The sequence below is a fragment of the Paenibacillus sp. CMM36 genome, assembly GCF_053570945.1.
This window is the reverse complement of the sequence record NZ_JBSEDY010000008.1, coordinates 1-57,671: the sequence shown is the minus strand read 5'-3', so window position 1 is coordinate 57,671 and position 57,671 is coordinate 1. Positions and strand designations below refer to the sequence as shown.

Below are 57,671 nucleotides of genomic sequence, written 5' to 3'. Positions count from 1 at the left end.
AGAAAGCTCCGTCGTCGTTACGTTAGAATCGTCATAAATCCACCCTGCTTCACGCGGAGAGTTAATAAATGCACCCGTTCCATTCTTCACATCATTCATAATTCGGGCGTCCACCGCATCTCTTCTTGGCAGCGTGGCTCCTGAGCCGGCAAGCACCTCCGTATATGCGGTTTGTGCATCTGTCGCTTGATATGGACCGTACGCATCGGGTGAGATTCCGTTGTCGTATTCCCCTCTGACTTCAATCGGCTCCGCCAAACGGGTGGACGGATCAATAATGGACCCAATGGATGTGCCAAGCTGCCAGTTGTCTTTCGTAACCGAGTCATTGCCGTACATATAGTTACCACCAATAAAGATGCGTGTTTTATATTTTTTACTACCCACGTCTACAAAAATTTGACCGCGAACGCCCTCATATGTGTTAGGGCCATACTTATAATAGTTATTTAGCACATTATACGATCCTTCACCACCGCCGTATGAGGAGAAAAATCCCCAGTTATAAATGACATTATTGGTCATTTCCACAGCGTCGATTTGTTTTTTATCGGTTGGAAAACGCGGATTACGGCTTGCATTGTGAGCCAACAAGTTATGATGATAGGTGGAATTTCGTCCACCCCATATGCCGCCATAGCCGTGGCGACCTTTCTGGTGCGTAGTCATTAGCATACTTTCGGACGCAATGGACCATTGTACCGTTGTATTGACGTTGTCATACAGGCTCAGTACCTCATCCACCGACCAGCTAAAGGAACAGTGATCAATCATTATATTTTTATGGTATCTGGCTCCTAACGCGTCATCCTCACTGGGGTAACGGTCGGTCAATCGGAAACGCAGGTAACGGAGAATGACGTTATCTGCTTCAATCCCTGTTGTGTAATCGCTTACAGTTATACCGTCGCCAGGAGCTGTCTGACCCGCAACCGTCAGGTTGTTTCCCAAGATTTTAAGTGGCTCCTTGAGATGAATCGTTCCACCCACCCGGAATACGACCGTCCGATTATCGGAGCTGACCGCTGCGCGAAGAGATCCGGGGATTATCTGCTCCCCTTTGCCGTAGTCTGCCAGCGTGGTAACCTCATACACTTCACCTCCGCGTCCACCGGTAACATATTTATCGCCACCCTCAGCCCCCGGAAACGCCGGAATATCCGTCGCCACTTTTGCCCCCTTTGCGTTCTCTGTTCCTACCGCAGTCTCCGCTTGGATTAGTGGCGGGCACAAGGTCAACAACAATGAACCCACAACCACGTTACATAGCACCTTTTTCCACGTACGCTGCTTGCTCATATTCTGTTTCCTCCCTAAGATTTTCTTCCACATCAGCGCATATTTTTATAAAAACACGATCCGAGACGTTCAGAAGCGCCTTCACCTCCTTTCATCAATCTTTTCTGCTTTTATCATTGGCAGGTTGTCATATATACTGTTGATGTATGAATGCGCTTACTTATCTTAATTTGTAAAGGAAGAAGCACATGAATGAAGTGAAAGAAGATAAATATGTCATTGGCGAACAACAATTCTCCATTCATCACATCTATCGTACCGGTTTCACAGTTATGCCCCGGCCTCATGTCCACGAGAACTATGAGCTGTATCTTTTACTGCGAGGCGAACGCATCTATTTTATGAATGGCAAGGTATACACCGCTCGCAAGGGGGATCTGATATTCATCCTTCCTCACGACTTGCACTCTACCGCCAGTACGCAATTGCAGGAAACAGAGCGCATTTTGATTCATTTTTCTCCGACGTTTCTCCCACAGCAGGATCATGACATTCTTGACCTGCCGCCATACCAGCAATCCGCGTTACTTCGCTTACCTGCGAGAGAGCAAGTGGAGGTTGAACGTTTATTCCTACAGATGAATACCGAATGCAGGAATAAGCAGCCTCTGCATGACCGTTGCGTACAGCATTTACTGCTGGAAATGCTTATCCTGGTGCACCGATCGGAAGCAATCGAGCGTAGTGAACCTGTCTCCTCTCATCCCATGCATCAGAAAATCACGGAAATTTCTTCTTTTATTCAGGATCATTACAATGAACCGTTAACTCTCGAACAAGTGGCTGCCTGCTTTTTCATTAGTCCAGCTTACCTAAGCCGTATCTTTCTAAAGTTGACTGGTTTTCATTTCAGCGAATACATCCGCGTAGTGCGGGTCAGGGCGGCCCAAACCAGACTTCGAACCACCAAAGACAAAATCCAGCATATTGCAGAGGATGTCGGGTTCGGTCATGCTTCCCACTTTAATAAAATCTTTAAAAAAATAACTGGGCTCTCTCCTCTTCAGTACCGCAAGCAGGTTCGGTAGATATTCAGTGTAAAGAATTAGACGCCAATTTTATACCTCCGCTCTTGTCTTGTTTTTCCATTTTTATATCCACTTGCTCTTTCATGGAACTAAATACAAGCCGCGTTGGAATAAGTAAAATGCACAAAAAAACCATACTTCGCTGCAATGCGTGCACCGAAGTATGGCTTTTACATAGTCATTCTCCATCTTTAAAATTATAAATTACTCTTTCTATGACTTTTATTGCAATGCTTTAATATCCTGAATCAGCATTTCAACATTTTCTTTCTTCGTAGCCCAACTGGTACAGAATCGAACTGCACTATGTGTATCATCAACCTTTTCCCAAAAGGAGTAAGTATATTTTTCACTCAATGCTTTTAGTATACGATCTGGTAAAATCGGAAACTGCTGATTGGTTGTAGAACGGTATTGAAAAGAAAAACCTTGCTCAGATAATCCGTTTTGAAGCAGCATGGCCATGTCTATCGCATGTTTGGAGATTTCAACGTATAAACCGTCTTCAAACAAAGTTTCAAATTGAATGCCCAACATTCTTCCCTTAGCCAGCAGCCCCCCTTTTTGCTTGATCATATATCGGAAATCTTTTTTCAATGTATCATTTAGAATGACTACGGCTTCTCCCATCAATGCTCCAATTTTTGTCCCGCCAATGTAAAACACATCGCAAAGCTGTGCTATATCCGCTAAAGATGCATCGCTATCTTCGGCCACCAAGCCATAGCCCAATCGGGCTCCATCTATGAACAATGGTAAATCACATTCTTGACAGACTCTACTTAATGCTTCCAGCTCTGATTTGCTATAGATCGTTCCATTTTCAGTAGGTTGGGAAATATAAACCATCCCAGGCTGTACACTATGTTCCGGAGCGGCATCATTCCAGTGAGCGTCATACAAATCTTGTACCTGTTCGGCCCGGATCTTCCCATCTCCGCTTGGCAAAGTAAGTATTTTATGTCCAGTAGCTTCAATCGCTCCGGTTTCATGAACGGCCACATGTCCAGAAACTGCCGCAACGACGCCTTGATGCGGACGCAGAATAGAAGAAATGACAGTCGTATTGGTCTGTGTACCTCCAACCAAAAAGTGTACATCCGCATTTGGGGAGTCACATGCTTCTTTAATATATGCTCTGGCTTTTTCACAATGATCATCCACACCATAACCTGGAGTTTGTTCATCATTAGTCTCCAGTAGTCGCTTTAATATGCGCTCATGGGCACCTTCGGTATAGTCGCATTCAAATCGTATCATTCTGTATCCTCTCCAAATCATCCAATTTCTTCTGAATTAACAACATAGAAGCATGTAATTCTTTTATCTCTTCTTCTGAGAGTCCTTGAACTAATTTTAGAATTTGTTCATCAGACCTTTCATTCAGTTGGTTATAGAACGCCTTTCCTTTAGGAGTCAAACGAATCAGATTTGTTCTATTATCCAACGTTGAATTTTCCTTAACAAGAAAGCCCTCTTTGCAAAATTTAGCAATGATCCTACTCATATAGCTGCGATCAATTTTAAGAGATTCGACTAAAGTATTCGCTATACATGGCTCGATCAACCCGATCTCTATAATGACACGGGCCTCGGTAAAGGAATATCCGCTATCCAGCACATGTCTATCCAAAACACCCAGTATATTCGTATAGAACCGATTAAAACGCCTCATATCCGCTATGATATTAGCATCTATATTGACCATAACTCCCCCTATTTAGTGGACTTTTGCAACAATTATAGTAAAGATTTTTGTGGACTATGTCAATGAAATAAAAAAACCGTACATTAAGACTCTCGCCTAATGTACGATCCTGTATTATATATTTACCTACAAGGTCAATGAACTATCGCTATTTATAGCCTTTTGCTTCTTATGCTTCCGTTTCAGCTTCAGATGAGCTACGACCATATACAGCGTCGGAACTACAAACAATGTTAAAATAGTTGAAAAAATCAGTCCGAAAATAATGGTTGTTGCCAACGGTTTGAACAAGATCTCCCCGATTGTGGCAATAGGAATCATACCCACAATGGCAGTTAGCGAAGTAAGCAAGATCGGACGGAAACGGGCAGAGCATGCCATTAGAATGGCGTCTGTTAAATCAGCGCCTTCACGCCGCGCATCTTCAATAAACTCTATCAGCACGATACCGTTACGCACGACGATACCAGCAAGTGAAATGATCCCCATAATACTCATGAATCCAATGGGCATCCCTGAAATAAAACTTCCAAGGATTCCCCCTGCCGCTGCCAGATAAACAGTAGTCATAATAATGAGCGGTGTGGACACCGAGTAAAACTGCATGGTGATCAAGAGGAGAATAAGGAAAATAACAATAACAGCTAATTTGCCCAAGTCCTTAAACATATCAGACTGCGCAGATGTTTCCCCTCCCATCTCCCAGGTGTAGCCTGGTTCAAACTGGGTATTTGTAAGTTTGCTACGGATATCATTAGTGAGTTCTGTAGCCGTACGCCCGTTACCATTGGCTGAGATCGTTACCGTCCGTTCCAGATCATAACGGTGGATTTGTTGGATGGAAAAGTCCGGTTTCATCGTGGCTAATTGGGATAAAGGTATTTGCTCCCGTGCCGCATTGTTCACACTTAATTGTTGGAATAATACCTCAGGATCTTGGTTTGGTTTGTTCATGTATATATTGACATCAAGCAATTCCTTACCCGTATCAAAATCCGTTACATTCACCCCGTCACCCATTAATAGCAAAGTACGCGTTAAATCGGAATAACTAACCTGATATTTATCCAAGGCTTGCTGATTGATTTGGAAATTCAGATTATAGCTTTGCATACCCATATTATCGGTCACATCTACAGCTCCGGGGGTCCCCGCAACCATTTCTTTGACTTTAGTTGTCATGTTTTGCAGCTTATCAATATCTTCTCCTTTAATACGGATAGACACCGCACTGCCGACCGGAATACCTAATTGGGGAACACGAATGCTGATTAATGCAGATGGATATTTAGCTTGTAGCGTATGGGTCCAGTTATCTACTGTTTTTTTGAGATCAAATATCCCCTCTTTCCCAACGACAGCAATTTGGCCGTTGACCGCTCCCCCAGAGCCATGACCGCCTGCAACATCACTATACAGCTGAGGCGCTCCTCCACCTGCCGTTGCCGCCAGCCGCTCTGTTTCTGGCTGTTTTTTGACCCAGCTCCCAATCTCGTTTACAACTTGATTGGTTGCCTGCAACGACGTTCCTTCTGGCATCGTTACGCTAATCGTGGCATCCGCTTGATCGGAATCCGGAAATAATTCAATGGGAACAACAGCAAGTAGTCCATAAGCTGCTGTACCCATCATAAGACCAATAAGCGCTGTTAACAGTGGACGTCGCAGTATTCTAGGCATCCAGTTTTTAGAATACACATTGGATAGAGATTGTATTTGATTCCCCAGAAGTCCAGGTGGCTTAACTGTTTTACTACTCTCTTTTCCTTTACGACGTTGATCGTACCATTGACGGAAAATAGGAATAATTGTTAACGACATAATCATGGATGCCAGCATCGTTAACGAAATAACGGTAGGTATCGGTTTAATAAAGTCACCAATAGTGCCCGGCAGGAATAAAAGCGGGGCAAATGCCGCAACCGTAGCTAGCGTAGCTGTAATGATCGATAAGGATACCTCTTTCGTCCCTTTAATGGCCGCCTCCGTAGCATCTTCCCCAAATTCAGAGCGTCGGCGTTCAATGTTGTCATTGACCACGACGGCATCATCAACCAATATCCCTAATACGATAATTAATCCGATGACTGAAATTTGATTCAGCGTGATTCCTGTTGTGGGTAAGAAAATAAAGCCGATGGCGATGGAAACAGGAATGGCCAAGGCCACAAATGCAGAAGTCAGCAAATTTAAACCTAATGTACATATAACAATGACCGATATAATAGCGATGATCATCTCTTTGGTCAGGTTTCCAAACATTTCATCGACTCGATCATTTTGCGCAAAAAGTAGCTCAAAATGTACATTCTTCGGCAAACCGCTCACAAGTTCATTGATTTTGGCTGTAGTCGCCTTAGATACCGTTGGCACGTCTGTGCCTGTATCTCCGCTCACACTGATCGAAATAGCAGGCTTGTTATTCACATACGTATAACTAGTCGCTTTTTTAAAAACAAGTGAGGCTGTCCCTACATCCTTCAGAGATATCGGGAATCCATCGTCATTGCTTGAAATCTGGACGTTATTTAGAATGGATGGATCGGTAGAGGCATTTACCGTCAGCTGATAAGTACGCTCATTGAAATCCATACTTCCTGTAGGAACTCTTTCATTCTCATTTTTGATTGCTTGAACAACCTGCTCCCAGGAGATGTTATATTGTTGCATCTTTTGTGTGTCTAAACTAATTCGTACTTCTTGATCTGGTATTCCTTGAATATTAACTTGCGAAACACCCGAGACCGTTTTTAATTGATCTTTCCATTTGTTCATCAATTCATTTAACGCGTATAAATTCTCAATTTTATCAGAAGTAATCGCGTATGAACCAATGAAAGAGCTTGTCATGCTATCATTAATAATGGGCTGCATCGCATCTGCTGGAAGCTCAGACTGTGCATCCTGTACCTTTGTACGAAGATCAGCCCACACCTTTGTCGGGTCCGCATCTTCAAAAGCATCTATCATTATACTAGATTGTCCTTTAGATGAAGTGGAAGAAATCGTTTTGACACCTTGTACGGCTTTAATTTTCTGTTCCATGACCTTAGTAATGGTTTGCTCGATTCTTTCGGGTGAAGCGCCTGGATAGATGGTTGTAACACTGGCTGACAAAGGAATAACATCAGGCTGCTCCTGTTTAGGTAACGATGTAAAATTGTAGAGCCCTAGCACAATGCACATGGCGAAGAAAATGAGTGTAATTTTTTGCTTTTTAACGATATATTTAATCATTCGGACGACTCCTCCGATTTCCCAGGTACACCATTCCCAAGTAAATCACCATTAAATAAGGTTCCTGCTCCTTGCGTAACGATTTGATCGCCTGCCTGTAGCCCAGAGACCACTTCGAGCTGATTATTAGTCACTTTCCCCAGTTTAATCGGTGTTTTGACAGCTTTTCCATTTACAGCTTTAAAGACATAAGGATCATTTCCCGTACTAATTACGGCCTCTACGGGCACTAAAAGCGCTTCGTTTTGATTTATGCTTTTAGATGCGCTGATGACTTGACCAGGTTTCCAATTCAGTTCGGGATTGGGAATGCTAACTTCCACATTGATGCTTCCCGTTTTGGAGTTCGTCGATGGATAGATCTGGGTGACGGTTCCTGTTCTCATTTCATCGTAGAGAGAGATATTAACTTTTTGGTTTTTCTTCCACGATAAGATTTCACTGTCTGGTACGGGGAGGAGTACTTTTAAAGTCTTGATATTTCCGACAACAAATGCCTCACTTCCACTGGAGCCCAGTTGACCATCAGATATCTTTTTTTCAATCACAACACCAGTGATCGGGGAGGTTAAAGTCGCTTTTTTCAGTGACAAGGATGACTGTTCATAAGCAGCCAATGCATCCTCATAGGTAGCCTGTGCCTGAGCTTTACTGGCTAGCCCTTGTTGTATAGTAGCCCTAGCCGATTCCAGCCCTGCTCTGGCCTGATCTATGCCGGCCGAAGCTTGTGCACGCTGTTCCTGGGATGCCCCTGCAAGCAAAAGAGACAATTTCTCTTGCGCATCACTTAAGCTTTTTTGTGCGTTTGCTAATTCCAGCTGCGCATTCTCATTTTCCGTTAAAGATACCGCACCTGCCTGGAATAGACTTTGGGAGCGTGCGGCATCCGCTTTCTTCTTGTTATAATTATTAGTTGCTACAGTAACCGCATTTTGAGACTGTGCTATCTCCTGCTTTTTGGCGCCATTGTTCAATTCCTGCAATTTCGATTGGGCCGCATTGACCTGGGATTGCGAACTATGGATGCCCGCTTGTGCCGATTGGACAGAAGCCTCCGCTTGGCTAACACCAGCCTTTGCCTTTTCCATGGTTGCCTTTGCCCGATCCAGCTGCAACTGGTAATTGGATGTATCTAGCTTCGCAAGGACACTCCCTTTTTCTACTGAATCCCCAACCTCAACCATAGTGCTCAATATACGTCCATCCGCTTCAAAGGAAACATTGGCCTCATTACTTGCCTGCAATGTACCCGCCAAATTAAAATCATTGGCCAAAGGTTTCATTGCAAGTTTCTCCACTTTTACCGGGTGACTGGCTTCTGTTACAGAGTTCTCCGTTGCACTGGAGCAACCGGAAGCTACGATAGCTAATGCAATCCCTGCAATCATTATCCTAATTCCTTTTTTCTTCAACTTCATGTCATCCTCCCTGATTCTCTCTTCTAAAGGTGCTATCAGCAACCCGTGGGTCAAGTAAACTTTTTCATCCTTTTTTCATGTTATAACAATGAACAAACAAAAAAATCGTACAAAGGGGCAAGCACCTTATGTACGACTGGGCAAATAAATAACATATTTTCAGTTATTATTTCTAAAGCTGTAAAATACCACGTTCCAACGAAACAGCAACGGCTTCAGATCTGGAATCAACACCAAGCTTGTTATAAATATTCGTTAAATGTGCCTTTACGGTACGCTCGGAAATTCCCATATCAAACGCAATTTCCTTACTTTTAAAACCATGTGCAACAGACTTTAATATATGTCTTTCCTTATCAGTCAGAACTAAGTTTCTTTCATGTGACTTTGCCTCAGCTTCTCTCTTATTCGTGGCAGCAAATACCCTTGCTGTTATTTCTGGCTGAAGCAGCGTTTCACCCCTTAGCGCAGACTCAATCGTGCGAAATAGGTTTTCCCGACTGGTATCTTTCAACAAATATCCTTTTGCTCCCAAAGAGAGTCCTTTAATCATTAAATCATCTTCGTTATAGGTCGTCAGGATAATGACTGGCGTTTCATTTTGTTTTTCTCTGAGGGCCTTCATGGTTTCCAAACCACTCATTTGTGGCATATATAAATCCAACAGGATGACATCCGGCTGAAGTTCTTCGATCAATTTAAGAGCCGTTACACCTTCTCCAGCCTCACCAATCACTTCATAGCTGTCATGGGTCTCCAGCACCAGCTTTAATCCTTCTCTAACTACCCAATGATCATCGACGATTAAAATCTTGTATTTCATAATAGGTCTCCTTTAGTAAGAGGCGCCTCTATTTTTATAGCCGTACCTTCTTGAAATATACTGCTGATATTGATTTTTCCACCCAGCATCCGTACACGTTCATGTATACCTATTATTCCGTAATGCCCTGTTTGCTTGGCAATAATATCCGTATCAAATCCTTTTCCATCATCACGAATCTCGATTTCAATCTTGCCTTCGTTATCCAAAATACTTATCCATACAGTATTCGCATGTGAATGCTTCGCTACGTTGGTTAAACACTCGCTTATAATAAACAATCCATGTTCGAACACCAGTCTGGGAACCGAAGCTTTAATTTTGATGTTGCGGATTACACGAATGCTCGTAGCCATTGTAAATCGCTGTATTTCTTCCTCCACGGCTTCTGCAAAATCAACTTCCGAGATGGTTTTCGAACGCAGATTGTCTATAGCTCGCCTTGAATCAGACAATGTTCTTCGCACTTGTGACATCGATTGTTGGACGATCTCCTGAGCTCTTTGCGTACTTCCCTTTGTCAGATGGGCATCAATGGCTTCAAGTTGCATGATTAGCCCAGCAAGCCCCTGCGCCAGCGTGTCATGAAGATCACGGGCCATACGTTGTCTTTCGTTAGCAATTGTAAGTTCTTCGACCTTTTGATGTGCGATTTCAAGTTCTTTAAGAACGTTTTGCGTTCGGATTCGTGCTTGAACTTGTTTGAGAAAAAGAATGGCATAAGCTACTATAACAACTGCAATGAGAAAAAATAGCGGGATGAACAATACAAATTGCCTGCCATCATTATGCCAGACTACAGCCACACAAAAAAGTACATAGGAAATCAAAAATACAAGAATGACCTTAAGCGGCTTGTAATAAATACCTATACTCTGACCCACCAAAATTGGCATTAACCCAACCAGCACAATGGAGAAACTGTCAGGTAGAAGAAATGCACTTGAAAAGATCAATCCCCCTTGCACAACAAAATAAGCCCATGAAAAATATTTTGCAACTCTTTGAGCATGCAAGTACAAGAGGATGTGTAATATGAAGATTACAGTAAATAAGACACTTTGCAGCAGATTTAGACCACTAGACAAATGTTGAAGAATGACAGACTCACTATAAATTATAAAAATCCATATTATAGTTAATACTTTTGAAATATCTTTCTTCTCAAATTCACCTTCACTTTCACTTATTTCCGGATCTACATTCTGGACCTGTACATTGAATTCATCGTTCATAATTCCCTCCTACAATTCTAAATTCGGCTTTTCGACTTAATAGAGATAATGGCACTATGACGGCCTAGTCCATTTAGTTTGAACAGAAATCATTTATATATTATTTTACAAAAAAACGAAAAGAAAAAAACGTACACATGGGCAGCTTCACTTGTACGTTTGGGCATTGAATACTTTTTGTTTGATACCATCCAAGTTATGCGTCATATAAAAAGCACGCAGCAGGTTATCCTGTGCGCGCTTGACCACTTACTATTCTTCTTCCAACTCATCTGGTACATCGTATTTATTGATATGTGAAGTCATTGCTGCAACAGCTTCGCTGGCATCCGTTGTGGCCGGTACTTCTCTGACCACATCATCCGTCTGATCACGAAAGTTCAAACGATCTGCCTCAATCTCTTTCTGTTGGTTCGGTTTCATTTTTCACGTCGCTCCTTTCTATTCAAGGGTCTGATCTCGTTCTGTTAACGCGTACAAAGGTACTTCCCGTTCTTCTTCCGGGTTGTTCAGCGCATAGATCCGTGCCGTCTCACGCTGTTCATTCACATGCTGAATATAAATGGGTAGCCCATCACACAACACATTCGCCATTATGGAAGAAGACGCTATTTCTTGCGCTCTTTGAACATTCACTTAGAAAAAACCTCCCTTGCTAAGTAGAGTTCCCCCTTACTATGCACGAGGTAAATATTTGTTATACATATTTCATGCCAACATGTGTTTCACGATCTTGAAAGGATATCATTTGAAAAAATAAATATTATTGTTATTATGGATTGAGAGATTCAGTGAAAACTGCAATCTTAATTGTAGAGAAAAGGAGTAATGATGAATGTTAAACATATTAATGGTTAACTTTCCGGCAGAAGGACATGTGAACCCTACGATTGGGATGACGCAAGCCTTTGCAGCACGAGGGGACCAAGTACATTACATTACAACTGAGAAATACAAGGACAGACTCGAAGCAGTTGGAGCGAAGGTTCACCTGCATTCTGATCTGGTCAGGACCGCTTCTATTGATTCCAATACTCCGGATGGGTTGAGTGCATTTATGAAAATTCATATTCAGACTTCGCTGGACATATTAGCAATTACTCAGCAACTGTCTAAAAGCATTGATTTTGACTTTGTATTCTATGATAGATTCGGAGCTGGCGAGTTAGTTAGAGACTATTTGAAAATCCCTGGTATTGCTTCCTCCCCATCTTTTCTGATTTCACAGAATCGGATGGCTACCAATCTCTTTCGCTTTAATGAAAAAGAGCCGTTTCAACTTGATGAACATGCCACGACCTCACTGCAGCTCATGAAAGAAAGGTTCGGTGTTGCTCCCGAAAATATGGTTCAATTTATGAGCAATACAGGGGCTTTGAATGTTGTATATACCAGTCGATATTTCCAACCAGACGGTGAACAGTATGGTGACGAGAATCTCTTTATTGGTCCCAGCTTTCCAGAACGTAAAGGGGAAAATTCATTTCCACTGGACAGACTAGAGGATAAAAAGGTTTTGTATATTTCGATGGGAACTGTTCTGGACCATACTGAAGACTTTTTTAACACCTGTATTGAAGCTTTTTCCGATTTTGAAGGTATCGTCGTGATTGCAGCTGGCGAGAAAGCTGACTTTACGAAAATCAATCCGGCGCCAGAGCACTTTATCATCTCGCCCTATGTTCCCCAATTGGAGGTATTACGTCATTCAGATGTGTTTATTACTCATGGTGGAATGAATAGTGTAAATGAAGGAATTCACTTTAACGTACCCTTGGTTGTACTGCCGCAGGACAAGGATCAGCCCATGGTCGCGCAGCGGTTAACAGAACTTCAAGCTGGCTATCGCATAACCAAAGACCACATCAATGTACAATCGTTAAGAGATGCCGTACATGAGGTACTGTCGAACGCAACGTATAAAGAGGGCGTACAAAAAATAAATGATAGCTTCCAGCAATCTGGCGGTACAGAAGAAGCCCTCGCAAAAATTGATGCCTATCTTCAAAATAAGCTTGTGTAAATCACACGATTACAATTCTACAAAAAAACAGGAGCCCTGACCATCAAGGGTCGGGTTCCTGTTTATCATGCATTTCTATGTGGAGATATCCCACTTCTGAAACGAAGCCATCGTACACTTTCCGCTCGTGAACGCTCGAATGCCTGTAGATTCTGCTCCCGGATACACTCTTCCTGTGAGGACGTATTCACCGTCGCCGATGAATATTTCCACCGAGCTTTTATCGACAAAAATCCGAAGCTCCAGACGGCCCTCGTTTAAGTTTAAAGGCACTCTTCTCTCTCCGCCCGGGCCTATACCTGCACGCTCACGGTTAAAACGGAACAGACCGTCATCGGGACGATACGAGAGTACAGTCTCCTCTTCGTCGCCCACTCGCAGCTTCAAGCCGAATTCATTGGTGTTACTGGCTTCGAACTCAAATACCGCCTTCAGTTCGTAGCTATCTCCGAACGTTTCCATGATCTGCTCGCCTGTCAGCAAGATATCCCGCTGTTCGAACAGATTGGATCGGTAATTTTCCACCTCTTCAAGCGGACGGAACAGCAATCTGTCGTGGTCGATAACCGCTTCCCGCGGAAGACTCATTGCACCCGCCCAATGGTGCCCTTGCTGGGTCGGCATCTCCGACTCCCACATATCCATCCATCCGATGACGATTCGCCGCCCTTTATCATCCAAGGTTGACTGCGGGGCATAGAAATCAAATCCGTGATCTACCTGAGCATACCGCTCTGCCGTAAATGTTCCAGCCTCCGCATTGAAATCACCTATACCGTACATGGTGGAATGCAGATTGCGGTATGCTTCTCCCTGAGGGGGCATGCGCTGTGGAGACAGCATAAATACGTGCCGACCGCCAAGCGGGAACAAATCCGGACACTCCCAATTATCGCCGAAACGTCCGTCACTCACGGCTAGTACATTGACATACGTCCAGCTTTTCAGGTCTTCAGAACGATAAAGCAGTACAAGTCCGTTCCCTTGGGCATCATTAGAACCAAGAACGGCGTAATATTGATCTTCGTGCCTGAACACCTTAGGGTCACGGAAGTCTTTACGGCTGATCGTGTCCGGTACGGCGTCATAACCGATGACCGGATTGCCCTCCCACTTTTCGAATGTCACCCCGTCCTCCGATACTGCAATCCCTTGTGACTGCTTGTAATCCTGATCCTTGTCAGGCCCGGTTACAACATGTCCGGTATACATCAGGACAAGCTTCCCGTCCTGCTCTATCGCACTGCCAGAGAAGCAGCCATCCTGGTCGAACTCGCCGTCCGGTGCCAAAGCGACCGGTAGATAATCCCACTTCATAAGATCGCGGCTGACTGCATGTCCCCAGTGCATCGGTCCCCATACTGATTTATACGGGTAATGTTGATAGAACAAGTGATACTGCCCGTTATATTGAATGAAGCCGTTCGGATCATTCATCCAGCCGAATTCAGCCATTAAATGGTAGTTCAGCCGATAATCCGGCCGAAGCATATGCTTCGATTGGGAAATAAATTGATCTGCACGCTCTCTCGTATACGTTCTAGTCTGTTTGATAAGGCATCCTACTCCTACAATTATTTAATCGAACCTTGCATAACACCCTGAATAATATACTTCTGGGCGAACAGATAGATGATAATGATCGGAAATATCGTCAGTACCAAACTTGCCATCAATGGACCATAATCCACTGTATAGGTCCCATAAAAGTTATACGTGGACAACGGAAGTGTCCTTTGCTCCGGATCGACCAGAATGAGGGAAGGCAGCAGAAAATCATTCCAGATCCACAGCACATTGAGAATGGAAATGGTGGCAGTCGTGGGCATCAGTACCGGAAACACGATCCGGAAGAATGTTTGAACCCGCGTGCAGCCGTCAATTAGCGCCGCTTCCTCCAGTTCTTTTGGAATACTCTTTACGAAACCATGATAAATGAAGACGGCCAGCGAGCTACCAAAACCGATATACATATAAATCAGCGACCACTTACTGTTCAGCAGATCAAGTGACCCGTAGATTTTCACCAATGGAATCATGATAGCCTGGAATGGAATGATCATGGATGCAACCATCAGCATAAATGTATATTGGTTGAACTTGGTGTTGTTTCTGACAAAATAATGAGCCGTCATCGCCGCAAACAGCGATATAAACAGAACGCTTAACACCGTTATGACCAATGAGTTGGTGAAGGCAGCGATGTAATCCATTTTATCAAATGCATTCATATAATTGACCATACTGAAGCTCTCTGGAAGCGATAACGGATTTGAGGTGATGGCCATGTTTTCTTTGAACGAATTGATCAGCAGAAAGACGAACGGTACGATGAACAATATGAGTATGACTGTCAGCACAATGAATTTGATTACGGAGGAAGCAACTCTTTTTCTTGTCATTACGCCTCCACCTCCAACTTCTTACTAAAATAAACCTGAAGCAGAGTGATGAGAGCAACCATCAGGAACAACACGAATGCTTCTGCTTGCCCCACACCATAATCACGGGAAAGGAATGCCTTTTCATACACATGCATCGACACCATTTGAGTACTGCTGAACGGCCCACCTTTCGTGAGCGCAAGGTTCACGTCATAGACCATAAATCCGCGTTGCAGGGACAAAAATATACATACGATGAAAGAAGGAACCATCAAGGGCAATACCATTTTCCGCAGTCTGGTCCAGCTGTTTGCCCCATCAATGCTTGCAGCCTCCATAATATCATTCGGCACACCCGTCAATCCCGCGATGTAAATGACCATCATGTAACCCGCGTTCTGCCACACCGTTACAATCACGAGTGCCCAGAACGCTTTGTCGGGATCAGCCAGCCAAGTCGTGCTGAGCGACTGTATACTGGCATGTTGTCCCAAATAGACAAGCACGTTGTTGAATATAAACTGCCAGATAAAACCGAGTACAATGCCCCCGACAAGGTTGGGCAGGAAAAATCCTGCCCGGAAAATACTCTGCCCTTTTAACCCTTTAGTCAGCACATAAGCCAGCATAAAAGCGATCACATTGATAAGAACAACGGTATAAAACACATACTTGAGCGTCAAGCCGAATGACTTCCAAAACTCGATATCTCTAAAAACAGCCAGATAGTTTTGGATGCCTACCAGCGATAGTGTGGTGGAAATACCATCCCAGTTTGTGAACGTCAGATAGATGCCATACAAAAATGGAATAATCATTACCGTTATGAAGGCAAACAAGGTTGGGCCCGTAAACAGTAGCCGCGTCCGCAGCCGGTTCCATACTCCTTTTTCCGTAATCATGATGATCCCTTCCTTTGTTTCGGGTTTCTCTCTCTATTCCAGGTAATTTGAAAACAACCTTATTTAACGGTTTTCCAGTAGTTTTCGATTTCTTTAACCAGTGTTGCACGATCTCCCTGTTTCGCCAGATACTTTTGCATGGAAGATCCTGTCTTAGACCAGTGGTCCGCAGGCAGCATGCTCATCGACTGCTCTGACTTGCCTTTTGCAATATAATCCTGGATGGACTTGCCAAGCGGGTCGGCCGCAGGCAGTGTAATATTTTTGAACGCCGGGATAATGTTCGCTTGGTTCACGAGGAAATCCTGGCCTTTCTCATCATATACGATCCAGTTCAGGAACTTCTTCGCCGCATCTTGCTGTTCCGGAGTAGTCTTCTCCTTGTCAATAACAATGCGCTTGGATACAGCGGACGAAATCTCCTGATTGCCGTAGTCATCGGCATTGTTACTGATGGGTACAGGCAAGAAACCATATTCTTTGTTAGCCGTATCAAAACTGTTGATTTGCGGCCATGCCCAGTTGCCCATGAACCAAATGCCAACTTCACCTTTGCCGAGCAGCTCCGGTCCGCGTTCATAAGCTCCTGCTAGCGGAGAAGCCTGATCGATGTTGTATTTCATCATGAGGTCGAATGTATCCATAAGTCCGTTAAATACAGGATTATTAGCCAAGCTAGCCTGGCCCGTTTTTAGTGACGCCATGAATTTGTCCACTTCAGCCATGTCTTTGTTCTGGCCTGCATAAGCAAGAGGCAAATAATGAGCGCCCAGAGACCAGTCCATTGGTGAAATCACCAATGCTTTCTTACCAGATGCCTCAATTTGCTGAAACAGTTTTTCAAGGTCATTTCGGGTTTTAATTGTGGTAGGATCAAAGCTTCCGCCTACCGCTTTATCTACAACGGCTTTGTTGTAAATGAATCCGTAGCCTTCAACAGCCAGCGGAAACGCATAATTTTTGCCGTCAACCGTCGTAGCTGTGGTAGCGTTTTCAACTGTGTCCTTATTCCACTTTTCTCCGCTCAGATCGAGGATACGGTCCTTGAACTTCTCCACATCACCTGTATCTAGCATGATCATGGTCGGCGGGTTTCCGGATGCGTACAAAGCGGAGGCACGCTCAAAAGGCGACCCACCAGTCGGAACCGGCTGGATTTCAACAGTAATACCCGGATTGTCTTTCTGGAAGGCCTTAGCGGCTTCCTCCAGCTGTGGAAGGATTTCGCCTTTGGAGTTCAAAAGCGTAATCTTCACATTTTTCGAATCCCCTGATCCCCCTCCAGAAGCCGAATTACCTTCTCCACCGGAGCCACCACATGCAGACACCACCATAACTAAAAGAAGCAGCATTACCATCCATTGAACTCTTTTGAATTTACTCACTGTTGTCATCCCCTTATTTATATAATGGCTCTGAACACTTAAATAAAACGCTTACAAACGGATTATATGTCAAAGGTTTAACCTGTGTCAATCGTTTGACATGTTATTCCCTTAGCATGTACAAAAAAAAATCTGTTCCCCTTGTTAGAGGAACAGATTTTCATTCAGGTCGTTGCACGCTCAATTAGTTCAACAGGCAACAGATTGACAGGTTGTACCTGCTCCCCCTCCGCCTGCCTGCGGATCAGCTCGACCGCCAGCCTGCCGATCTCTGCAATCGGCTGTCTTACCGATGTAAGTTCTAGCGTCAGCCAGGAAGCAACGCTTACATCATCGAAGCCTACAATGCGCACATTCTCTGGCACATGCCTTCCAGCGCGAATATATTCCTTTAGCGCGAAAGCAGCAATAATATCACTTGTTGCGAATACCCCATCTACATCCGGATGTTCATGAACGAGTTTTGAAATGATCCGCTCGTACTCCTTCTGGTCGAACACATTCAAGTCTGTTTGAACAATCACATGCTGGACATTATGCTTACCCACCACATCCCGGAATGCTTTGGTCCGCTCATTGGACAGCATGTTCAGCTCCAGATTTCCGCAGATATGGGCAATTTTCCGGCAGCCTTTGCGAATGAGCAGCTCCGTAGCCAGCTCGCCTCCGCGATAATTATCCGAGGATATGTAAGGAATATACGGGTCAATCTGCCTATCAAACGTCACGATCGGTGAATTCAAATGTCGGTACTCTTCTACTTCTAATGTATGGCTACCCATAATGATGCCATCCACCCGGTTCCGCTTCAACATATCAATATACACTTTCTCTTTCACGGGATCCATATGTGAATTGCACAGCAGGACCTTGCAGCCATGCTGATAGGCGTAATACTCAACCTGATTGGCAAGCTCACTGAAGAAAGGATGCGAGACATTGGGAATAATAAGGCCAATAATATTGGACTGCTTACGTAGCAGAGATCGTGCTATTTCATTGGGTTGATAATTAAGTTCCTCCATTGCGTCGAACACTTTTTTGCGTGTAGTTTCGCTGATATATCCCCGGTTATTCATTACACGGGATACGGTAGTGACCGACACGCCCGCTTTTAATGCTACATCATGAATTGTCGCCATATGAACCTCTTCCCGTACAAAATAAATACATACAAACTATACTCTCTCCCCATCATTTCAACAACTTTACATAATGGAAGGCCTCATAATGGCCGTCAATCTTACACTAGTCATTTCTATAAGATAATACGACAGCCTATCCAATTGGAAAGGCTGTCGGTAGCTGAAAGTATTAACATCATTCTGATTGTGCGTCCGTCGGTGCATTAATGTATGTATCTGTAAGCACATCAGTCGGTGCAGCCACAGGCACATCATCCGTTGCTGATTCACTGTTCTGGAGTAGTGCTCTCGGATAGGTCCGTGCACGCTCATAGTACCAGTCAAACAAGAAGCGGGCCATCGCCTGACGTCGGTTATCGCCATCCCACTTTAACCCGGCTGTTGGGTCCGCAAATGAACTCCTTGCTCCAGCTTCCAGCAGAAAGCCATTCATGTGTGCGGTCATGCTGACATTACCGGCTGCTATAAAAATGGACTTCGTGTTTTGCCCAAATCCATTATTAGAGCCGTTAAACAAATTCCAGTACTCCGAATCGCCGGGCTGTGTTTTGAACCAGGTAAATTCTGTGATATTTATTGGATAGGCTTGAGCTGCCGCCTTAATGTTGGAATCCCATTGCGATTGTAGCTTGTCCTTGTTATCATGCGCTCCGTAGCCCGGATACCAGTGGACAGCATAGCCGTAGTTGTTTAAGGGGTCGGTCAACGGGTGTTTTGCCGCCGGGCTGTAAAATTGGTTGTATCCAAGCCCTGCAGCCCAGATGACATTATTCGCTCCTTTACTTCGAATCGTGGAAATGATAGAGTTTTGGAATCTTCTCAGATCATTCCAATGGTCAACAAAATCATTTTCGCCAGGATAGCCTCCCCAATGCCCATTCGCATATGACTTAATAGGCTCGTTGATCAGTTCAAACATGACGTTATCTGCGCTATTAATAGCCGGCTGCGAGGCAAGATACCCCCATATTTGATTGAATTTGTCCAGATTGGATTGTGTTGTAGCCTGGTCGTTAGCCAAAGTGAAATCAAGACCAAGGGTAACATAAATGCCCTTTGTTTTCGCATAATTGATGTATGGAATAATCACATTTTGTGTAGCTGCTTGTAAACCTGAGAAATTGTATGACCCTGCGGCCACATCTCCCATATCCTGGCGATCAATAAACAATCGGACCTGATTCATATACCAGCCGTGGTTGCTTCCATACTTCGGTCTGGTGTCTGCAAAGGTGTCAGTGATATCCTTCAAATAAGCCAAAATTGCTGCATGACGATTGTTACCATTTAAATTGAGATAATAATTACTGTTTTGATAGGTCCAGTATGCCCCCGACGGCTGATGCCAGCCACTTAAAACAACAGGTTTTCCGCTGCTGTTCACCAATTGATTGCCCCTGACATGGAGCTTTCCCATAGGCATACCTGACCATGCATCTATATGTTGGCCAAAGACCGGTGTTAAAGGCAATAAGAATACAAGTATCAGAGCTATTTTACATACCATACCTAATTTTTTCAAAGAAAGGCCTCCTCTTCAAAAATTAATTGACTATTATACCAAAAGAATAAAATGGTATAAACATGTAGTGGCTCCGCTTCCTGAGTCTATCCCATTTCAAAATCGTCATTTCCCCCCTTAATAGAATATTTTAATCCTGATTTTCATTTCTTGTATATAATTGTAGTACTTACATTTTTAAACCACAACTTGATAAAATTTAGTTTTTTTTAAATTATGCCTCAAGTGTTAAGTTTGCTATTGTGGACGACTCCATTTCAAACTACAATGAAGATACCAAATTTGGAAGCGCTTTATTTTTTCGGTAAGATGGTCAATACTTGAAATAATGTATCATCGTCATCCATTTCTTTCATGTTTGGTCAATCTTTTATGGAGGTGTAAAATGAAGAAGAAATCTTGGTTCACTTTAATGGTCACGGGCATTGTCTCTCTGTTTTTTTCGGTAAGCGTTTATGCGGGGAATGTTTTTTGGGAACCACTTAATGGTTTCAATTCTGGTGCATGGCAAAAGGCGGATGGATATTCCAATGGGAACATGTTTAATTGCACTTGGCGTGCCAATAATGTCAATTTTACGAACGATGGCAAAATGAAGCTTGGCTTAACAAGTTCTGCGTACAATAAATTTGACTGTGGAGAGTATCGATCGACGAACACTTACAGATACGGCTTATACGAGGTCAGCATGAAGCCTGCTAAAAATACAGGGATCGTATCTTCCTTTTTTACGTATACGGGACCTACTGATGGCACGCAATGGGACGAAATAGATATTGAATTTTTAGGCAAAGACACGACAAAAGTGCAATTCAACTATTATACAAACGGGGTCGGTGGTCACGAGAAGATTGTTGATCTGGGCTTTGATGCATCAAGAGGCTTCCACACCTATGCTTTCGATTGGCAGCCAGGGTACATTAAGTGGTATGTTGACGGGGTTCTAAAGCATACAGCAACTACGAATATACCGAGCACGCCAGGCAAGATTATGATGAATTTATGGAATGGCACCGGCGTTGACGACTGGCTGGGTTCGTATAATGGAGCGAATCCGCTATACGCCGAATACGATTGGGTAAAATACACGAGCAATTAGCCCGTAGCACAAAAGCAGCCCTGTAGTGGCTGCTTTTTTTGTGATGCATTGATTTAGCCATGTTCCGGCCATGAAGAAGATTGCTAGAAGTCTATTCAAAGCTGGCGATCACCCGATGCGCAGCTTGAATATAATCAGTGGTGAGGATTCTGACAATCGTCGTCTTGCCCGCGCCGTTGGAGCCAAGCAGGGCGAAAATCTCCCCTCGCTTCACTTAAAAATCCACGCCTTTTAGGACTTCTATGTCCTTGAAAGACTTTCGCATCCCGATATCCCCCTTTTACTTTGTTTTATCCGTAACCTTTTTCATGGCCTTGTTACCTTCTTGGTCAACAGATTCTTGATAGATGTCAGCGTAAGTTTTTGAATCTTTGATTAGATCGTCGCAGAATGCCGCTACGTCACTGCCTGTCACTTCGAGCACGCCTTTCCCCAAGGCCGCGCCCTCTTCAAAAAGATCGATGATTCCCGAGAGTAAACCTGTCCCGTCGGTTAGCTCAACAGGGCCGACCTTAAAGAGATATTTTCGAATCTCTTTATAAACAATCTGATAATCTTGCGGCAGCGCTTTGACACGCGCCACGTGCGCTCGCCACTCTTTTTTGCCTTCGATGGTATCTCGTATTCTCATTTTATCCTCCTCCTATTCACCTAATTTTTTAGCGATATTATTGTTTAGTTGCTCGCGCCACTTGTCGCGAAAAGACTTTGCCCCTTCTTCGCCGGCCAGCGCTGAACAAAAGCCTTTGATGTCGTCACTCAAAACCTCTTGGACACTCTGACCGTCCGCCGCCGTTTCTTCTAGTAGGCCAAGCACACCGTCAAGAATTGGCATGAGGTTGCGACCGGTGAAATCTGAGTACCCCCAAAGATTGGCATTCATTTTTTTCCATGCCGCTTGATAATCAGCTGGCAGCTTTTTGACTCGCGATTCAAAAGTTTTGAATTCTTTAGTCATGTCGCTGCCAGTGATTTTTTCCCAAAAATTCACTATTTTCTCTCCTTTAACTCGTTAATTTTTGATGATACGAACTCCCATTTTTCCCAGAACTTCCGCAGTTCCTCGCGTCCCGCGTCGTTGATCGCAAAAAACTTTCGCGGCGGTCCCATTTCGGAGGGCTTCTTGGTGATCTCCACCAACTTGTTTTTTTCAAGCCGGATCAGGATGGTGTACACCGTTCCCTCCACAACATCTGTGAAGCCGAGGGCGTTCAGCCGCCGCGTGATTTCGTAGCCATAGGTTTCTTTGCGGCTTATAATTTCAAGGACACAGCCCTCAAGCACGCCTTTGAGCATTTCCGTTAGGTTTTCCAGCACAATCACTCCTTGCTATTCTGTACAACCAGTATGCAGTGATACTTACTACCGCTATAAAGTATCACGTAGTAGATGAATTGTCAATAGCGTTATCTTTGACACGGATTTTACATTTTCAACTACCCTGCCCGTTAGCTTAATGAAAACGGAGCAGTTGCTGACAGCAAACTGCTCCGTTTAAATTTAAAATAATGCGTCCCAATCGTCTAATAATTGCCGCTTATAAAAAATGAGTTCTTCGATGACAAAATAACTTCATGTCTTGAACAATGGAGATTTATCTGAACCACCAATCAAATCAACTGTGAAAAATATGGAGATGAAGTGTCCTCTGTAGGCTATTGTTTTTACTGCACTTGAAGTGAGACGAACAAGTGAGGGGGGGTTCCCCTCACTCTATTCTTAACTAAGAATAGTATACTTGTTCTACTTTATATAATGTATCCTCGATAGTTGGACAAAGTTCGGCATCTACTTTGTGAAATTTAACTCTAAAATATAAACTTTTCAAGAAGTTCTTTATATTATTTTTTTGCTTAAAGGCATGAAGAAATTCTGGATTTTTCTCCACATCACCAAAACTTTGGATCCATTTCTCTACATAGGTCTGACTAAGTATTTTTCTATTTAAAACACTAATTACGGATTTCACCATTCTTTCATCTTCCCCATCGGAGTAAACTCGATCTGATATGGTCATCTTCTCATAAACCAAATCGAGGATAGCTAAGAGGTCTTTTTTGTCCAGTTCGGAACATTGGGCCAGATCGTCCAAAGCATCTGCTGCATGAGCTATGGCATGAGCCCATCCTTTTTCTTCATCATACCCACGGTAATCTCGCTCCTTATGTATATTATAAAATACTTTCTCCTTGATCTGATGAATATGCTCACTTGAGAGAAATGGTGATTCCCTATGCCTCATAAGGAGAAGCGGTATAACTAGCATAGAGAAAGATCTAGTGAAGACAGAGTCTGTATTTATTTCATCAAGCCTGAAAAGCAAATGGTTTTTATCCAAAATAACGGGTAGGAGTTGTTCCAGTTCGTTTACAGTTAGAGCATTACCGGGAATCCAATTGGATAAGGTAGTATAAATTAGCTCATCACGTAATTGGGCATCTAAAGAACCGATGTTATTCATCATCTCTTGTATCAATTGGAATGTATCGGAAGGTGCTTGGTAGTCATTTGCTTTTATCAATATCAACTTTTCTTTTAGACTCATATTACACACTCCTACTATATTGCTATTAATTTTTATTCATCTCTATTTTAGTAACGATCCAAGCTAGTTCGCATTCAAAGATATATGTACGCGCTTAAACTTGTCTTCCTTTAAAGTGACATAATAATCTTATACATGGTTCTCTTAGTTTGAATATTCTTAAATTGAAGCTTGGGACCAGAATTGACTTTCATCAATGGACAATTCATAGCTCAACGAAATCCCTAACCGTATCATTGATTTGGAGATTTCTTAACGAATAAATTCTTGTCCTCTTTCAGATCAAACAACTTAATTTTCAATCCAATACATAAAAATGCAATCAGCAGAAACAATATTCCGCTCCACGTAATTTGATGTGTTCCCATATGGGATAGAAACCATCCGCCTAGTGCGGTGCCGAGTGTGACACCCAGATTTGCGAAGGAGACAAATAAGCTGTTAGCAAACTCAGGTGCTTCACGGGCCTCCGAGGTTAGCCATGTTTGACTTATAATGAGACCGCCAGTAAAGACGGCTCCCCATACCAGTACGATGGCAATCATCGGAATGGAGTAACGTCCAAGACAAAATATCAGCAAATACATACCGGCAAGCACAATGGGATAAAACACGGTGGTTTTGACCATGTCCTTACTTAAATATTTTGCCGTTTGCAGATTCCCAATTATGCCGCTGACGCCAAAAAGAACGAGCATAAAACTGACGGTTTCACCATTCATACCTGTCACCGTCTTGAGATACTCTGCAAAATAGGAATAGACAGAATATAAAGCCGCCAGGATGAAGCAAGCCGTAGTAACGTTAAGCCATAGCTGCGGCTTTGCTAATATACGTAATTGTCGGCCATAGGTCAATTTACCTTGTACGGGTAATGACGGAACGAACGCAGCAATTCCGATCAGAGCTAGCGTATTTATTCCGGAAGAAAATAGAAAGGCGGCTTCAAGTGAAAACTGATCCCCAATAAACGATGTGACCGGAATGCCTAGTACCATCCCGACCGTTAACCCCATAAAAACTTTGGCCACTGCGTTGGTACTTTGTTCTTTTGGAACCGAGCTGGCGGCGGCTGCAAATGCAACAGAAAAATAAACTGGATGAAGAACAGCAGGCAGCAGTCTAAACAGTAATAAGGCAGTAAAGGTTGGGGCAAAGGCGGAAATCAGATTAGAAATGGCGAAAACAGCAAGTACCCCGGACAAAATTTTTTTTCGGTTAATACCGGAAAATAAAAGAGTCATAAACGGACCAGTAAGGGCAATGATCAAAGCAAACGTGCTAACGAGCAAACCTGCTTGAGAAGCACTGATTTGGAAGCGCTCAGAAATTTGAGGCAAAATCCCCACTACACCAAACTCTGTATTGACAATACCAAATACACCAAGAGCGATAAGGAAGGTGAAGAAAGACTTATTCGTTTGCAATTGATTTTCATCCTTTCGATTGTGAAAATATTATACTATACGGATATGTATACCATGTTTTAGTGTAAAGCCAACCCCAAATGCTAAATAGAAGTTAGCTTCTTCATGTTCTGTCAGGGTATTATTCAGCTGAACGGTCTGTTGGTTGTTCATTTAACTTTTGCTTTAATGCGTGCCTGTTCTCCAATTCCTTGTAAGTAGTAATTTTTTCTGCTAGTAAATGAAGATTAGTCTGAAGTTCCATGAGGGCTTTTTGAACTTCTGAGTAATGTTCTTCTAGAAGAATTCTTCTTGCAGTGAGAGTTGGATCTCCTTTCCTTTTAAGTTCCGCAATTTCGAGCATATTGGTTAATGTCATTCCGGTAGCTTTAAGACGATTAATAAACTCGACCCAAGTTACGTCTTCAGAAGTAAAGCAACGATGTCCATGTTCATTACGATCAATGGAAGTTAGGAGACCTATTTGCTCATAATAACGAAGCGTATGGACACTAAGACCTGTAAGGGCGGCGACTTGCCGAATGGTTAGTGAGTTATTCATGATCCCAGTATATCCCTTCGAGTAAACTCGAACGCAAGATTTTTTTTGGGGGCCAATTTTCATTAACACGAAAAAAGGCAGCTGATTGTTGGCCCAGCTGCCTCCGTTACATCCCCAAGGGCAATTTATCATAAAAAGAAAGTTGGAAACTTGTACTATTACGATAATATAATTTTCATAACCATTTCCTCAATATCCTGAATGTCGCATATAACGAGCTTAAATGATCAATTTTCTTTTTCAAAGAATTATCTCTAATAATCTGTCCATCTTTAGTCCATTGTTCATATATTTGAACTAACCGCCCTGTAGTTCGTGAGAGTTCAAGAAGTGCTGTCTTCAGATGCTCTTTTTGAACTAAAGTTAGGTTATTATCCATTTATATTTCATTAAATTCTTCTATCAAATCTCTTACTAATTCATTATTCACTTCTTTCAACGAAACCATTATATCTCTAGCTAGTTTATTAATTCTCTTTTTTTGTTCGAATGATAGCTTGATTTTACTTAATTCTTTAAATAGTGAACTTATGGAAGGTAGATTACTATTCCAGCCTCCTGATTGTAATACTGAAAAAAACGTTTCGGCATAATACCAAAAGTCTTCTCCAAGAGCTTCACGTTTCCTTTTTATCCTGTAGTCTTCGTGTGCCTTTTGTTGTTCTTCTGGTGTCATAGTCAAAAGATTAAACTCGTCTGCAACGATCGGCAATTACTTCTTTTCGTTTTTCGGATTTCTGTTGTATTTTGCCGATTTTCCAGTAAATTGAAATCGTTACTCAGCGGCACTTGACGTCAGATTCCTGTGGTGGATTTTTCCCTTTCATTTGGAAAAAAACACCCGGCAGGATGCGTACCGAGAAAAATACGGCATACACCCAAGCCGGGTAAGGGATTAGAAAATAATATCAATGGCCTCTAGCACATCTTGCTCCTGTTCGGATTGCCCGTTCAGGGAAATATCCTTCAACAGCACCGAAGGCTGTTCGCAAATTTGGGTGATGATCACGAGCAGGTCCTGAGCGAAATTATCGATCAGATTGCGCGTAAACAACTTGGTAGCATATTCAAACTGCCCGTTCATTCCCTCATCCAGCAACGAAATGACCAAGGTAAGATCAAATTGGGAAACCGTATGAGTTTCCGGATAAGATTCGATCTTGATATCCCCGAAGCTTTGAACGTTATCTTCCTTGGTTTCCAGAACAAACATGACATCGAATACAGGATTGCGGCTTTGATCTCGCGGTGCCTGCAGCTTTTTCACAAGCTCCTCGAACGGATAATCCTGGTGGTCGTAGGCCCCCAGCATCGTTTCTTTGACTTCGTTCAAGTAAGCGAGGAACGTCTTCTCCCCGGACGGATAATGGCGAATCGCCAAAGTGTTGACAAACATTCCGATGAGCGGCTCCAGGTCGGCATGTGTACGGCCCGAAACCGGCATGCCTACAATGAAGTCTTCTTGTCCCGAGTACTTGCTGAGCAGGATTGAATAGGCCGCCAATAACACCATATAAAGGGTGGCGCCGTTCTCATCGGCGATGCGCTGCAAGCGGTCGGTCATCTGCTTGTCGATGCTGAAAGGCAGCACATCTCCCTCAAAGCTGCGAGCGGCAGGTCTGACAAAGTCCGTAGGCAGTTCAAGCGTCGGCAGTTCGCCTTCCAGCACGTCCAGCCAGTAGGCTTCCTGACGTTTCAGTCGCTCTTTTACAGGTTCGGACTGCTGCCAAGCGGCGAATTCCTTGTATTGAATCCGAAGTGGTTCCAGAGTCTCGCCGTTATACAGGCGCAGCAACTCTTCGACAAAGATGCCCATCGACATGCCATCCGTGACGATATGATGAATGTCCAGCATGAGCAGTTGCCGTTCCGCTTCCCATTCGACTAAGCCCACACGCAGCAGCGGCGGCCGCTCCAAATCAAAGACGCGTACAAAGCCGTCTACGATGCTCTTCGTTTCACTTTCCGTCGCTTTCGTATACTCGACGGCAAACTTCAAGTCCGGATAAATCCGTTGTACCGGTTCGCCGTCGACCATTTCGAAGCCGGTTCGCAAAATTTCGTGACGAGCTATCAATCCTTTGAGCGCCGCCTCGAATTGATTTCGTTCCAAGCGCCCGACGAGAACCGTCATGCCGGACATGTTGTAGCTAAGCTCGGCGCCTTCCATCTGCTGCTGGATGTACAGCCGTTTTTGCACGGAGGAAAGCGGATAGTAATCCCTCTCTTCCAGAACCGGAATGGAGAGGTGTTCCTGCCGCTCCAATTGGCTGATCGCTTCGGCCATCGCTTCGATGGTCGAGTGCCGGAACACATCGCGCAGCGGCAGGTCCACGCTCAGCTCCTTGTGCACCTTGCTGACCAGTGTCGTCGCCCGCAGGGAGTGACCGCCGAGGTCGAAGAAGTTGTCCGTCACGCCAATCGTGACCGCCCCCAGCACGTCCTGCCAGATGGCGACCAGTTTCGCCTCCAGTTCGGTGCGCGGCGCCACATATTCGCGGCCTCCGCCTGCTCCCCCTTCCGGTGCCGGCAGCGCCTTCCGATCGATCTTTCCGTTCGGCGTCAAAGGCAGGTGCTCCAGCTCCACGAAGTACGACGGGATCATGTACCCCGGCAGCTCGCTGGCAATCGCCCGCTTCAGGTCCGCCGCCGTCAAGCCTTCTTCCGCTGTATAATAAGCGCACAAAGCTTTCTGACCTTCTTGATCTTCCCTGACGACGACGACCGCTTCCTTCACGCCACCTACACTCAGCAGCTTCGCTTCGACTTCACCCGTCTCAATCCGGTACCCCCGGATTTTCGCCTGGTTATCGATCCGGCCGATGAAGTCCACGTTCCCGTCCTCCATCCACCGCGCCAAGTCTCCCGTGCGGTACAACCGCTCGCCCGCGGCGAACGGACTGTCTACGAACTTCTCTTCTGTCAGCTCCGGACGGTTCAAGTACCCGCGCGCCACTCCGACTCCGCCGATAACCAGCTCGCCCAGCACCCCCACCGGCACCGGGTTCAGGTACGCGTCCACGATGTAGAATTTCGCATTCAGCCACGCTTTGCCGATCGGCACATGGCCTGTCTGCGGCAGCTTCGTCAGCTCCTCGTCGTAGAAACTGGAGTCGATTGCCGCTTCCGTCACACCGTATGCGTTGATGATCCGGAACAACGAGCCGAAGCGTTCCTGCAAGGTTCGGTAATCCGCCACGCTACAGCTGTCCGAGCTCGTGATCAACAGCTCCATCCAGCTCATATCCAGTTGCTGCTCGTGCACGTACTCCAGGAACGGCACGATCAGCGCCGGCGTCGATTCGAAGATGGTGACCCGCTCCTGCTCAATCCAGTAGTGCAGACGAGACGGATCGATCCGGTCGTCCTTCGGCACAATCACCATCGTGCCTCCGTTGTACAGCGTCCGCGCGATATCTCCCACGAACACGTCGAACGAGAAGCTGGCCAGCTGCAGCAGCCGCACCGGGAACTGATCCAACCGGTATTCCCGCCGGTAGCCCGCCGCCGTGTTCACCAGGCTGCGGTGCTCGATCATCACGCCCTTCGGCTTGCCCGTCGTTCCCGACGTGTAGATCACATACGCCAGATCCTCCGGACGGGCTTCATGGAAGCTGTCGGCATTCGTCCGCTCGTCGCTGTACGACGCTTCGTCGTCGAGGTACAGCACCGCCGCCAGCGCTAGCTCCTCTTCGCCGAGCCAGGCTTCGGCGCGCTCTCGCAACGGCGTTTGCGTCAACAGCACCTTCGCTCCGCTGTCTTCAAGCATGAACCGCACGCGCTCCGCCGGATAATCCGGGTCGAGCGGCACATACGCCCCGCCTGCTTTCCAGACGGCCAGCACGGCCACCAGCAAGTCCACCGAACGCTCGGCGAGAATGCCGACGATCGTCTCCCGGCCGATGCCGCTTGTGCGCAGCGTAGCCGCCAAGCGGTTCGCCCGCTCGTTCAGCTCCGCATACGTCAGCCGGTCGTTCTCGTACACGACGGCCGCCTCTTCCGGCGTGCGCTCCGCCTGTTCCTCAAACAGCCGGTGGAACGCGGCCGCAGGAGCCGCTTCCGGCTGCGCCGGGTTAAACGCGCTGAGAATTTGCTCTTTTTCCGCCGGTGTCAAAATGCCCAGGTCGGCAATAGTCGCCGACGGGTTGCGGAGAATGGATTCAAGCAGCTGCAAGTAGTGGGCGGCCAATTTCTCCACCGTTTCGGTTTTATAAAGAGCAGTGGCATATTCAAACAGATATTCCAAGCCTTCCTCGATCTCCGTGACGTCCAAGCTGAGATCGAATTTAGCAACAATTTCTTCGCTGGCATACGTCGACAAATGGAGTCCGGGAAGCTGCATTTCCAAATTCTCTGTATTTTGCAAAGCAAACATCGTATCGAACAGCGGATTGCGGGATAAATCGCGAGCCACGTTCACTTTATCCACCAGTTCCTCAAACGGATAATTCTGATGTTCAAAAGCGCCCAGCGTCGTCTCCTTGATTTCCTTCAAGTAGTCAAGGAACGTCTTACCGGCAGCCGGATAACTGCGGATGGCCAGGGTATTGACGAACATCCCGATCAGCGGCTGAACGTCGCTGTGATTTCTGCCCGCAATCGGCGTACCGACCACCACGTCTTCTTGCCCTGTATACTTATGCAATAATATTGTATAACCAGCAAGCAGAACCATGTAAAGCGTTGCGCCATTCTCGGCTGCAAGCCGTTTCAGACCCTCGCTTTTCTCGCTATCCATAAACAATTGCAGCGTGCGGCCCTCGTAGCTCTGCATAGATGGGCGCGGATAGTCCGTCGGCAATTCCAAAACCGGCAGCTCTCCGCGGAACATGTCGAGCCAGTAGGCTTCCTGCTTGGCAAGCTGAGCTTTCTGCTTGTCCGATTGCTGCCATACCGCATAATCTTTGTACTGAATGCTGAGCGGCTCCAACTGTTCCCCGCTGTACAAGCGGACGAACTCTTCGATCAGTACGTCAATCGAAACGCCGTCGGATACGATATGATGCGTATCGAACATTAGAATGTGCCGGTCCGGCGCCAGTTCGGCAAGGCCTACCCGCAGAAGTGGCGGCTTCGCTAGATCAAACGGACGAACGAATTGGCGCACCGTTTCTTCCGCCTGCTCCCCGCTGATCTGCACATATTCCACCTGGAAGGCGGCTTCTTCGTAAATCCGCTGAACCGCTTCGCCTTTTACCATCTCAAAGCCGGTACGCAGCGTCTCATGACGAGCTACGAGCCCGCGGAACGCTTCTTCAAACCGCTGCCGGTCGAGCTCCCCTTCAAGCAGCATAGCTCCCGGTATGTTGTAGCTCAACTCGGCTCCTTCCAGCTGGTTCAAGATATAGAGACGTTTCTGAGCGGAAGAGAGCGAATAATACTCGCTAGGTTCCGCAGCCGGAATAGCTGTGAACGAGCCGATCTCCAGCCGCTCCATAGCCGCGGCCATTTCCTCAACCGTTGAGTAGCGGAATACGTCGCGAAGCGGGAATTCAACGCCTAGCTCCTTATGCATTTTGCTGACAAGCGTCGTCGCCCGCAGGGAGTGGCCGCCGATGTCGAAGAAGTTGTCCGTTACGCCTACCGCCTTCTCCCGAACAAGCACATCCTGCCAAATGGCGGCCAGCTTCGCCTCCAGTTCGGTGCGCGGCGCCACGTATTCGCGGCCTCCGCCTGCTCCCCCTTCCGGTGCCGGCAACGCCTTCCGGTCGATTTTCCCGTTCGGCGTCAGAGGCAGGCGCTCCAGCTCGACGAAGTACGACGGGATCATGTAACCCGGCAACTCGCTGGAGATCGCCCGTTTCAGGTCCGCCGCCGTCAAGCCTTCTTCCGCTGTATAATAAGCGCACAAAGCTTTCTGACCTTCTTGATCTTCCCTGACGACAACGACCGCTTCCTTCACGCCACCTACACTCAGCAGCTTCGCTTCGACTTCACCCGTCTCAATCCGGTACCCCCGGATTTTCGCCTGGTTGTCGATCCGGCCGATGAAGTCCACGTTCCCGTCCTCCATCCACCGCGCCAAGTCTCCCGTGCGGTACAGCCGCTCGCCCGCGGCGAACGGGCTGTCTACGAACTTCTCTTCCGTCAGCTCCGGACGGTTCAAGTACCCGCGAGCCACTCCGACTCCGCCGATGACCAGCTCGCCCAGCACCCCGACCGGCACCGGATTCAGATGCGCATCCACGATGTAGAATTTCGCATTCAGCCACGCCTTGCCGATCGGCACATGGCCTGTCTGCGGCAGCTTCGCCAGCTCCTCGTCGTAGAAGCTGGAGTCGATCGCCGCTTCCGTCACGCCGTATGCGTTGATGATCCGGAACAACGAGCCGAAGCGTTCCTGCAAGGTGCGATAATCCGCCACGCCGCAGCTGTCCGAGCTCGTGATCAACAGCTCCATCCAGCTCATATCCAGTTGCTGCTCGTGCACGTACTCCAGGAACGGCACGATCAGCGCCGGCGTCGATTCGAAGATGGTGACCCGTTCCCGCTCCATCCAGTGGTGCAGACGAGACGGATCGATCCGGTCGTCCTTCGGCACAATTACCATCGTGCCTCCGTTGTACAGCGTCCGCGCGATATCTCCCACGAACACGTCGAACGAGAAGCTTGCGAGCTGCAGCAGCCGCACCGGGAACTGATCTAACCGGTATTCCCGCCGGTAGCCCGCCGCCGTGTTCACCAGGCTGCGGTGCTCGATCATCACGCCCTTCGGCTTGCCCGTCGTTCCCGACGTGTAGATCACGTACGCCAGGTCCTCTGGACGGGCTTCATGGAAGCTGTCGGCATTCGTCCACTCCTCGCTGTACGAGGTTTCGTCGTCCAGGTACAGCACCGCCGCCAGCGCCAACTCCTCTTCGCCGAGCCAGGCTTCGGCGCGCTCTCGCAGCGCCGTTTGCGTCAGCAGCACCTTCGCTCCGCTGTCTTCGAGCATGAACCGCACGCGCTCCGCCGGATAATCCGGGTCGAGCGGCACATACGCCCCGCACGCTTTCCAGACGGCCAGCACGGCCACCAGCACGGCCACCGAACGCTCGGCGAGAATGCCGACGATCGTCTCCCGGCCGATGCCGCTTGCGCGCAGCGTAGCCGCCAAGCGATTCGCCCGCTCGTTCAGCTCCGCATACGTCAGCCGGTCGTTCTCGTACACGACAGCTGCCGCTTCCGGCGTGCGTTCCGCCTGTTCCTCGAACAGCCGGTGGAACGCGGCCGCAGGAGCCGCTTCCGGCTGCGCCGGGTTAAACGCGCCGAGAATTTGCTCTTTTTCCGCCGCCGTCAAAAGCTCCAACTGATTCACGCGGATGTTCGGATTAGCCGCAACCTTCTCCAGTGCCCGGGCAAAATGACCGTGGATCAGCCTGATGTCTTCCTCTCTGAACGTCAGCGCATTGTACGTAAACCGCAGCAAAATATGCTCTTCCGGAATGACGGTAATGTCCAGGTCGTAGTTCGTTTGCTCCGGCGACTGGATATTAGCGATTTTCAGCGCTTCTTGGTCTCCGCCGACGACCTGCTCAATCTGTTCTTCCATCGGATAATTTTCAAAGACCATGATATGGTTGATCAAGTCGCGCTTTTGCTCGCTCAGCGACTGAATTTCGAACAGCGGGAACGTTTCGTAAGCTCCCGATGCCAGCGCTTGGTCCTGGGTTTTTCTCAAGATATCGGCTACCGTCTCCTCGGCTTTGCCTTGAATACGGACCGGGATCGTATTAATAAACAGGCCGATCATGCTTTCGATGCCCGGAATTTCCGCCGGACGCCCGGATACGACGGAGCCGAATACGACATCCTGGCTGTTGTTGTATACCTGCAGAACCAGTCCCCATACGGTCTGCATGAACGTATTGAGCGTCACCTGCTGCTGGCGCGCCACCCGCTCGATTTGCCCAGTCAGTTCCTTGCTGAGTTCCACATCGATTTCAGCTGCTTCAAAAGCGTCCTGCTTCAGCTGCGTTTTCTCCTGGGGCAGCTTGGTCTGCTGATCGTAACCCGCCAAATACTCGGACCAGTAACGCGAAGCTTTCGCGGCATCTTGAGCTTCCAGCCATTCGATATACCGGGAGTACGAGGTAACCGGAGGAAGCTCCAGCGTCCGCTTCTCGTGGAACGCGAAGTAGGTGTCGAACACTTCCTTGATCATGAAGGACATGCACCAGCCGTCCATCAAAATGTGATGGTGACTCCAGATCACATGGTAGGACTCGTCGCCCGTGCGCAAAACTGTCACGCGCATAAGAGAGCCTCGGGCAAAATCGAACTTGTTCGCTTTATCCGCGCTGACAAAATCGGCTATCGTCTTCTCCGGGTCTTCATCGCTTACCGAGCGAATATCTTTGAAGTACACTTCACACTTCCGCTCGCGGAATACCACTTGAAGCGGCTCGTCTCTCCAGCCAGTAATAAAGTTGGTCCGCAGCGCCTCATTCCGCTGCACCAGCGTATCCAATCCTTGGGTGAAGGCTTCGACATTCAGGCTTCCGTACAGATCGAAGGTCACCTGTTCGAAGTAAGCTTCCGAATCGGCATCCAGCAGGCTGTGGAACAACATCCCTTTTTGCAGCGGAGTCAAGGTGTATACATTCTCCAGTTCGCCGAGCGCCGCCGTATGTTCGGACAGCCGCTCCAGTTCTTCCACCGTCACATCTTGAAGCAGTACGTCGCTAGGCGTAAGCTCCGGCCGCTCTTTCGATACGCAATGGCTGATGACTTCACGCAAGCTCGATTGAAGCAGGGTGCCCAGGCGCTCTACCGTTTCCCGTTTATACTGGGTTTCCCCATAACGGATCGTGAGTTCCAGCACTCCTTCCGACACCATACCGTTAATATCGAGGACAAAATCCATCACTGCATTCGGGCTTGAATCGGAGCCCGGGCTGAACGGAGACGGCTGCGAGTCGCTGCTTTCGTAATCCTGGTCGAACTGACCCAAATAGTTAAAGCTGATCTCCGGCTCCAAAGCGAAGCGCTCGCCGTCACGCGACGCCGACAAATAACGCAGGATGCCGTAGCCGATTCCTTTGTTCGGAATGCGGCGCAAGCTTTCCTTAACCTGTTTCACCTGATGACCGAGCGCCTGGGCGTGACCCGGCTCCAGAACGACAGGGAATTGGCTTGTAAACCAGCCTACTGTGCGCGTAATGTCCACATCCGGCAAAATATCTTCCCGGCCGTGGCCTTCGAGATTCACCAGCACGCGTTCCCGGCCGCTCCAAGCTTGTACCGCGAGGCCAAGCGCAGCAAGCAGCAAATCGTTCATTTCCGTATGGTAAGCACGGTGTGCCTGCTTCAGCAGCTGTTCGGTTTCCTCTGCCGTCCAGTGAACGGTCACGAGCCCGCTGTCCTTCAGCTTGGATCTGCCTTGTTCAAAATCCTTCGGAAGCGGCTCATAGGTCAATTGCTCGATATGTTGCCAATACTCTCTCTCGCTTTCCATCGCCGGACCGTTCGCATAATCAGCAAGCTGTTTCGCCCACGTTTGGAATGAATCCGTTTTGAGCGGCAGACGGATCGGCTGCCCTTGCAGCGCCTGCTCATAGCCGGCAGCAAAATCCTCAAGCAGAACCCGCCAGGATACGCCGTCTACGACCAAGTGATGGATCGCGATGAGCAGGTGGTCGCCGTCGTCGCAGCGGAACAAGCCGAGCTTCACCAGCGGACCGTTTTCCAGATCGATGCTCGCTTGAATGTCATTCGCCTTAGCCTCTACCGCTTCTTTCACGTCGCCGACTCCTTTGAAATCGACAACTTCCAGATCGAACAGCGCTTCGTTCTCCCCGGCGCCGCGGTTCCAGGCGATATAGCCGTTCTCGGTTTGGCGGTAAACCGTACGGAGAGCATCGTGATGCACGACAAGCTGACGCACCGCTTGGCGTAAAGCTTCTTCGTCAAAGCCTTGCTTGGAGAACTGCATGAACGCCTGGTTGCTGTGATGTACGTCAGCCGGATTTTGTTCAAAGAACCAGCGCTGAATCGGGGTCAAGATGACCTCTCCCGTCACTTCGGCCTGGCTTGCCGTTCTCTCCGCCGTTTGCAGATGCAAACTAAGGGCGGAAATCGTCGGGTAATGGAACAAATCTTTCATGACCAGCTTGTACCCCGTTTGCAAAAGACGGGACGATACCTGCAAGGCCTTGATCGAATCGCCGCCGAGCGCAAAGAAATTGTCCATCGTGCCGACCTGATCCACGCCCAGCACCGACTGCCAGACCGACGATAGTGCTTGCTCGGCAGGAGTACGAGGCGCCGTGTATGCAGCCTCGACACGAATGCTTCCTTCCGGCACAGGCAGCGCTTTACGGTCGATCTTCCCGTTCGGCGTAAGCGGCATTTGATCCAGGCGCATGATGCGCGAAGGCACCATATGGGAAGGCAGCGCGGCGTCCAGATGGGCCACAAGCCTTTCCAGATCGAAGCTGGAATCCGCTACGACATACCCGCACAAATATTTCTGCCCCCGCTCGTCCGTCCGGTCGATGACAAGCGCTTGACGCACGCCGGCAAAATTTTTCATGGCCGCTTCAATTTCACCAAGCTCGATCCGATAGCCGCGAATTTTAACCTGGTTGTCGATCCGGCCGATGAAGTCCACGGTGCCGTCTGGCATCCAGCGCGCCAGGTCGCCCGTCCGGTACAGCCGCTCCCCAGCGGCGAACGGGCTGTCTACGAATTTCTCCGCCGTCAAATCCTGGCGGTTCAAGTAACCGCGGGCCACACCCGCTCCGCCGATAACCAGCTCGCCCAACACCCCGATCGGCACCGGCTTCAGATTCGCATCCACGATGTAGAACTTGGCGTTCAGCCACGCTTTCCCGATCGGCACGCTGCCCGTCTTCGGCAGCTTCTCCAGCGGCTCGTCATAGAAGCTGGAGTCAATCGCCGCTTCCGTTACGCCATAGCTGTTAATAATACGGAACTGCGAGCCGAAGCGCTCCTGCAAGGTGCGGTAATCCGCTACGCTGCACGCATCCGAGCTTGAGATCAGCAGCTGCATCGAGCTGAGGTCCAGACCCTCGGCATGCACATGCTCCATGAACGGCACGATCAGCGCCGGAGTCGATTCGAACACCGTCACGGCGTAGTCGCGAATCCAGCCGTAGAGGCGGGTTGGATCAATCCGGTCGTCCTTCGGCACGATGACCATGGTGCCGCCGTTGTACAGCGTCCGCGCAATGTCCCCGACGAACACGTCGAACGAGAAGCTCGCGAGCTGCAGCAGCCGGATCGGGAACTGATCCAGGCGGTATTCCCGCCGGTAGCCCGCCGCCGTGTTCACCAGGCTGCGGTGCTCGATCATCACGCCCTTCGGCTTGCCCGTCGTACCGGAGGTGTAGATGACGTAAGCCAAATCGCGCGGCTTGTTCACATTCGCCGGATTCGATGCGAGATCCGACGCTAGTACGTTCTTCTCGGCTTCTGCCGTGGCGGACATTTCGGCAGAAGCCGTTTCCGCTTGCGCCAAAGCCTCCGCCTCTGCGCCTGCTTCGCCCAAAGCTTGTACGCCCACAGCCGCTCCGAGGCTGTACGTCGTGGCGTCGTCAAGCGCAACCACCGTTTGCAGCACTAGAGCTCCGTCGCTGCGCCAAGCTTCCGCCTGCTCCAGCAGGCGGGTCTGCGTGAGCAGCACCGACGCCCCGCTGTCCGCGAGCATATACTCGATCCGCTCCGCCGGATAGTCCGGGTCGAGCGGCACATAAGCGCCGCCCGCTTTCCATACGGCGAGCACCCCGATCAACAGCTCCGCCGAACGGCCGGCCAAAATGCCGACCACCTGCTCCGGCTTCACCCCGCGCGCCCGCAGTGCATACGCCAGACGATTCGCTTTGGCGTTCAGCTCCGCATACGTCAGCTTGCTGTCTTCGTAGACAACCGCCAGCGCTCCCGGAGTGCGCTCCGCCTGCTCCTCGAACAGCTCGTGGAACGTTCTCTCTCTCCACGACTCATCCGCTTCCAAACCTGTACCCTCTGCGGCGGGTTGCTTCGCAAGAGCCGAAGACGACACGTCAAACCCGACCAGCAAATCATGCTTTTCGCTGTCCGGCAAGATATCCAAATCTGAAATCCGCGCACCCGGCTGAGCCAAGATCGACGCCAAAAGCTGCTCGTAATGACCCGCCAGCCGTTCCATCGTTTCCTGTCTAAACAACGAGGTAGCGTACTCGATCTTGCAAACCAGCTCGTTATCGGCTTCCACGATATCAAAGCTAAGATCAAACTTTGCCGTCTTTTCCTCGATGTCGAACAGCGACCATTGCAAGCCTTCCAGGGTTAAATCCAAGCTTTCGTGTTTTTGCAAAGAAAACATGGTGTCAAACAGAGGATTCCGGCTTAAATCCCGGCTCACCTGAAGAGCTTCCACCAACTCCTCGAACGGATAGTCCTGGTGCTCGTAGGCTCCAAGCGTCGTTTCCTTCACTTCCTGCAAGTAATCCAGGAACGTCCGCTCCGCCGCCGGACCCAAGCGAAGGGCCAGCGTATTGACGAACATGCCGATAATCGGCTGCAGGTCGGCGTGAGAACGGGCGGCAATCGGAGTGCCGACCACTATATCTTCCTGTCCCGCGTATTTATGAAGCAATACGGAGTACGCAGCCAGCAGAAGCATGTATAGCGTCGCCCCCGAATCGCCGGCAAGCCGTTTGAGAGCTTCACTTTTCTCCGCATCCAGCGTAAACGTGAGCGTTTGACCGTCAAACTGCTGGACGGCCGGGCGGGAGAAGTCGAGAGGCAGCTCAAGAACCGGAAGCTCGGAGCTGAATACCCCGCGCCAGTATTCCTCCTGCCGTTTGATGCGCTGGCGCTGCTCCTCGGATTGCTGCCAAACGGCGTAATCCTTGTATTGAATCCGCAGCTCCGGCAATTCTTCCCCATTGTAAAGCCGCACGAATTCGCGCAGCAGCACGTCCATGGAAAGGCCGTCGGAACCAATATGATGAATATCCAGCGCGAGCAGGAATTTCTCTTTCTCCAGTTCGATCAGCAGGGCGCGCAGCAAAGGCGGCTGGGTCAAGTCAAAAGGCTGAATGAAGCCTTCAAGAATGGCCGCAACCTGATCTTCGCTTGCTTGAAGCTTCTTGACCTTGAAAGCTACGAGCGGATGAATACGCTGAACCGGCTCCCCATTCACGATTTCAAAACCGGTGCGCAGCATATCGTGCCGGGCCACCAAAGTAGTCAGCGCCTTTTCCACTTTGACCTCGTTCAAAGCCCCTTCCAATTGCAAGGCGCTTGGGAGGTTATAATTCAGCTCCGAACTATCCAGCTGGTGCAGGACGTACAGCCTTTTTTGCGCGGAGGAAACCGGATAGTACGCTTTCTCTTCCGCTTTCGGAATCGAGCAGTGCCGCGTTTCTTCCAAGCTGGCAATAGCCCCGGCCATCGACTCTACCGTCGTATAGCGGAACACATCGCGCAGCGGAAGTTCGACGTTCATTTCCTTCTGAATCTTGCTGACAAGGTTCGTCGCCCGCAAGGAGTGGCCTCCGAGCTCGAAGAAATTGTCCAGGACTCCAATGCCGGAGTAGCCCAGTACTTCCTCCCAGATCTTCACAAGCTGGGACTCCGTCCGGTTACGCGGCGCTACGTATTCGACGCCCGTTTGTATGCCGCCTTGCGGCTCCGGCAGCGCTTTGCGGTCCACTTTACCGTTGGTCGTCAGCGGCATGCGCTCCAGCTGCACGAAGTACGACGGGATCATGTATCCCGGAATTTCCTGGGCCAGCGAGGTTCTCATTTCGCTGACCGTCAGCATCCGGTCCGCCACAAAGTAGGCGACAAGCGCCTTCTCGCCCCCGCCGTCCTGACGGGCGAGCACCACCGCTTCTTCCACGCCCTCGACGTTCAGAAGCTGCGTCTCGATTTCGTCCAGCTCGATCCGGTACCCGCGGATTTTCACCTGGTGGTCGATCCGGCCCAGGTATTCGATGTTGCCGTCCGGCAGCCAAGCCGCCAAGTCGCCCGAGCGGTACAGTTTCTCCCCCTCCGCAAACGGGGAATCGACGAACTTCTCCGCCGTCAGATCCGAACGGTTCAGGTATCCTCTCGCAAGACCTTCCCCGGCCACGTACATTTCGCCCGCTACGCCGATCGGCACAGGGCGGCGGTTTTCATCAAGGATGTACACCCTCAGCGTCGGGATCGGCTTGCCGATATTGCTCTTCGCCGCCTCCATTTCGACCCACGTGATTTCCTTATACGTCACGTGAACCGTCGTCTCGGTAATGCCGTACATATTGATCAGCTTCGTCTCCGGGTACTTCGTCTTGAAGCCCTTGAGCAGCAGCGGACTCAGCGCTTCGCCCCCAAAGATGACGTTGCGAATCCGCAGATCGTACGGATGGTCCGCCAAGACCTTACGCAGCAGCTGATAGAAGTACGTTGGTGTCTGGTTCAAAATCGTGACCTGTTCGCGGCCCAGCAGCGCCAGGAAATCGGCCGGATTTTTCGCCGTCAGCGGCGGTACGATGACCAGCTTGCCTCCGTTCAGCAGCGCTCCGTACATTTCCCAGACAGAGAAATCGAAGCAGAACGAGTGGAACAGCGTCCACGTGTCGGACGGCCCGAAGTCGAACAGGTTCTTGTCGTTGAACAGGAGGCGCACGACGTTCTTATGCTCGATCAGCGTTCCTTTCGGTCTGCCGGTCGTTCCCGATGTGTAGATGACATATGCCAGGTTGCCCGGCCCGGAAATCGGCTCCAGGTTCGAAGCGTCCAGCGCATCGGCGGAGTCCGCCCCTCTGTCGCCCCAAACGTAATCGTCCAATTCGAGGCGCGTTCCTGCGAAGTCGGTCTTCTCGTGCAGATGCTTTTGAATCAGCAATAACGGCGCGCCCGAATCCTCGATCATAAAGCGGATACGCTCCTCCGGGTAGTCGGGATCGACAGGCACGTATGCTCCGCCCGCTTTGAGAATCGCCAGAATGCCGACAACCATATCGAGCGAGCGTTCGGCCAGAATCGCTACCAGTTGGTCCGCTTCTACTCCCGTCTCCCGCAGCTTCCGCGCAAGGCGGTTGGATCGCTCGTTCAGCTCACGGTAGGTCAGGTGCCGCTCGTTCATGACGGCGGCCACGTTATCCGGGTAAAGCTCCGCCTGTTCTTCGAACAAGCCGTGAATCGTCTGCTGCCGCGGGTAGTCCGCCTCCGAATCGTTGAAACCGCGCACCAGCTCGCGGATTTCCTCCTCCTTGAGCATTTCCAGCGAGGCAATATCCCCGTCCGGCGCTGCTGCGATGGTTTCAAGCAGCTTGTCATAATGTCTGGCGAACCGCTCCGCGGTCTCCTGTTTATACAAAGCCGTAGCGTACTCCAACCGACATTCGAGCTGACCGTCCAGCTCCGAAATGTCCAGGAGCAGCTCGAACTTGGATGTTCGGTTTTCCAGCGGATAAAATGATTGCTCCAGCCCCTCGATGACAATTTGCTCGTTCTCCGTATTTTGCAGGGAGAAGAACGTGTCAAAGAGCGGATTCCGGCCAGTCGCGCGCGGAATGTGAAGACTTTCCACCAAGTCTTCGAACAAATAATTTTGGTGTTCGAAAGCCCCGAGCGTGATTTCCTTGATTTCTTCCAGGTACGAAAGGTACGGCTTGGAACGCTCCGGACGGCTGCGAATGGCCAGCGTGTTGATAAACATCCCTACGATCGGCTGCACTTCTTCCTGCGTTCTTCCGGCAATCGGCGTTCCTACGATCAGATCTTCCTGACCCGAATATTTATGCATAAGGATGGTGTAAGCCGACAGCAGCACCATGTACAGGGTCGTCCCTGTCCGTGCCGCCAGCTCTTTCAGCTTCTCCGTCCGATCTTTCTCGATATAAAACTTCACGGTTCGGCCGTCAAAGCTTTGCACCGCAGGCCGCGGGAAGTCCGTCGGTAGCTCCAAGACCGGCAGCTCGCCCGACAGCTGTTCCAGCCAATACTCCTTCTGCGGCTGGAGCATCTGCCCGTAAGCTTCGGAATGCTGCCAAACGGAATAATCTTTGTATTGAATGCGCAGCGGGGTCAGCTCCTCGCCCCGATACAGGCGGCTGAACTCGTCGAAGAGCAGCGCTGTCGAAATGCCGTCCGAGACGATATGGTGCATATCGAACAGCAGAATGTGGCGATCCTCGGCGACTTCGATCAGGCCGATGCGGAGAAGTGGCGGCTTGGTCAGATCAAACGGGTGATAGTAAGCTTCTACCACTTGCTCCACTTCCCGCTCGCTCGCTTGGAAATAATCCACAGCAAACTCCACCTCGTCATAGATGCGCTGGACAAGCTCGCCTTGAACCTGCTCGATCCCGGTACGCAGCGTCTCATGGCGCTGAATCAGCGCCCGGAACGCATGCTCGACGCGCGTGCAGTCCAGCTTGCCTTCGAGAAGAAGCGCCGCCGACATATTATAGCTGCGCTCAGCCCCGTCAAGCTGGCGCAAGACGTACAGGCGCTTTTGCTCGGATGAAACCGGATAGTACTCGGCCTCAGCCGCCTTTGTAATCTCATACGTCTCCTGCTGCCTTAAACCGCCGATTCTTTGGGCCAGCTGTTCGATCGTGGTGTAGCGGAAAACTTCCCGCAGCGGAACCTCGACTTGCAGCTCTTTCCGAATCTTGGAAACCAGCGTGGAGGCCCGCAAGGAATGACCACCCAAGTCAAAGAAATCGCCTTGGACTCCAACTCGCGCAATACCCAGCACCTGCTGCCAAATGAGAGCAAGTCTTGTTTCCAGCGTTGTGCGAGGAGCCACATACTCACGGCCTGCTTCTACCTCTCCGGTCGGTTCAGGCAGCGCTTTACGGTCAATTTTGCCGTTCGGCGTGAGCGGAAGCTTATCAAGAGACACCAGCCGGGTCGGGACCATATGGGCCGGCAGCTTTTGCTTCAATTGGGACAGCAGATCGCTCAGTTGCAAGGAAGCATCCGCCGCCACGTAGCCGCACAAATACTTTTGCCCCTGCTCATCCATACGGTCGGTCACCACAGCCTGCTTGACGCCCGGGAAACGCAGCAGGGCCGTTTCAATTTCGCCGAGTTCGATCCGGAACCCGCGAATTTTCACCTGATAGTCGATCCGGCCGATGAAGTCGACGTTGCCGTCTTCCAGCCAGCGGGCCAAATCGCCTGTCCGGTACAGACGTTCGCCCGGCACAAACGGGCTGTCCGCAAACTTCTCGGCGGTTAGATCCGGACGGTTCCAGTACCCGCGCGCCACCCCGGCGCCGCCGATGACAAGCTCGCCCGGTACCCCTACAGGAACCGGCTTTAATGCGGCATCGACAATGTAAAACCGGGCGTTCAGCCAAGCTTTGCCGATCGGCACATGACCCGACGGTGGCAGCTTATCCAGCGGCTCACCGTAAAAGCTGCTGTCAATGGCCGCTTCGGTAACGCCATAGCTGTTGATGATGCGGAATTGTCCGCTGAATCTTTCCTGCAGCAATCGGTAATCGGTGACACTGCAAGCATCCGAGCTGGTAATCAGCAACTGCATGGAGCTAACGTCCAGTCCTTCTTCATAAATATGCTGCATGAACGGCAGGATGAGCGCAGGCGTCGATTCGAATACCGTAATGTTTTGGTCCCGAATCCAGCCGTATAAGAGGTTCGGATCAATCCGGTCATCCTTCGGCACAATCACCATCGTGCCTCCGTTATACAGCGTCCGCGCGATGTCTCCGACGAACACGTCAAACGAGAAGCTGGCCAGCTGCAGCAGCCGCACCGGAAACTGATCCAACCGGTACTCGCGACGGTACGCATCCGCCGTATTCACGAGACTACCGTGCTCGATCATGACGCCTTTCGGACGTCCCGTCGTACCCGAGGTGTAAATCACATAAGCCAAGTCTTGCGGGGCGCTGCCGGCAGATTCAAATTCCACGGCTAAGGCATCCCTGTTATAAATCTGTTCATCGTCCAAGGCATAGACAGCTTGAAGCTTCAGCCGGTCATCGGCCAACCAACCTCCGGCCCGCTCCAACAGATGACGCTGCGTAAGCAGCACCGATGCATCGCTATCGCTGAGCATGTACTCAATCCGCTCCGCCGGATAATCGGGGTCCAGTGGTACATAGGCTCCGCCGGCTTTCCAAACGGCGAGCACCCCGACCAGCAGTTCCACCGAACGCTCCGCCCAGATCCCCGTAATCGTCTCCCTTCCCACGCCCTGTTCGCGAAGGAGAGAAGCCAGCCGCTCGGCGCGTTCGTTCAATTCGCCGTAGGTCAGCTGTTTGTCCATGTAGACGACTGCCGGATGATCTGGAATTTCTCGAGCAAACTTTTCAACATACCGATGAAACGCTTCTCCCTCGCTCAGCCCTGCCACCGGCGGGTTAAAAACGTTGAGAATGCGGTGTCTCTCCTCATCGCTCAGCAGAGAAATCTCGCGTACCGGCAGTTCGGGAGTCTGAAGAAACTGGTCCAGAACGGTTACATACTGTTCCATAATCCGATCAATCTCGGCCGTCTCGAACAAGCCGGTACGATAGGAAGCATGGAGAATGACATGTCCTTCATTCAGCATATGGTCGAAGCGCAGCAGCAAATCGTCCATCTCGTGCCTAGCGAAGTGAGCCTCCAGGCGTACCTTGATTTCTTCGTACTCCACGATTTTCAAAGGCAGATATTCCAGAGACGTGCGGAACAGCCCCGAAAGATCGTTGCGGCCGTGTTGTTCGCGTAAATCCTGGATCAATTGGTTATAAGGGTATTTCTGATACCGCAGATCCGCCGTATTTTCCTTGGAAACCGTTTGGATCAAGGAAAGCACGTTCCTGTCTGGATTCAGACGAATCCGCGTAGCCACGGTGCTGACGAACATGCCAATCGTTTCTTTTTCCTTCTTGCTGGTGCGATTGGCAAAAACCGTGCCGACCGGAACATCGGTGCTGTCGGTCAGCTTGTACAATAAAACGTACATGGCGGACAGAAATAATGTATATAAGCTGATCTGATATTGTTCGCTGAAGGCCAGAATGCGTTCATACCGGGAACCGTCCAAAGTGATGGACAGTTTATTGGATTCGCTGCCGATCGAGAATGGCGGATACGATTTAATGCCGGTCGTTTCAGGCAAAGTGTTGTACTTCGTCAGCCAGTATTCCTTGCCTTTCTGATAACGCTGCGATTGCTCATATTCACGCTCCGCGGAAATATAATCTAGATAGGAAGGGGGCTGGTAACTGCTGGAGATGCCTTTGCGCAGTTCCAGGTATTTTTCCATCACCGCATGCAGCAAAGCATTGACGGACAAGCCGTCGGCGATAATATGGTTTACCGTCAAATTGAGCCATACTTGGCCGTTCGCAAAATGAATAATCGTAAATTCGTAGAGGTGTTCGTCGAACACGCTGGCCGGTTTTTCGCTTACTTCCTTCACCCAAGCATAGAATTGTTCGATTGTGCCTATTTCGAGGCGGCTTATCCTAGCTTGGACATTCTCCGGCTCTTCGAACCACTGCGTTGGATTTTGCAAATCCCCGCTAATGCGGATTCGGAAAACGTCATAGGTTTTGACGATCTCTGCCGCCGCTTGCTTCAGAAGCTGTGTGTTGATCTCGCCCGTAATCTGGTAGGTCGCGGAAAGCATCGTGATGGACGTTCCCGGATTCATAATTTCCATGAACCATATTCGGCGCTGGGCTTGCGTTAATCCATATTGCTCGTTGGTATTCTCTGTCACATCGACACACTCCCGGTTTAGAGATTCTTTATAGATAGGCTTTGTACCTAGATGTCACTTAGTCACTCTTAGAAGAACCGCGCAGGCCATTCCCGGAACGGCTCCATCGGACTCTTCCTCATTTTTCGTGTCTACGTTTTCTGGTAACTACCGGTTATAAAGTCATACCTTGGATTACTAAAAGACTCTGTCGCATTCGCGAGCAAGAAGCCGCCCGCCGTAAAGCGGATCTAGCCGTACAGCCGGGCGTAAAAACCTCCGAGCGCCAGCAGGTCCTGATGGCGGCCCCGCTCGACGACCGTCCCTTGGTTCATGACGGTAATCAAATCCGCATGTTCCACGGTGCTGAGTCGGTGGGCGATCAGAATGGTGGTGCGCCCCTTCATCAATACGTTCAAGGCCTGCTGTACCCAATGCTGGGATTCGTTATCCAGCGCGGAAGTCGCTTCGTCCAGCAGCAGAATCGGGGCGTTTTTGAGAATCGCCCGTGCGATCGCAATTCGCTGCCTTTGTCCGCCCGACAACGACGCTCCTCTCTCTCCCACCGGCGTTTTATACTGTTCAGGAAGTTCCTGAATGAAATGGTGAGCGTACGCCGCTTTGGCCGCTTCGATCACTTCTTCATCCGTTGCATCCGGGTTGCCGTAGCGGATGTTTTCCTCAATCGTGCCGGTAAACAAGAATGGCTCCTGCGGAACGTATGCAATCTGCCTGCGGATTTCTTCCAGCGTGTAATGGCCGAACGGTTTGCCTTGGAGCAGGATTTCTCCGCTGTCCACAGGATAAAAGCCGAGCAGCAGCTTGATCAGCGTACTTTTGCCGCTGCCGCTGGTCCCCACGATAGCGGCGACCTGGCCGGGAAACACCTGCATGGAGATGTCGACAAGCACCTTTTTATCCGCCTGATAGGAAAATTCCACATCGCGAAACTCCACCGCAGCCTCCGACACGAGCTCGCTGTGAGGAGATCCCAAACGCTCCGGTTCCTCTTCCTCTCTTAGTACCTCTTGAATCCGATGAGCGCCCGCGAGCGAATTTTGGGTCATCGACAGAACCATCCCCAAGTTCAACAAGGCATGCGTCAGATTCACTTGCAGAACCGCCAGGGCGGCGACGCTTCCCATTCCCATCAGTCCGTAGGCATAAAGAAGACTGCCGATGACGATGATGCCGCAGAACGTGACGTAGCTGATAAAATGATTCACCGCAGCCTGCATGCCATTCTTCTGCGCGGTTTGCCGAAGCGTCTGCGTCATTTGTTCGTTCAACGCCTCGTACTGGCCGTAAATCGTGCGGATGCGGAACAGCTTCACAATTTGAATGCCGCCCATAAAATCTTTGAATTTTTCGGTCATTTTACCGAGCGTTTGCAAGCCTTGTTCGGACAAGGCGCGAATATCCCGCGCAAATTTCAGACTGACCACGGAGGACAGCAGCAGAATGACGAAGGATACGCCGGCAAACCGCCAATCGATCAACACCATGGAGACAATGGAGCCGATGCAAAAGACAACTTGAAGCAGCAAAACGAAGTAAACCTGCGAGAATGTAAACTCAACGGTCGTTACGTCGTTGTTCACCCGCGACAGCAAGTCCCCATGGTGCGTCTGCTCCAGGAATCTCGGCCGCACCCGGCACAGCTTGTCATAAAGACGTTCGCGGATATTCAGCACAGTCAGCTCGACACTGCGCTGGTTTAAGTAAATGAACCAGGGAGAAATCACATTTTCCAGGAACAAGGCCGCGCCCAAAATAATAAAGGCTTCCACCATCAGGGACGTATCTCGGGACACGGCGAAATCAACCAAGTTATGTACGACCAAGCTGAAGGCGATCAGGAACAATGTCTGGGTGAGCGCCGTCACGGCCAAGCCAATGGCGTACTGGGTTTTGCGCTTGCGGTTCATAAACATCAGCAAGTAGCCGAGTTCTTTCACTTGCGAGAGCCATCCGCCCTTTTTCATGTGTACGCCACCTCCCTGCGTTCGGCAGACTCAGTAAATTCCTGATAGTACGACTGGGCGTACAGTCCCTTCATCTTCAACAATTGTTCATGAGTGCCCTTTTCAACAATACTCCCCTGTTCCATGACCCAAATTTCGTCGGCGTTTTGTACTGTAGAAAGCCGGTGGGCAATAACCATCGTCGTTCTCTGCTTCATCAATACGCCCAGCGCTTCCTGAACCGCGCTTTCCGACTCCGGATCAAGAGCCGACGTTGGCTCGTCCAGCAGCAGAACGGGAGCATCCTTCAGAAAAGCCCGGGCCATTGCAATGCGCTGGCGCTGCCCGCCGGACAAAAAGCCTCCGCGCTCTCCGACATACGTCTGGTAGCCGTCGGGCAGCTGCATAATGAAGGAATGCGCCTGAGCGGCTTTGGCGGCTTCAATAATCTCGTCCATCGACGCTACTTCCCGCCCGTAGCCGATATTTTCAGCGATCGTGCCGCTAAACAAATATGAATCCTGGGTTACCACGGAAAAATGCGACCGAAGCTGCTCGGGATCGGCGCCGTGGATCAGGCTGCCGAACACGCGGATCTCGCCCTGGTCCTCCGGAAGCGGATAAAAGCCGTATACAAGCTTAAACACCGTGCTCTTCCCTCCGCCGCTCGCTCCGACAAGCGCGATCGTCTTCCCTTCCGGCACCGAGAAGCTAACATTCCGCAGGATCGGGGATCTCTCCTCATACCCGAAGGTTACGTTCTGAAACTCGATGGGGGCGGCGCTCGCTTTCGGAAGCGAACGGCCATTTTCCGTTTCGGTCGGCTGCTCGACGATTTCGGAGACCCTTCTCAGGGCACCGGCCATTTCGAACGTCCGCGTGATGAGCTCGGGAATATGCTCCAGCGGCTCCAGACACAGATTCAGCAAGTACAGGAAGGCGATCAGCTCCCCCGCGCCTAGCTGCCCTTTGTAGATCAAATAGCTTCCGTAACTGACGGCGAAAATGATCGGGCTGATCATCAGCGTGGAAAGCAGCGGGTTGACCCAGGCTTCCCGCTTTTTCACGGCCAGCTTTTTTTGAGCCGTCAATTGCAGCAGCACTTGGTAGGAGCGAGATAACATGCCGGATAGCAGGTAGCTTTTTACAATAGGCATACCTCCAAGTGTATCCTGGAGGTTGACGTTCATTCGGCCCATGTTCGCCTGGGCTTCCTCCGTCAACCGCTCCAACTGCTTGCCGATCCATTGGGAAACCAGCAGCGCTACGGGAAATAACAGCAGGCTGTACAGCATCAGCTCCCATTGGAGGTAGATCAAATAAGTGAAACAGCCGATGAACAACAGCGGATGATAAAACCACTGGGCGAGGTCCCGAATCATAAACTGCTGGATGAGCTGCAGGTCGTTGTTGATCCGTGACAATACGTCGCCGGAGTGCTGCTTTTCCAAATAGGAGACCGGGAGTTTGCCGATATGACGCATGACATGGTTGCGGATATCCTGCACCGCAGAGGCGCTGCTTCGCTCCACGCCGAAGCTCATGAAAAACTTCGCCGGCACACCGATCAAGATGACCACAAAGACCGTGTACACGATTTGCAGAACGATTGGCTCCGCCCCCTTCTCGGCCTGGGTGGTCAGCTGCTCGATCAAACTTCCCGTCCATATCTCAATAACGGCGGCGGCAATCGCGGACAAGACACCGACGATCATCCAGCCTTTGTGACGGCTTACATAGGACATCAACCAGCGGAACGCTTTCCAGGCGGCGTAAGCGGTTTGGCGCTTGGAAGGCGCCGCTGTGCCTTGTTCTAGAACAGACGGCTGGCGGTCAGCTTCCATGCAGTACCCCGGCCTCCGCTTCGATCTGCCGCTTGACTTGCTCTAAGATGTCCCGGATGACGACGGCCGTTTCTTCCACGCGCGCGAGTTCCAGCAATTCCTCGTGCGCGCCCTCCAGCCGGTAATCGGCGTAAGCTTGCGTCGTTGCCCCCCGCCAGGAAGGCAATTGGTGCTCCAGGCGGAACGCTTCGCTGTCCTTCGCAATCAGTTCGTAAATCCGGGCCGGGATCGTGCCGGAATTAATAAGCTGCGCTTCGTACGCCAAGGTCGCTTTGACCTTCCGATGAACCCGCTCCCGCACGAGCGGGTTGCTCATTAATTCCTTCTCTTCTTCGTCGAAATCGGCAAGCATTTCTTCAAGCTCTTTCTCCGACGTTTCGGAAGACGTCAGCGTGTCCTTAATCCACGAGTCCACCATGAGCACGTCCGTTACGGAATAGCCTCTTTTCTCCATCGTTTTGGCTACCTCGAACGTCAGGTTGCCTCCAAAGCAGTAGCCGAGCAGCACGTAAGGTCCTTCCGGCTGGATGCGGACGATCTCGTCCACATAACGGTTCAGCATGGCCTCGTAATCGACGACATCGTCGATAAAATCAATGCCGTAGAGCACGAACCCGCCGTCGAGCCTGCTTGCAAGCTCTCGATAACCGATGCCAAAGCCACTGCCCGGAGGGAAGCAGAACACGTTCAGATCTCCTGCTTTATTCAGCTTAATGAAGGAGTCTCCCCCTTTATCCAGGCCCTGATCCCCCTCTCCGAAAGCCATGGCTTCAACTGTTACATTATGGAATTGGCGGTTCAGCGGTATCTCAATGCCCGTTTCATCGTAAACGGCTTGAACGAGCCTCATCAGACTTAACGAATTGCCACCCAACTCAAAAAAGTTATCCTTTACGCCGACCTGCGGAACGCCAAGCGTATCCTGCCAGACGCGGGCGATCTTCATTTCGAGCAGCGTTCTCGGCGCGACATATTCCGCTCCTCCGTCCGCGGCTTCCTCCGGCGCGGGCAGCGCTTTGCGGTCGATTTTCCCGTTCGGGGTCAGCGGCATCCGCGAAAGCTGCACGAGGTACGAAGGAATCATATAACCCGGAAGCTGCTTGGCGAGCTCCTCTTTGAGTTCATTCGCCGCCAGCCTCGTTTCCGCGACGTAATAAGCGACAAGCTGCTTATGGCCGTTCGCGTCGTCGCAGTCGAGCACCTTGGCTTCTTGCACGGCGGCGATCTTCAGCAGCTGCGTCTCGATTTCGTCCAGCTCGATCCGGTACCCGCGGATTTTCACCTGGTGGTCGATCCGGCCCAGGTATTCGATGTTGCCGTCCGGCAGCCAAGCCGCCAAGTCACCCGAGCGGTACAGTTTCTCCCCCTCCCCAAACGGGGAATCGACGAACTTCTCCGCCGTCAGATCCGGACGGTTCAGGTATCCTCTCGCAAGGCCTTCCCCGGCCACGTACATTTCGCCCGCTACGCCAATCGGCACAGGGCGGCGGTTTTCATCAAGGATGTACACCCTCAGCGTCGGGATCGGCTTGCCGATATTGCTCTTCGCCGCCTCCATTTCGACCCACGTGATTTCCTTATACGTCACGTGAACCGTCGTCTCGGTAATGCCGTACATATTGATCAGCTTCGTCTCCGGGTACTTCGTCTTGAAGCCCTTGAGCAGCAGCGGACTCAGCGCTTCGCCCCCAAAGATGACGTTGCGAATCCGCAGATCGTACGGATGGTCCGCCAAGACCTTACGCAGCAGCTGATAGAAGTACGTTGGTGTCTGGTTCAAAATCGTGACCTGTTCGCGGCCCAGCAGCGCCAGGAAATCGGCCGGATTTTTCGCCGTCAGCGGCGGTACGATGACCAGCTTGCCTCCGTTCAGCAGCGCTCCGTACATTTCCCAGACAGAGAAATCGAAGCAGAACGAGTGGAACAGCGTCCACGTGTCGGACGGCCCGAAGTCGAACAGGTTCTTGTCGTTGAACAGGAGGCGCACGACGTTCTTATGTTCGATCAGCGTTCCTTTCGGTCTGCCGGTCGTTCCCGACGTGTAGATGACATATGCCAGGTTGCCCGGCCCGGAAATCGGCTCCAGGTTCGAAGCGTCCAGCGCATCGGCGGAGTCCGCCCCACTGTCGCCCCAAACGAAATCGTCCAATTCGAGGCGCGTTCCTGCGAAGTCGGTCTTCTCATGCAGATGCTTCTGAATCAGCAATAACGGCGCGCCCGAATCCTCGATCATGAAGCGGATGCGCTCCTCCGGGTAGTCGGGATCGACAGGCACGTATGCTCCGCCCGCTTTGAGAATCGCCAGAATGCCGACGACCATATCGAGCGAGCGTTCGGCCAGAATCGCTACCAGCTGATCCGCTTCTACTCCCGTCTTTCGCAGCCTCCGCGCAAGGCGGTTGGATCGCTCGTTCAGCTCGCGGTAGGTCAGCTGCCGCTCGTTCATGACGGCGGCCACGTTGTCCGGGTAAAGCTCCGCCTGTTCTTCGAACAAGCCGTAAATCGTTTTCCCCCGCTCGAACCCGGTTTCGGTGTCATTAAATCGCTTCAGCAGCGTCTCCCTCTCGTCTGGGGACAGCACATCGGCTTGTCCGAGCTCCAGATCCGGCTGAAATAAAAGCACGGACAGCAGCCGAACAAGATGGTCGGCCGCCTGGTCCACAAATGCCCGCTCGTACCGCTGCCCGTCAAAGCTTATTTCCAGCTCAATGGAGTGGTTTTGACGGTCGAAGCGAAAAACTGTATCGGCCGCCACCCGGTTACCCAGCGGTTCCGGATGAATCGGGGCGAAGGATGCGACGGTGTTGACGACCGGGAGGCCGTCCCCCGTATAGTCCAGATGGAGCGGCTCCACCATTTTCCGAAAAGGCAGGTGTTGATGCTCCAGCGCCTCGCCGATGGAAGCTTTGATGCCCCCGAGCAGCGTTTTCAGCGTAGTCTGGCGGCTTACGGACGTCTTGATCACCAAGATGTCATGCGGCGGCGGAGTCTCGTCGGGGTCTGCGCTATAAGAAGGCATGCCGACCAGCACTTGGTCCCGCCCGGTATATTTGAACAGCAGGCTTTTTACTCCTGCCAAAACAATCATGTACAAAGCCAAATCCGAACCGTTGGCGAGGCTAATGATTCTCTCCGAGAGTTCACTCGGCAGAGTACGGTGAAGCAAGCCCGGCTCGGCCGCAGCTTCCCCGTCGGCGGATAATTTGGAGGATTGACTGTAGGGAAGGAAGCTCAGGCTGTCATCGGCGTCAAACTTGCCGCTCCAGTACCGTTCTTCCTTTTCAAACAAAGATTTCATTTGTACCTCCCCTAAAAATGAAGTGACCGCATGCCCCGGCGCAGGTCCGAAAAAGCTTGCTTTCGGCCTGCGCGTTTACGGGCTTGGATGTTGTTCGCCGTCTTCCTTGGGATGCGCGCCGCTTTCACTTGACGGCGGAGGCGCGCTTGTAGGATTAGAACGCGAATTCGATCGTATCGACGGCACTCTTTGCGCCTGCCGCCGGTTTATGACATTCAATCCGGCTTAACTCGAGTTGTGGATTTTCCGCAATTTGAGACAGTACCCGCAGGTAATCCTCGGTCAAGGTGCGGATCATCGCTTCTTTGAACAGCTTGGTGGCGTAGAAGAAGCCCCCGCTCAGCGCCCCGTTGTTTTCATACATAAACAGCGTCAGATCGAACTTCGCTTCTTCCAAATGGTCAAGCTCGTAAGTCTTCAGGCTGACCCCTTCCAGCTCGGCGTCTCGTTCTTCGATATTTTGCAAGTCGAAAACGGCATCGAACAGCGGGAAGCGGCCCGGCTCCCGCTTCACATTCAAACGCTCCACCAGATCCTCGAATGGATAATCCTGGTTCTCGAAAGCACCCAAAGCCGTTTCCTTCACTTCTTCCAGGTAGGACAAGAACGTTTTGTCGCCCGACGGACGATTGCGGATCGCCAGCGTATTGACAAACATCCCGATGACCGGTTCCAAATCGGCGTTCGTTCTTCCCGCCACCGGGGTACCCACGACCAAGTCCTCCTGCCCGCTGTACTTGGACAGCAGCACGGTATAAGCCGCAAGCAGCACCATGAACAGCGTGCTTTCACGCTCGGCCGCCAATTCGCGCAGCCGCGCAGAGAGAGAAGCTTCGACGTCGAACTCCAGATGCGCGCCTTCGTAGCTGCGAGCCGCAGACCGTTCGTAGTCCATCGGCAGGTCCGCCGTCGGCAACTCGCCTTCGAAGGTTTGCAGCCAGTACGCTTCCTGCCGCCCAATCCGCTCTCGGTGGGCCTTCGACTGCTGCCAAACGGCATAATCCTTGTATTGAATGCGCAGTGGCGGCAGTTCTTCCCCGGCGTAGAAACTCGAGAACTCATCGATCACAATCGCCATCGATACGCCGTCGGACACCATATGGTGCATGTCGAAAAGGAGAATATGCAGGTTCGGCTCCAGCTCGATGACCCCGGCGCGCAGCAGCGGCGGCTTGCCGAGATCAAACGGACGAACGAAGCTGCGGACGATCTGCTCGATTTGAGCCGCATCCTCTTTATCCGCTTGATGATGCTCGATAGCAAAATCGACCTGCGGGTAAATCCGCTGAACCGCTTCGGCCTTCACGATTTCAAAACCGGTGCGCAGCGATTCATGCCGTGTTATCAATTTCCGCAAGGCGGCTTCCAACCGGTCTAAGTCAAACTCGCCTTCCACCTGCACCAGCTCCGGCATGTTGTAAAGCTGATCCGCTCCATCCAGCGTGTGCTGAATGAACAGCCGTTTCTGCGCGGAGGACAGAGGGTAGTACTCTCTCTCCTCCGCTTGAGGAATGGCCTCATGCTCCCGCCGTTCCATCCGGGCGATCGCCTCGGCCATCGCCGCAATCGTCGAGTGACGGAATACGTCGCGCAGCGGCAGGTTGACGTTTAATTCCTTAAATACCTTGCCCGCCAGCGTCGTCGCCCGCAGGGAGTGGCCGCCGATGTCGAAGAAGTTGTCGTGAACGCCAATCTCCTTCGCAAGCCCCAGCACCTCCTGCCAAATCGCCGCCAGCTTCGTTTCCAGCTCATTGCGCGGTGCGATGTACTCCGTTCCGCTTCCCGCTTCCCCTTCCGGCGCCGGTAGCGCCTTCCGGTCAATCTTTCCGTTCGGCGTCAGAGGCAGGCGCTCCATCTCCACGAAGTACGACGGGATCATGTACCCCGGCAGCTCCTGCGCCAGCGCGCCGCGCAGATCGTTCACTGCCAGCTCCGCTCCGGTATCCGGTGTGTAATACGCGCATAGCGCCTTCTGCCCGTTCGCGTCACTTCGAACCAGCACCACCGCTTCGCGCACGCCTTCCACCCGCAGCAGCTGCGACTCGATCTCGCCCGTCTCGATCCGGTAGCCCCGAATTTTCGCCTGGTTGTCGATCCGGCCGATGAAGTCCACGTTGCCGTCTTCCATCCACCGTGCCAAGTCTCCCGTTCGGTACAGCCGCTCGCCCGCGGCGAACGGGCTGTCTACGAACTTCTCTTCTGTCAGCTCCGAACGGTTCAAGTACCCGCGCGCCACTCCGACTCCGCCGATGACCAGCTCGCCCAGCACCCCGACCGGCACCGGATTCAGGTGCGCATCCACGATGTAGAATTTCGCATTCAGCCACGCTTTGCCGATCGGCACATGGCCTGTCTGCGGCAGCTTCGTCAGCGGCTCGTCGTAGAAGCTGGAGTCGATCGCCGCTTCCGTCACGCCGTATGCGTTGATGATCCGGAACAACGAACCGAAGCGTTCCTGCAAGGTCCGGTAATCCCCCACGCTGCAGCTGTCCGAGCTCGTGATCAACAGCTCCATCCAGCTCATATCCAGTTGCTGCTCGTGCACGTACTCCAGGAACGGCACGATCAGCGCCGGCGTCGATTCGAAGATGGTGACCCGTTCCCGCTCCATCCAGTGGTGCAGACGAGACGGATCGATCCGGTCGTCCTTCGGCACAATCACCATCGTGCCTCCGTTGTACAGCGTCCGCGCGATATCTCCCACGAACACGTCGAACGAGAAGCTTGCGAGCTGCAGCAGCCGCACCGGGAACTGATCCAACCGGTATTCCCGCCGGTAGCCCGCCGCCGTGTTCACCAGGCTGCGGTGCTCGATCATCACGCCCTTCGGCTTGCCCGTCGTTCCCGACGTATAGATCACGTACGCCAGATCCTCCGGACGGGCTTCATGGAAGCTGTCGGTGCCAACATTCTGATGGCTCTCATCGCCGTCGTCCACAGTATCCGTCAGCTTGCCGGAGACTATGCCCGAGCCAATCGGCGCATTCGCCCGCTCCTCGCTGTACGACGCTTCGTCGTCCAGGTACAGCACCGCCGCCAGCGCCAGCTCCTCTTCGTCAAGCCAGGCTTCAGCACGCTCTCGCAGCGCCGTTTGCGTCAGCAGCACCTTCGCTCCGCTGTCTTCGAGCATGAACCGCACGCGCTCCGCCGGATAATCCGGGTCGAGCGGCACATACGCCCCGCCCGCTTTCCAGACGGCCAGCACGGCCACCAGCAAGTCCACCGAACGCTCGGCGAGAATGCCGACGATCGTCTCCCGGCCGATGCCGCTTGCGCGCAGCGTAGCCGCCAAGCGGTTCGCCCGCTCGTTCAGCTCCGCATACGTCAGCCGGTCGTTCTCGTACACGACGGCCGCCTCTTCCGGCGTGCGCTCCGCCTGTTCCTCAAACAGCCGGTGGAACGCGGCCGCAGGAGCCGCTTCCGGCTGCGCCGGGTTGAACGCGCCGATAATTTGTTCTTTTTCCTCTGTCGTCAGCAAGTCCAGCTCGGCAATCTTCGCATCTGGACGGCTTACGATCGTTTCGAGCAGCTGCTCGTAATGTTTCGCCAGCCGTTCGATCGTCTCCCTTTTGTAGAGAGCCGTCGCATATTCGAAGCTGTAATCCAAGCCGCCGTTCTCCTCGCCCACATCCAAGCTGATATCAAACTTCGCGGTATCTAATACGCTCGGATAAGGAATCAGGCGAAGCCCTTCCAGCTCAAATTCCTCGTTTTCCGTATTCTGCATCGTAAACAGCGTGTCGAAGAGCGGATTGCGGCTTAAATCACGGGTGACTTGCACCTTGTCCACCAATTCTTCGAACGGATAGTTTTGATGCTCGAAGGCATGGAGGGTCGTTTCTTTGACTTCGTTCAGGTATGACAGGAATGTCTTTTCCGAAGCCGGATAACTGCGGATAGCCAGCGTGTTTAAGAAAATCCCGATCAACGGCTGCACATCTCCATGATTCCTTCCGGCAATCGGCGTACCGACGATCACGTCTTCCTGACCTGAATATTTATGCAGAAGGACGTTATACGCCGCAAGCAGCACCATAAACAGCGTCGTGCCCGTTTCCGAGGCCAGCTGCTTCAGGCCGTCGGTTTTCGAAGCGTCGAAGGAAAACTCCAGCGTTTGGCCTTCGTAGCTCTGCACGGCCGGACGCGGATAGTCGGCCGGCATTTCCAGCACCGGCAGCTCGCCTTGGAACATGTCCAGCCAGTACGCCTCCTGACGCTGAAGCCGTTCTTTCTGCTCCTGCGAATGCTGCCAAACGGTGTAGTCTTTGTACTGAATGCGCAGAGGCTCCAATTGCTCGCCGCCGTACAAGCGGACGAATTCTTCAACAAAGATTTCCATCGAGACGCCATCGGAAATAATATGATGCATGTCGTACATTAGAATATGACGTTCCGGAGCCAGCTCGACAAGGCCTACCCTCAGCAGCGGAGGCTTCGCCAAGTCAAACGGACGGACGAAACGGCGAACCATCTCTTCGGCCTCTTGCTCATCCACTCGATAGAACTCCACGGCAAAATTCACGTCCTGGTAAATCCGCTGCGATGCTTCGCCATCCACCATTTCGAACCCGGTGCGCAGCGTTTCATGCCGCGCCACGAGCTTACGGAACGCTTCTTCGAACCTTGCCCGGTCCAAAGCCCCCTCCAGCAGCATCGCTTCCGGCATGTTGTAGCTAAGCTCCGCGCCTTCCAGTTGATTCAGGATAAAGAGACGTTTTTGAGCAAAAGATTGCGGGTACACCTCTCGGTCATCCGCCACCGGAATGGCAACGAATGTCTGCTCATCCAGCCGGGAAATGGCGGCGGCCATGCTCTCAATGGTGGAATGGCGGAACACGTCGCGCAGCGGCAGATCCACGCTCAATTCTTTATGAATCTTGCTGACCAGCGTCGTCGCCCGCAGGGAGTGACCACCGATGTCGAAGAAGTTGTCGTGAACGCCAATCTCCTTCGCAAGCCCCAGCACCTCCTGCCAAATCGCCGCCAGCTTTGTTTCCAGCTCATTGCGCGGTGCGACGTACTCCGTTCCGCTTCCCGCTTCCCCTTCCGGCGCCGGCAGCGCCTTCCGGTCAATTTTTCCGTTCGGCGTCAGAGGCAGGCGCTCCATCTCCACGAAGTACGACGGGATCATGTACCCCGGCAGCTCCTGCGCCAGCGCGCCGCGCAGATCGTTCACTGCCAGCTCCGCTCCGGTATCCGGTG

General features: G+C 50.6%; 30 protein-coding genes and 1 pseudogene (1 of these 31 running past the window's edge). 3 read left to right on the top strand and 28 right to left on the bottom strand.

The window, feature by feature from the left end:
- Positions 1-1,299, bottom strand: the 5' end (the start) of a protein-coding gene (locus ACWA2B_RS16590) for a pectinesterase family protein (RefSeq protein ID WP_449292432.1). 2,010 nt of this gene lie to the left of the window's left edge; 1,299 of the gene's 3,309 nt are visible here — the first part of the coding sequence; it begins with the start codon at positions 1,297-1,299; its stop codon lies beyond the left edge, outside the window.
- Between the two features lie 188 nt (positions 1,300-1,487).
- Here ACWA2B_RS16590 and ACWA2B_RS16585 point away from each other — a divergent pair, with 188 nt between their 5' ends.
- Complete coding sequence (locus ACWA2B_RS16585; protein WP_029519347.1) at positions 1,488-2,327, top strand: helix-turn-helix transcriptional regulator; 840 nt, start codon at positions 1,488-1,490, stop codon at positions 2,325-2,327.
- Between the two features lie 222 nt (positions 2,328-2,549).
- On the opposite strand, the gene ACWA2B_RS16580 is transcribed toward ACWA2B_RS16585, so the two are convergent.
- The 8 genes from ACWA2B_RS16580 to ACWA2B_RS16545 all read right to left on the bottom strand — a co-directional run bounded on the left by ACWA2B_RS16580 (position 2,550) and on the right by ACWA2B_RS16545 (position 11,384).
- The gene (locus tag ACWA2B_RS16580; RefSeq protein ID WP_449292431.1) at positions 2,550-3,587 is read right to left on the bottom strand and encodes a threonine aldolase family protein; all 1,038 of its coding nucleotides are present in this window, start codon (positions 3,585-3,587) and stop codon (positions 2,550-2,552) included.
- Complete coding sequence (locus ACWA2B_RS16575; protein ID WP_449292430.1) at positions 3,574-4,035, bottom strand: MarR family winged helix-turn-helix transcriptional regulator; 462 nt, start codon at positions 4,033-4,035, stop codon at positions 3,574-3,576. Before ACWA2B_RS16575 ends, ACWA2B_RS16580 begins: the two co-directional genes overlap by 14 nt.
- Positions 4,036-4,161: 126 nt before the next feature.
- Positions 4,162-7,272, bottom strand: a complete 3,111-nt coding sequence (locus ACWA2B_RS16570; protein WP_209949872.1) for an efflux RND transporter permease subunit — start codon at positions 7,270-7,272, stop codon at positions 4,162-4,164.
- The gene (locus ACWA2B_RS16565) at positions 7,269-8,690 is read right to left on the bottom strand and encodes an efflux RND transporter periplasmic adaptor subunit (protein ID WP_449292429.1); all 1,422 of its coding nucleotides are present in this window, start codon (positions 8,688-8,690) and stop codon (positions 7,269-7,271) included. The genes ACWA2B_RS16570 and ACWA2B_RS16565 overlap by 4 nt, the downstream gene beginning before the upstream one ends.
- Positions 8,691-8,862: 172 nt before the next feature.
- Positions 8,863-9,513, bottom strand: coding sequence for a response regulator (locus ACWA2B_RS16560; RefSeq protein ID WP_069011601.1), 651 nt, complete (start codon positions 9,511-9,513; stop codon positions 8,863-8,865).
- Positions 9,510-10,748 carry a sensor histidine kinase gene (locus ACWA2B_RS16555; protein WP_449292428.1) on the bottom strand — a complete coding sequence of 413 codons (1,239 nt, stop codon included), beginning with the start codon at positions 10,746-10,748 and terminating at the stop codon, positions 9,510-9,512. Before ACWA2B_RS16555 ends, ACWA2B_RS16560 begins: the two co-directional genes overlap by 4 nt.
- 252 nt (positions 10,749-11,000) lie before the next feature.
- A complete protein-coding gene (locus tag ACWA2B_RS16550; RefSeq protein WP_013373210.1) occupies positions 11,001-11,171 on the bottom strand; it encodes a hypothetical protein in 171 nt (56 codons plus the stop codon).
- A gap of 18 nt (positions 11,172-11,189) precedes the next feature.
- The gene (locus tag ACWA2B_RS16545) at positions 11,190-11,384 is read right to left on the bottom strand and encodes an H-type small acid-soluble spore protein (protein ID WP_016820419.1); all 195 of its coding nucleotides are present in this window, start codon (positions 11,382-11,384) and stop codon (positions 11,190-11,192) included.
- 199 nt (positions 11,385-11,583) lie between these two features.
- Here ACWA2B_RS16545 and ACWA2B_RS16540 point away from each other — a divergent pair, with 199 nt between their 5' ends.
- Positions 11,584-12,771, top strand: a complete 1,188-nt coding sequence (locus tag ACWA2B_RS16540) for a macrolide family glycosyltransferase (protein WP_029519354.1) — start codon at positions 11,584-11,586, stop codon at positions 12,769-12,771.
- Between the two features lie 75 nt (positions 12,772-12,846).
- On the opposite strand, the gene ACWA2B_RS16535 is transcribed toward ACWA2B_RS16540, so the two are convergent.
- The 6 genes from ACWA2B_RS16535 to ACWA2B_RS16510 form a co-directional block, all read right to left on the bottom strand.
- On the bottom strand, positions 12,847-14,262 hold the full coding sequence (locus ACWA2B_RS16535; RefSeq protein ID WP_029519355.1) for a glycoside hydrolase family 32 protein: 1,416 nt from the start codon (positions 14,260-14,262) through the stop codon (positions 12,847-12,849).
- 83 nt (positions 14,263-14,345) lie between these two features.
- Positions 14,346-15,173 (bottom strand): carbohydrate ABC transporter permease, encoded by an 828-nt coding sequence (locus ACWA2B_RS16530; RefSeq protein WP_449292427.1) that lies wholly within the window; start codon positions 15,171-15,173, stop codon positions 14,346-14,348.
- Positions 15,173-16,057 carry a carbohydrate ABC transporter permease gene (locus ACWA2B_RS16525; RefSeq protein WP_029519358.1) on the bottom strand — a complete coding sequence of 295 codons (885 nt, stop codon included), beginning with the start codon at positions 16,055-16,057 and terminating at the stop codon, positions 15,173-15,175. The genes ACWA2B_RS16530 and ACWA2B_RS16525 overlap by 1 nt, the downstream gene beginning before the upstream one ends.
- A 59-nt stretch (positions 16,058-16,116) precedes the next feature.
- The gene (locus ACWA2B_RS16520; protein WP_029519359.1) at positions 16,117-17,442 is read right to left on the bottom strand and encodes an ABC transporter substrate-binding protein; all 1,326 of its coding nucleotides are present in this window, start codon (positions 17,440-17,442) and stop codon (positions 16,117-16,119) included.
- A 164-nt stretch (positions 17,443-17,606) separates the two neighbouring features.
- Complete coding sequence (locus ACWA2B_RS16515; RefSeq protein ID WP_449292426.1) at positions 17,607-18,584, bottom strand: LacI family DNA-binding transcriptional regulator; 978 nt, start codon at positions 18,582-18,584, stop codon at positions 17,607-17,609.
- 178 nt (positions 18,585-18,762) lie between these two features.
- Positions 18,763-20,109, bottom strand: a complete 1,347-nt coding sequence (locus ACWA2B_RS16510) for a cellulase family glycosylhydrolase (protein WP_449292425.1) — start codon at positions 20,107-20,109, stop codon at positions 18,763-18,765.
- 385 nt (positions 20,110-20,494) lie between these two features.
- On the opposite strand from ACWA2B_RS16510, the gene bglS reads away from it, so the two are divergent.
- Positions 20,495-21,208: a beta-glucanase gene (gene bglS, locus ACWA2B_RS16505; protein WP_013312075.1), complete on the top strand. Its 714-nt coding sequence runs from the start codon at positions 20,495-20,497 to the stop codon at positions 21,206-21,208.
- 136 nt (positions 21,209-21,344) lie between these two features.
- On the opposite strand, the pseudogene ACWA2B_RS16500 reads toward bglS, so the two are convergent.
- From ACWA2B_RS16500 to ACWA2B_RS16440, 13 genes and pseudogenes are all read right to left on the bottom strand, one after another.
- A pseudogene (locus tag ACWA2B_RS16500) lies at positions 21,345-21,473 on the bottom strand (ATP-binding cassette domain-containing protein); the annotation flags it as partial.
- A 15-nt stretch (positions 21,474-21,488) separates the two neighbouring features.
- The gene (locus ACWA2B_RS16495; protein WP_449292424.1) at positions 21,489-21,839 is read right to left on the bottom strand and encodes a DUF1048 domain-containing protein; all 351 of its coding nucleotides are present in this window, start codon (positions 21,837-21,839) and stop codon (positions 21,489-21,491) included.
- Between the two features lie 12 nt (positions 21,840-21,851).
- A complete protein-coding gene (locus ACWA2B_RS16490; protein ID WP_449292423.1) occupies positions 21,852-22,199 on the bottom strand; it encodes a DUF1048 domain-containing protein in 348 nt (115 codons plus the stop codon).
- A complete protein-coding gene (locus ACWA2B_RS16485; RefSeq protein WP_322252843.1) occupies positions 22,199-22,504 on the bottom strand; it encodes a PadR family transcriptional regulator in 306 nt (101 codons plus the stop codon). Before ACWA2B_RS16485 ends, ACWA2B_RS16490 begins: the two co-directional genes overlap by 1 nt.
- Before the next feature lie 427 nt (positions 22,505-22,931).
- The gene (locus ACWA2B_RS16480) at positions 22,932-23,753 is read right to left on the bottom strand and encodes a DUF2785 domain-containing protein (protein WP_449292422.1); all 822 of its coding nucleotides are present in this window, start codon (positions 23,751-23,753) and stop codon (positions 22,932-22,934) included.
- Positions 23,754-23,986: 233 nt separating this feature from the next.
- Complete coding sequence (locus ACWA2B_RS16475; protein ID WP_449292421.1) at positions 23,987-25,180, bottom strand: MFS transporter; 1,194 nt, start codon at positions 25,178-25,180, stop codon at positions 23,987-23,989.
- 121 nt (positions 25,181-25,301) lie between these two features.
- Entirely contained in the window at positions 25,302-25,784 is a 483-nt protein-coding gene (locus ACWA2B_RS16470) for a MerR family transcriptional regulator (RefSeq protein ID WP_449292466.1), read from the bottom strand.
- A 316-nt stretch (positions 25,785-26,100) separates the two neighbouring features.
- Positions 26,101-26,397: a hypothetical protein gene (locus tag ACWA2B_RS16465; protein ID WP_449292420.1), complete on the bottom strand. Its 297-nt coding sequence runs from the start codon at positions 26,395-26,397 to the stop codon at positions 26,101-26,103.
- Positions 26,398-26,616: 219 nt separating this feature from the next.
- Complete coding sequence (locus ACWA2B_RS16460) at positions 26,617-45,384, bottom strand: non-ribosomal peptide synthase/polyketide synthase (RefSeq protein WP_449292419.1); 18,768 nt, start codon at positions 45,382-45,384, stop codon at positions 26,617-26,619.
- A gap of 230 nt (positions 45,385-45,614) precedes the next feature.
- Positions 45,615-47,348, bottom strand: coding sequence for an ABC transporter ATP-binding protein (locus ACWA2B_RS16455; protein WP_449292418.1), 1,734 nt, complete (start codon positions 47,346-47,348; stop codon positions 45,615-45,617).
- A complete protein-coding gene (locus tag ACWA2B_RS16450) occupies positions 47,345-49,171 on the bottom strand; it encodes an ABC transporter ATP-binding protein (RefSeq protein WP_165150847.1) in 1,827 nt (608 codons plus the stop codon). Before ACWA2B_RS16450 ends, ACWA2B_RS16455 begins: the two co-directional genes overlap by 4 nt.
- Positions 49,161-52,469: a non-ribosomal peptide synthetase gene (locus ACWA2B_RS16445; protein WP_449292417.1), complete on the bottom strand. Its 3,309-nt coding sequence runs from the start codon at positions 52,467-52,469 to the stop codon at positions 49,161-49,163. The genes ACWA2B_RS16450 and ACWA2B_RS16445 overlap by 11 nt, the downstream gene beginning before the upstream one ends.
- A gap of 154 nt (positions 52,470-52,623) precedes the next feature.
- Positions 52,624-57,671, bottom strand: a 5,048-nt coding sequence (locus tag ACWA2B_RS16440) for an amino acid adenylation domain-containing protein (protein ID WP_449292416.1), incomplete at its 5' end; no start/stop codon positions are given.

Excerpts from the sequence above, each read along its gene's own strand:
- ACWA2B_RS16465 (WP_449292420.1), bottom strand. The coding sequence starts at position 26,397 with ATGACACCAGAAGAACAACAAAAGGCACACGAAGACTACAGGATAAAA.
- ACWA2B_RS16455 (WP_449292418.1), bottom strand. The coding sequence starts at position 47,348 with ATGAAAAAGGGCGGATGGCTCTCGCAAGTGAAAGAACTCGGCTACTTG.
- ACWA2B_RS16450 (WP_165150847.1), bottom strand. The coding sequence starts at position 49,171 with ATGGAAGCTGACCGCCAGCCGTCTGTTCTAGAACAAGGCACAGCGGCG.
- ACWA2B_RS16560 (WP_069011601.1), bottom strand. The coding sequence starts at position 9,513 with ATGAAATACAAGATTTTAATCGTCGATGATCATTGGGTAGTTAGAGAA.
- ACWA2B_RS16495 (WP_449292424.1), bottom strand. The coding sequence starts at position 21,839 with ATGAGAATACGAGATACCATCGAAGGCAAAAAAGAGTGGCGAGCGCAC.
- ACWA2B_RS16535 (WP_029519355.1), bottom strand. The coding sequence starts at position 14,262 with ATGCTTCGGCCGGATTATCGGCTGAACTACCATTTAATGGCTGAATTC.
- ACWA2B_RS16565 (WP_449292429.1), bottom strand. The coding sequence starts at position 8,690 with ATGAAGTTGAAGAAAAAAGGAATTAGGATAATGATTGCAGGGATTGCA.
- ACWA2B_RS16540 (WP_029519354.1), top strand. The coding sequence starts at position 11,584 with ATGTTAAACATATTAATGGTTAACTTTCCGGCAGAAGGACATGTGAAC.
- ACWA2B_RS16480 (WP_449292422.1), bottom strand. The coding sequence starts at position 23,753 with ATGAGTCTAAAAGAAAAGTTGATATTGATAAAAGCAAATGACTACCAA.
- ACWA2B_RS16445 (WP_449292417.1), bottom strand. The coding sequence starts at position 52,469 with ATGAAATCTTTGTTTGAAAAGGAAGAACGGTACTGGAGCGGCAAGTTT.
- ACWA2B_RS16570 (WP_209949872.1), bottom strand. The coding sequence starts at position 7,272 with ATGATTAAATATATCGTTAAAAAGCAAAAAATTACACTCATTTTCTTC.
- ACWA2B_RS16515 (WP_449292426.1), bottom strand. The coding sequence starts at position 18,584 with ATGGCGACAATTCATGATGTAGCATTAAAAGCGGGCGTGTCGGTCACT.
- ACWA2B_RS16525 (WP_029519358.1), bottom strand. The coding sequence starts at position 16,057 with ATGATTACGGAAAAAGGAGTATGGAACCGGCTGCGGACGCGGCTACTG.
- ACWA2B_RS16555 (WP_449292428.1), bottom strand. The coding sequence starts at position 10,748 with ATGAACGATGAATTCAATGTACAGGTCCAGAATGTAGATCCGGAAATA.
- ACWA2B_RS16580 (WP_449292431.1), bottom strand. The coding sequence starts at position 3,587 with ATGATACGATTTGAATGCGACTATACCGAAGGTGCCCATGAGCGCATA.
- ACWA2B_RS16585 (WP_029519347.1), top strand. The coding sequence starts at position 1,488 with ATGAATGAAGTGAAAGAAGATAAATATGTCATTGGCGAACAACAATTC.
- ACWA2B_RS16485 (WP_322252843.1), bottom strand. The coding sequence starts at position 22,504 with ATGCTCAAAGGCGTGCTTGAGGGCTGTGTCCTTGAAATTATAAGCCGC.
- ACWA2B_RS16575 (WP_449292430.1), bottom strand. The coding sequence starts at position 4,035 with ATGGTCAATATAGATGCTAATATCATAGCGGATATGAGGCGTTTTAAT.
- ACWA2B_RS16530 (WP_449292427.1), bottom strand. The coding sequence starts at position 15,173 with ATGACAAGAAAAAGAGTTGCTTCCTCCGTAATCAAATTCATTGTGCTG.
- bglS (WP_013312075.1), top strand. The coding sequence starts at position 20,495 with ATGAAGAAGAAATCTTGGTTCACTTTAATGGTCACGGGCATTGTCTCT.
- ACWA2B_RS16550 (WP_013373210.1), bottom strand. The coding sequence starts at position 11,171 with ATGAAACCGAACCAACAGAAAGAGATTGAGGCAGATCGTTTGAACTTT.
- ACWA2B_RS16470 (WP_449292466.1), bottom strand. The coding sequence starts at position 25,784 with ATGAAAATTGGCCCCCAAAAAAAATCTTGCGTTCGAGTTTACTCGAAG.